General features: G+C 63.1%; 50 protein-coding genes and 1 tRNA gene (2 of these 51 running past the window's edge). 28 read left to right on the top strand and 23 right to left on the bottom strand.

The genetic code is table 11. From position 1 onward, the window contains the following. The 7 genes from H7X45_RS02840 to ffh all read right to left on the bottom strand — a co-directional run. A protein-coding gene (locus tag H7X45_RS02840) for an APC family permease (protein WP_187336053.1) crosses the window boundary here: on the bottom strand, nt 1-742 show its 5' portion. Its footprint begins 464 nt before the window's first position; only the first 742 of its 1,206 coding nucleotides appear in the window; it begins with the start codon at nt 740-742; its stop codon lies off the left edge, out of view. Between the two features lie 172 nt (nt 743-914). Beyond that, the gene (locus H7X45_RS02835; protein ID WP_187336052.1) at nt 915-3,185 is read right to left on the bottom strand and encodes a S9 family peptidase; all 2,271 of its coding nucleotides are present in this window, start codon (nt 3,183-3,185) and stop codon (nt 915-917) included. 96 nt (nt 3,186-3,281) lie between these two features. Continuing rightward, nucleotides 3,282-3,656, bottom strand: a complete 375-nt coding sequence (rplS, locus tag H7X45_RS02830) for a 50S ribosomal protein L19 (RefSeq protein WP_187336051.1) — start codon at nt 3,654-3,656, stop codon at nt 3,282-3,284. A gap of 4 nt (nt 3,657-3,660) precedes the next feature. Then, nucleotides 3,661-4,401: a tRNA (guanosine(37)-N1)-methyltransferase TrmD gene (trmD, locus tag H7X45_RS02825; protein WP_187336050.1), complete on the bottom strand. Its 741-nt coding sequence runs from the start codon at nt 4,399-4,401 to the stop codon at nt 3,661-3,663. After that, nucleotides 4,398-4,886 carry a ribosome maturation factor RimM gene (gene rimM, locus H7X45_RS02820; RefSeq protein WP_187336049.1) on the bottom strand — a complete coding sequence of 163 codons (489 nt, stop codon included), beginning with the start codon at nt 4,884-4,886 and terminating at the stop codon, nt 4,398-4,400. The genes trmD and rimM overlap by 4 nt, the downstream gene beginning before the upstream one ends. Before the next feature lie 130 nt (nt 4,887-5,016). Then, nucleotides 5,017-5,472: a 30S ribosomal protein S16 gene (gene rpsP / locus H7X45_RS02815; RefSeq protein WP_187336048.1), complete on the bottom strand. Its 456-nt coding sequence runs from the start codon at nt 5,470-5,472 to the stop codon at nt 5,017-5,019. 35 nt (nt 5,473-5,507) lie between these two features. Then, a complete protein-coding gene (gene ffh, locus H7X45_RS02810; RefSeq protein ID WP_187336047.1) occupies nt 5,508-6,965 on the bottom strand; it encodes a signal recognition particle protein in 1,458 nt (485 codons plus the stop codon). Between the two features lie 273 nt (nt 6,966-7,238). On the opposite strand from ffh, the gene H7X45_RS02805 reads away from it, so the two are divergent. Genes H7X45_RS02805 through ispZ form a run of 5 tightly spaced genes read left to right on the top strand, consistent with a single transcriptional unit; the run spans nt 7,239 to nt 12,657 of the window. After that, the gene (locus tag H7X45_RS02805) at nt 7,239-8,870 is read left to right on the top strand and encodes a putative bifunctional diguanylate cyclase/phosphodiesterase (RefSeq protein WP_187336046.1); all 1,632 of its coding nucleotides are present in this window, start codon (nt 7,239-7,241) and stop codon (nt 8,868-8,870) included. Nucleotides 8,871-8,925: 55 nt separating this feature from the next. Continuing rightward, a complete protein-coding gene (gene dapF, locus H7X45_RS02800; protein ID WP_187336045.1) occupies nt 8,926-9,732 on the top strand; it encodes a diaminopimelate epimerase in 807 nt (268 codons plus the stop codon). Further along, nucleotides 9,729-11,075, top strand: a complete 1,347-nt coding sequence (mtaB, locus tag H7X45_RS02795; protein ID WP_187336044.1) for a tRNA (N(6)-L-threonylcarbamoyladenosine(37)-C(2))-methylthiotransferase MtaB — start codon at nt 9,729-9,731, stop codon at nt 11,073-11,075. The genes dapF and mtaB overlap by 4 nt, the downstream gene beginning before the upstream one ends. Further along, nucleotides 11,072-12,001 carry a signal recognition particle-docking protein FtsY gene (gene ftsY, locus H7X45_RS02790; RefSeq protein ID WP_187336043.1) on the top strand — a complete coding sequence of 310 codons (930 nt, stop codon included), beginning with the start codon at nt 11,072-11,074 and terminating at the stop codon, nt 11,999-12,001. The genes mtaB and ftsY overlap by 4 nt, the downstream gene beginning before the upstream one ends. Continuing rightward, nucleotides 11,998-12,657 carry a septation protein IspZ gene (ispZ, locus tag H7X45_RS02785; RefSeq protein WP_187336042.1) on the top strand — a complete coding sequence of 220 codons (660 nt, stop codon included), beginning with the start codon at nt 11,998-12,000 and terminating at the stop codon, nt 12,655-12,657. Before ftsY ends, ispZ begins: the two co-directional genes overlap by 4 nt. Before the next feature lie 188 nt (nt 12,658-12,845). Here ispZ and H7X45_RS02780 read toward each other — a convergent pair whose 3' ends face one another. Further along, entirely contained in the window at nt 12,846-13,466 is a 621-nt protein-coding gene (locus tag H7X45_RS02780) for a superoxide dismutase (protein WP_187336041.1), read from the bottom strand. 179 nt (nt 13,467-13,645) lie between these two features. Here H7X45_RS02780 and H7X45_RS02775 point away from each other — a divergent pair, with 179 nt between their 5' ends. The 8 genes from H7X45_RS02775 to H7X45_RS02740 all read left to right on the top strand — a co-directional run bounded on the left by H7X45_RS02775 (nt 13,646) and on the right by H7X45_RS02740 (nt 20,340). Further along, the gene (locus H7X45_RS02775; RefSeq protein ID WP_187336040.1) at nt 13,646-13,993 is read left to right on the top strand and encodes a LapA family protein; all 348 of its coding nucleotides are present in this window, start codon (nt 13,646-13,648) and stop codon (nt 13,991-13,993) included. Further along, nucleotides 13,990-14,664: an orotidine-5'-phosphate decarboxylase gene (gene pyrF / locus H7X45_RS02770; RefSeq protein WP_187336039.1), complete on the top strand. Its 675-nt coding sequence runs from the start codon at nt 13,990-13,992 to the stop codon at nt 14,662-14,664. Before H7X45_RS02775 ends, pyrF begins: the two co-directional genes overlap by 4 nt. 119 nt (nt 14,665-14,783) lie before the next feature. Beyond that, nucleotides 14,784-15,428 (top strand): phosphoribosylanthranilate isomerase, encoded by a 645-nt coding sequence (locus H7X45_RS02765; protein ID WP_187336038.1) that lies wholly within the window; start codon nt 14,784-14,786, stop codon nt 15,426-15,428. Nucleotides 15,429-15,467: 39 nt separating this feature from the next. Next, a complete protein-coding gene (trpB, locus tag H7X45_RS02760; protein WP_187336037.1) occupies nt 15,468-16,706 on the top strand; it encodes a tryptophan synthase subunit beta in 1,239 nt (412 codons plus the stop codon). Then, complete coding sequence (trpA, locus tag H7X45_RS02755; protein WP_187336036.1) at nt 16,703-17,485, top strand: tryptophan synthase subunit alpha; 783 nt, start codon at nt 16,703-16,705, stop codon at nt 17,483-17,485. The genes trpB and trpA overlap by 4 nt, the downstream gene beginning before the upstream one ends. A 24-nt stretch (nt 17,486-17,509) precedes the next feature. Beyond that, nucleotides 17,510-18,370, top strand: a complete 861-nt coding sequence (gene accD, locus H7X45_RS02750) for an acetyl-CoA carboxylase, carboxyltransferase subunit beta (protein ID WP_187336035.1) — start codon at nt 17,510-17,512, stop codon at nt 18,368-18,370. A 118-nt stretch (nt 18,371-18,488) separates the two neighbouring features. Further along, entirely contained in the window at nt 18,489-19,805 is a 1,317-nt protein-coding gene (locus H7X45_RS02745; protein WP_187336034.1) for a bifunctional folylpolyglutamate synthase/dihydrofolate synthase, read from the top strand. Between the two features lie 70 nt (nt 19,806-19,875). Then, a complete protein-coding gene (locus H7X45_RS02740; protein WP_187336033.1) occupies nt 19,876-20,340 on the top strand; it encodes a DUF6628 family protein in 465 nt (154 codons plus the stop codon). On the opposite strand, the gene H7X45_RS02735 is transcribed toward H7X45_RS02740, so the two are convergent. Beyond that, nucleotides 20,337-21,686 carry an AmpG family muropeptide MFS transporter gene (locus H7X45_RS02735; RefSeq protein WP_187336032.1) on the bottom strand — a complete coding sequence of 450 codons (1,350 nt, stop codon included), beginning with the start codon at nt 21,684-21,686 and terminating at the stop codon, nt 20,337-20,339. The genes H7X45_RS02740 and H7X45_RS02735 overlap by 4 nt on opposite strands. Before the next feature lie 76 nt (nt 21,687-21,762). On the opposite strand from H7X45_RS02735, the gene H7X45_RS02730 reads away from it, so the two are divergent. After that, the gene (locus H7X45_RS02730; RefSeq protein ID WP_187336031.1) at nt 21,763-22,686 is read left to right on the top strand and encodes a pseudouridine synthase; all 924 of its coding nucleotides are present in this window, start codon (nt 21,763-21,765) and stop codon (nt 22,684-22,686) included. 22 nt (nt 22,687-22,708) lie between these two features. Here H7X45_RS02730 and H7X45_RS02725 read toward each other — a convergent pair whose 3' ends face one another. Beyond that, nucleotides 22,709-22,900, bottom strand: a complete 192-nt coding sequence (locus H7X45_RS02725) for a hypothetical protein (protein ID WP_187336030.1) — start codon at nt 22,898-22,900, stop codon at nt 22,709-22,711. Nucleotides 22,901-22,992: 92 nt separating this feature from the next. On the opposite strand from H7X45_RS02725, the gene rsmD reads away from it, so the two are divergent. Further along, entirely contained in the window at nt 22,993-23,544 is a 552-nt protein-coding gene (gene rsmD / locus H7X45_RS02720; RefSeq protein WP_187336029.1) for a 16S rRNA (guanine(966)-N(2))-methyltransferase RsmD, read from the top strand. A gap of 29 nt (nt 23,545-23,573) precedes the next feature. Here the strand turns inward: rsmD and H7X45_RS02715 are convergent, their stop codons facing one another. Then, the gene (locus H7X45_RS02715; RefSeq protein WP_187336028.1) at nt 23,574-24,155 is read right to left on the bottom strand and encodes a hypothetical protein; all 582 of its coding nucleotides are present in this window, start codon (nt 24,153-24,155) and stop codon (nt 23,574-23,576) included. A gap of 212 nt (nt 24,156-24,367) precedes the next feature. Between H7X45_RS02715 and H7X45_RS02710 the strand changes: the two genes are divergently transcribed. After that, nucleotides 24,368-26,650: an ATP-dependent helicase gene (locus H7X45_RS02710; protein WP_187336027.1), complete on the top strand. Its 2,283-nt coding sequence runs from the start codon at nt 24,368-24,370 to the stop codon at nt 26,648-26,650. 207 nt (nt 26,651-26,857) lie between these two features. Here the strand turns inward: H7X45_RS02710 and H7X45_RS02705 are convergent, their stop codons facing one another. The 4 genes from H7X45_RS02705 to H7X45_RS02690 all read right to left on the bottom strand — a co-directional run bounded on the left by H7X45_RS02705 (nt 26,858) and on the right by H7X45_RS02690 (nt 34,871). Next, complete coding sequence (locus H7X45_RS02705; RefSeq protein ID WP_187336026.1) at nt 26,858-29,890, bottom strand: beta strand repeat-containing protein; 3,033 nt, start codon at nt 29,888-29,890, stop codon at nt 26,858-26,860. Between the two features lie 158 nt (nt 29,891-30,048). Then, the gene (locus tag H7X45_RS02700; protein ID WP_246449598.1) at nt 30,049-31,227 is read right to left on the bottom strand and encodes a copper resistance protein B; all 1,179 of its coding nucleotides are present in this window, start codon (nt 31,225-31,227) and stop codon (nt 30,049-30,051) included. Beyond that, nucleotides 31,224-33,050: a copper resistance system multicopper oxidase gene (locus H7X45_RS02695; protein WP_187336025.1), complete on the bottom strand. Its 1,827-nt coding sequence runs from the start codon at nt 33,048-33,050 to the stop codon at nt 31,224-31,226. Before H7X45_RS02695 ends, H7X45_RS02700 begins: the two co-directional genes overlap by 4 nt. Nucleotides 33,051-33,119: 69 nt before the next feature. Then, nucleotides 33,120-34,871, bottom strand: coding sequence for a DUF885 domain-containing protein (locus H7X45_RS02690; protein WP_187336024.1), 1,752 nt, complete (start codon nt 34,869-34,871; stop codon nt 33,120-33,122). 148 nt (nt 34,872-35,019) lie between these two features. Here H7X45_RS02690 and H7X45_RS02685 point away from each other — a divergent pair, with 148 nt between their 5' ends. From H7X45_RS02685 to H7X45_RS02675, 3 genes are all read left to right on the top strand, one after another. Beyond that, nucleotides 35,020-36,402: an MFS transporter gene (locus H7X45_RS02685; RefSeq protein ID WP_187336023.1), complete on the top strand. Its 1,383-nt coding sequence runs from the start codon at nt 35,020-35,022 to the stop codon at nt 36,400-36,402. Continuing rightward, nucleotides 36,403-37,323, top strand: coding sequence for a cysteine synthase A (gene cysK / locus H7X45_RS02680; RefSeq protein WP_187336022.1), 921 nt, complete (start codon nt 36,403-36,405; stop codon nt 37,321-37,323). A gap of 119 nt (nt 37,324-37,442) precedes the next feature. Continuing rightward, entirely contained in the window at nt 37,443-38,258 is an 816-nt protein-coding gene (locus H7X45_RS02675) for an aspartyl/asparaginyl beta-hydroxylase domain-containing protein (protein WP_187336021.1), read from the top strand. A gap of 33 nt (nt 38,259-38,291) precedes the next feature. On the opposite strand, the gene H7X45_RS02670 is transcribed toward H7X45_RS02675, so the two are convergent. Continuing rightward, nucleotides 38,292-39,125 (bottom strand): LD-carboxypeptidase, encoded by an 834-nt coding sequence (locus H7X45_RS02670; RefSeq protein ID WP_187336947.1) that lies wholly within the window; start codon nt 39,123-39,125, stop codon nt 38,292-38,294. 54 nt (nt 39,126-39,179) lie between these two features. Here H7X45_RS02670 and H7X45_RS02665 point away from each other — a divergent pair, with 54 nt between their 5' ends. From H7X45_RS02665 to rplI, 5 genes are all read left to right on the top strand, one after another. Then, on the top strand, nt 39,180-40,577 hold the full coding sequence (locus tag H7X45_RS02665; protein ID WP_187336020.1) for a glutamate ligase domain-containing protein: 1,398 nt from the start codon (nt 39,180-39,182) through the stop codon (nt 40,575-40,577). Nucleotides 40,578-40,712: 135 nt separating this feature from the next. Continuing rightward, nucleotides 40,713-41,684: a sensor histidine kinase gene (locus H7X45_RS02660; protein WP_187336019.1), complete on the top strand. Its 972-nt coding sequence runs from the start codon at nt 40,713-40,715 to the stop codon at nt 41,682-41,684. 350 nt (nt 41,685-42,034) lie between these two features. Continuing rightward, nucleotides 42,035-42,433 (top strand): 30S ribosomal protein S6, encoded by a 399-nt coding sequence (gene rpsF, locus H7X45_RS02655; RefSeq protein ID WP_187336018.1) that lies wholly within the window; start codon nt 42,035-42,037, stop codon nt 42,431-42,433. Between the two features lie 3 nt (nt 42,434-42,436). Continuing rightward, nucleotides 42,437-42,661, top strand: coding sequence for a 30S ribosomal protein S18 (rpsR, locus tag H7X45_RS02650; protein ID WP_187336017.1), 225 nt, complete (start codon nt 42,437-42,439; stop codon nt 42,659-42,661). Nucleotides 42,662-42,674: 13 nt separating this feature from the next. After that, a complete protein-coding gene (gene rplI, locus H7X45_RS02645; RefSeq protein ID WP_187336016.1) occupies nt 42,675-43,358 on the top strand; it encodes a 50S ribosomal protein L9 in 684 nt (227 codons plus the stop codon). 322 nt (nt 43,359-43,680) lie between these two features. Here the strand turns inward: rplI and folE are convergent, their stop codons facing one another. From folE to ppdK, 5 genes are all read right to left on the bottom strand, one after another. Continuing rightward, a complete protein-coding gene (gene folE, locus H7X45_RS02640) occupies nt 43,681-44,301 on the bottom strand; it encodes a GTP cyclohydrolase I FolE (RefSeq protein WP_187336015.1) in 621 nt (206 codons plus the stop codon). 120 nt (nt 44,302-44,421) lie between these two features. Beyond that, entirely contained in the window at nt 44,422-46,293 is a 1,872-nt protein-coding gene (locus tag H7X45_RS02635; protein ID WP_187336014.1) for a DEAD/DEAH box helicase, read from the bottom strand. A 79-nt stretch (nt 46,294-46,372) separates the two neighbouring features. Beyond that, nucleotides 46,373-46,449, bottom strand: a tRNA-Arg gene (locus H7X45_RS02630). 64 nt (nt 46,450-46,513) lie between these two features. Continuing rightward, nucleotides 46,514-47,809, bottom strand: coding sequence for a chloride channel protein (locus H7X45_RS02625; RefSeq protein WP_187336013.1), 1,296 nt, complete (start codon nt 47,807-47,809; stop codon nt 46,514-46,516). An 85-nt stretch (nt 47,810-47,894) separates the two neighbouring features. Then, complete coding sequence (gene ppdK / locus H7X45_RS02620) at nt 47,895-50,585, bottom strand: pyruvate, phosphate dikinase (protein ID WP_187336012.1); 2,691 nt, start codon at nt 50,583-50,585, stop codon at nt 47,895-47,897. A gap of 536 nt (nt 50,586-51,121) precedes the next feature. On the opposite strand from ppdK, the gene H7X45_RS02615 reads away from it, so the two are divergent. Further along, nucleotides 51,122-51,667, top strand: a complete 546-nt coding sequence (locus H7X45_RS02615; RefSeq protein WP_187336011.1) for a CC0125/CC1285 family lipoprotein — start codon at nt 51,122-51,124, stop codon at nt 51,665-51,667. Nucleotides 51,668-51,721: 54 nt separating this feature from the next. Here H7X45_RS02615 and glyS read toward each other — a convergent pair whose 3' ends face one another. Then, nucleotides 51,722-53,959, bottom strand: coding sequence for a glycine--tRNA ligase subunit beta (glyS, locus tag H7X45_RS02610; RefSeq protein WP_187336010.1), 2,238 nt, complete (start codon nt 53,957-53,959; stop codon nt 51,722-51,724). After that, nucleotides 53,956-54,825, bottom strand: a complete 870-nt coding sequence (locus H7X45_RS02605) for a glycine--tRNA ligase subunit alpha (RefSeq protein WP_187336946.1) — start codon at nt 54,823-54,825, stop codon at nt 53,956-53,958. The genes glyS and H7X45_RS02605 overlap by 4 nt, the downstream gene beginning before the upstream one ends. A 264-nt stretch (nt 54,826-55,089) precedes the next feature. Between H7X45_RS02605 and H7X45_RS02600 the strand changes: the two genes are divergently transcribed. The 3 genes from H7X45_RS02600 to H7X45_RS02590 all read left to right on the top strand — a co-directional run. Next, nucleotides 55,090-56,031 carry a TraB/GumN family protein gene (locus tag H7X45_RS02600; protein WP_187336009.1) on the top strand — a complete coding sequence of 314 codons (942 nt, stop codon included), beginning with the start codon at nt 55,090-55,092 and terminating at the stop codon, nt 56,029-56,031. A 104-nt stretch (nt 56,032-56,135) separates the two neighbouring features. Continuing rightward, the gene (locus tag H7X45_RS02595; protein ID WP_187336008.1) at nt 56,136-57,029 is read left to right on the top strand and encodes a TraB/GumN family protein; all 894 of its coding nucleotides are present in this window, start codon (nt 56,136-56,138) and stop codon (nt 57,027-57,029) included. Between the two features lie 150 nt (nt 57,030-57,179). Beyond that, a protein-coding gene (locus tag H7X45_RS02590; RefSeq protein ID WP_187336007.1) for a 50S ribosomal protein L25/general stress protein Ctc crosses the window boundary here: on the top strand, nt 57,180-57,435 show its beginning. The gene runs 431 nt beyond the window's last position; the window shows 256 of its 687 coding nt (coding positions 1-256); the start codon lies at nt 57,180-57,182; its stop codon lies beyond the right edge, outside the window.

Here is a 57,435-nt window from a genome sequence, read left to right as displayed (position 1 = left end):
TGCCGAGCGCGACCAGAATGTAAACCAGGATCACCGACGCGACCGCCCAGATCATCGCCCGTTCCACGTTCCGATCGGGATTTTCCATTTCGTCATAATCATAGGCGAGGAGCTGGAAGCCCTCATAGGCCATGAACACGCTGGCCGCCCCGACAACCGCACCGAGGATATGCGACTGATGGGAGGCCGCCCCCGCACTGGCGGCCAACTGGTCCGGTGCCCACTGCAATAACCCGATTCCGGCGAGCGCCAGCAGGATGGCGAGTTTCGCCCAAACCGCGAAAATCTCCACGCCCGCGCTTTCCTTCACGCCGATCAGATTGACGCCCGCCAGGATCGCGATGGCGGCGACGGCGGAGGCTGGCTTCAGCCACTCCGGCCCACCCAGCGCATCGGCGAGATAGGCGCCGAAAGTGTAGGCGTAGACCGCAACCGTCAGCGTATAACCGATAAAGAGCATCCACACGGCAACCTTCGCCGCGCTCTGATGGTCGCGCTCATGCAAATAGGCAAACGCCCCGCCCGCGCTGCCATGATGGCGGGTAAGCCTGCCATAGCTATGCGCGGTGGCGAGTGCGATCAGACCGCCGATCAGAAAGCTGGCCCAGGCCCATGAACCAGCAACGGCGATGACCACGCCGAGGGTAGAGAAGATGCCCCCACCAATCATGCCGCCCACTGCCATCGACCAGGAGGCGTTCAGGCTGAGCTTATGAGGCTTGCTGTCGCATTCAGATGCCATCGGCTCACGCTCCGTCCTTGCGCAGCATTGCCGGTCATCGGTTAAGCTGGGATATGTTAAACGACCATGCGGCGCGTTGGTTCGCCCTTCATTCCGCGTTGCGGTATATTCCCGGTCGGCGACGCCGGGCAGCGCCGCCGGGATTTAGCTTCGGAGCCGAATTCGTGCGTCGCTATTGCGCCGCGCCCTCTTCCTTCGGTCCGACACCACGGCGATCGAGGAAGTTCAGGATCGTGTGCCACACATGCGGGCTGATCTTCGGTCCGCCGACGCTGTGCGTCTGGCCGGGGTAGAACATCATCTCGAACGGCGTATCGCTGCCCTGCAATTTCGCAGCGAGCTGGGTGGCGTTCTGGAACACGACATTGTCGTCCGCCATGCCATGGATGAGGAGCAGCGGATCGCTGATCTTTTCCGCATTGGCCAGCGCCCCGGCGCGCTCATAATTATCGCCCTCGCTCGGCATGCCCATATAGCGTTCGGTATAATGCGTGTCGTATAGCGTCCAATCGGTCACCGGCGCCCCGGATACGCCCGCGGCGTAGAAACCGGGCGCGGCCTCGAGCAGCTTCAACGTCATATAGCCGCCATAGGACCAGCCGTAGATCGAGACACGCTCGGGATCGACGAAGGGTTGTTCTTTCAACCAGCGCGCACCCGTGAGTTGGTCTTCCACCTCCACCGTGCCCATCTTCTTGTAGAGCTGGTCCTCGAACGCCTTGCCGCGGTCCGGCGAACCGCGCCCGTCGATCGAGAACACAATCCATCCCCGATCGACCAGATATTCCTGCAAGGGACTTACCCAGTCGCGCTTGACCTGCCGTCCTGCCCCCGGGCCATTATAGTGCTGTACGAACACAGGATATTTCTTCCCCGGCTCGCGCTTGGGGCTCATCATCTTGTAATAGAGCGTGCTGCCGTCCTCTGCCTTCAGCGTGCCGAATTCGGGCACGACGTGGCTGGCGAGATAGGGCGCATAAGGGTGCGAGGCGTCCAGCTTGTTCTCGCTGATCCAGAAGCTGCGCTTACCGTCGGCATCCGCCAGATAGGTTTGCGGCGGCTGGGTGGGGCTGGAACGCGTCACCAGCATGGCGCGGGCCTTGCCGTCCATGTTCGCGCCGTTCCACCAGCCCTCCTCGGTCAGGCGTTCCACCTCGCCCTTGCCGTCCAGGCGAGTGCGGTAGACATGGTTTTCCAACGGCGTTTCGCGATTGCCGCTGAACCAGACGAGGCCCTTGTCCTCATCCAGCCCGATGACCGATCCGACCACCCAGTCCCCGCTCGTGAGCTGCGTCCACTTGCCCGCCTTCCAGCGGTAGAGATGGTTGTAGCCGGTTCGCTCCGAAGACCAGAGCAGGCTGCCGTCCTTCAGCGCGCGGAAATTGCTCGAGAGGTTGGTGAAGCGCGGCTGCTCCTCGGAAAACAGCACCTCGCTAGCGCCCGTCGCCGGGTCCACTTTCAGTAGATCGATCTCGGTTTGCGGCCGGTTCTGGCGCTGCACATACAGCGTCTTGCCATCCGGCGCCCAGTTCACCCGCGCCAGATAGATGTCGGAATTGGCCCCCATGTCGACCTTCACACGGTCGCTGCCATCCGGGTTCATGACGTAAAGATCGACGATCGCATTCGGTGTGCCGGCAGCCGGATAACGCTGATCGTACACCTCGGTCCCGTCTGCGCCGATCGCCGCGCGCGTCACCACGCCGACTGGGCGATTATTGACCCGCGCCACCGCGATGCGGCCATCGCCGGGTGCCCACCACTGGCCGGTGTCGCGGTCCATTTCCTCCTGCGCCACGAACTCGGCGACGCCCCATTCGACGTCGGTTGGTTCTTCCGGCGTGATGGCGTTGGCGGTGCTCACGTCAATCGGCTGCACCATCAACCGCCCGTCCCGCACGAAGCTGAGATAGCCGCCGCCGGGGCTCAGCGTCGGGTTGAGCTCGCCCTCCGGCGTATCGGTCAGACGGCGCACCTCACCGTCGCGGCCCGCGAGATAGAGATCGCCGTCAAGCGGCACCAGGATCGACCGGGCATCGGACGACCATTCGTAGGAGACGATGCCCTTCAGGCTTCCGATGCGGGCGCGTTCGCGCTGCATCTTTTCGGCCTCGCTTAGCGCGGCGCCGGAGCCAACCTTTTCGCTGTCGACCAGCATGCGGCTCTCGCCCGTATCCAGGTCGATGGCCCAGAGATCGTAGCGCTCCTTCTCATCCTCCCGGTTCTTCAGCAGCGTCACCATCGATCCGTCAGGTGCCAGTTTCAGGCCGCGCGGCATCGGCCCGCTGAGCGACGGACTGCCGAAGATGCGCTCCAGCGTCAGCGGCTGCTGCTGGACAGAGGCTTGCGGCATCGGCTGGGTATCCGTGGTCTGGGCAGTGGCGGGGATGGCGACGGTAAGGCTGGTGGCGGCAAGAAGTGCCAGAACGGCGGTGCGCTTCATGAACGGTCCCGGAGACAAAGGAAAAGGGCGCACGGATCGCTCCGTACGCCCTTCATGCTAGCAGCCGCGCGTTGCCGCGCAAGGCTGGCTTGGTTCTTATGCGCCCTTGGCAGGACGAGGGTCGCGACGCTCGGCAATACGTGCGCGCTTGCCGGTGCGACCGCGCAGATAGTAGAGCTTCGCACGACGCACGACGCCGCGGCGAACCACTTCGATCGAATCGATGTTCGGCGAGTAGAGCGGGAAGACGCGCTCGACGCCCTCACCGAAGCTCATCTTGCGAACGGTGAAGTTGGAGCCCATGCCGCGGTTCGAGCGCGCGATGCACATGCCCTCGAAGTTCTGGACGCGGCTACGCTCGCCCTCGACCACCTTCACGCCGACGCGCAGCGTGTCGCCCGCGCGGAATTCCGGAATATCCTTGCCGAGTGCTTCGATCGCTTCGGCTTCAAGTGTCTGAATGATGTTCATGGCATCAATCCTCTTTCGTTTCTCGCCGCGCGCCAGAGGGCGACCGATCCGGAACACCCCTGTGGCGTTCCCATAGATCCGGCCGCCGTGACCGTGTGATCTCTTCCGCCTTGGCTTTACGCCAGGCGGCGATTTTCGCATGATCCCCCGATCGCAGCACTTCAGGGATCGTGCGCCCTTCCCATATTTGAGGTCGGGTATAATGCGGATATTCAAGGAGGCCGTCTTCGAAGGACTCCTCCTCACCACTGGAAGCCGCGCCCATTACGCCGGGAAGCAGCCGGATGCAAGCGTCCAGTAGCGCAAACGCGCCGATTTCGCCACCCGAGAGCACATAATCGCCGATCGACACTTCTTCGATCGGCCGCGCATCGAACAGGCGCTGGTCGAACCCCTCGAAGCGTCCGCAGAGGATGGAGACGCCCGGCCCCGCCGCCAGATCGCGCACTCGCGTCTGCGACAACGGGCGTCCACGCGGTGTCATAGCGAGCAGCGGAGCATTGGGCTGCGCCTCCAGCGCATGATCGACGGCGCGCGCCAGCACGTCGGCGCGCAGCACCATGCCCGCGCCGCCGCCTGCGGGCGTGTCATCGACGGACTTGTGCTTGTCCTCGGCAAAATCGCGGATCTGGATGGGCGAGCAGGACCAGCGCCCGTCCGCCAACGCCCGTCCCGCCAGACTGATGCCCAGCGGCCCGGGGAACATCTCCGGATACAGCGTCAGGATTTGCGCGGCGAAGGTCACGCCTCGTCGTCGAGCCACGCCGACGGAATGACGATCGCCTCCGCGGACTCTTCGGTCTGCGCGACAGGGACGAGCAGCGTCTTGCCTTCGATCAGATCGATCTCGATCAGATCGCCGGCGCCGAAGTCCTCCACCGCGAGAACGGTGCCGATGGTTTTGCCGTCCGGCGTGGTGCAGGGCCGCCCGATCAGGTCGACATGATAATATTCGCCCTCTTCCAGCGCCGGCAGCGCTGAGCGGGGGACGGTAAGTTCGGTGCCGCGCAGCGCCTCGGCGGCGTTGCGATCGGCGATTTCGGCGAAGCGCGCGATGGCGCCGCCCTTGTTAGGGCGTATGCCCGATGGCGTCAGCTTACCGCCATTGAAACTCTTGTGACGCTTCAGGCCCGCCAGGTCGTCGGTGAACAGCTTCAGCCGCACTTCGCCCTGCACGCCATGTGCGCCGGTGACGACGGCCAGAGTGACGGGTTTGTCGGACAGGTTCATGATATGTGTGAGCGCAGGCTTCTGGCAGTGCAGGCATCAGACGGGGGGGAGAGCGCGGCTCCCCTCCCCGTTGATGGCCATCCGAAACCCGGACATCTGCCCCTCCCGCAAGCAGGAGGGGAGACGGCGATCAGCCCTCAGCCTTCTCTTCGCCTTCGATAGCCTCGGCAACCACCTCTTCGGTGGTCTCTTCCTTGGCTTCGTCGGAAGCAGGCGCGTTCTTCGCTTCTTCCTCGGCGGCCTTGGCGGCGGCAGCCTTTTCCTCGCGCTCCTCGGCGCGTTCCTTGGCCTTTTCGCCCGGCTCGGCCTTCTTCGGGTTGTTGCGGGCCTTGCGCTCGACAACGCCCGCGGCGTCGAGGAAGCGGGCGACGCGATCGGAAGGCTGCGCGCCTGCTGCGATCCAGTGCTTCGCGCGCTCGACGTCGAGCTTCACGCGATCTTCGCTGTCCTTGGGGAGCAGCGGGTTGTAGCTGCCGATCCGCTCGATGAACTTGCCGTCACGCGCAGCGCGCGAATCCGCCACCACGATCTTGTAATAAGGGCGCTTCTTGGAGCCACCGCGCGAAAGACGCATTGCTACTGCCATTGATATATTCCTTCTTCGTCAGTCGTTTGTTTGAGTTACTTGCGTTTCTTGTTCATGAGATTGGCGAGCTCCGGCGGCAAACCGCCCCCGCCCACTCCGGGCATGCCGCCCGCGCCGGGACCGCCGATGGCGCCCATCGCCTCTTCCAGATTGCCGGACTTGCCGAACATCGCGGCCAGCCCCTTCAATCCGCCCATCTTGCGGATGCGCTTCATCGCGCGCGCCATTTCCTGATGCATCTTCAGGAGCTTGTTGACGTCTTGCACCGTGGTGCCCGAACCGATCGCCACGCGGCGCTTGCGCTTGGCGTTCATCAGGCCGGGCTTCTTGCGCTCCTCGCGCGTCATCGAACCGATGATCGCGTCCATATGCACCAGCATCTTGTCGTCCGCGCCGCTGGCGGCCATCGCCGCTTTGGCCTTTTTCATGCCCGGCATCATGCCCGCGAGCGCGCCGAGGCCGCCCATCTTGGTCATCTGCCGTAATTGGGAGCGCAGATCGTCCAGATCAAACTCGCCCTTGGCCATTTTCTTGGCGAGCGCTTCGGCCTCATCCGCCTCGACAGAGGCGGCGGCCCGCTCCACCAGTCCCACGACATCGCCCATGCCGAGGATGCGACCGGCCACGCGTTCAGGGTGGAACTGCTCCAGCGCTTCGGGCTTCTCGCCCGTACCGACGAACTTGATCGGGCGGCCGGTGACGGCGCGCATCGAAAGCGCCGCGCCGCCGCGCGCATCGCCGTCCATACGGGTCAGCACCACGCCCGTCAGCGGCACCTGATTCGTAAAGCTCTGCGCGACGTTGACCGCATCCTGGCCGGTCAGCGCGTCGACCACGAGCAGCGTTTCGGCGGGCTGCGCGGTATCGGACACCGCGCGCATCTCGTCCATCAACTGCTGATCGACGTGCAGACGGCCCGCGGTGTCGAGCATCAGGACGTCGAAACCCTGCAGCTTGGCCGCCTGCATTGCGCGCTTAGCGATATCGACCGGCTGCTGCCCGGCCACGATGGGCAACGTCGCGACGTCAACCTGCGTGCCGAGCGTCGCCAGCTGTTCCTGCGCCGCCGGACGGTTGACGTCGAGCGAGGCCATCAGGACCTTCTTGCGGTCCTTGTCCTTCAGTCGCTTTGCGATCTTGGCGGTCGTCGTCGTCTTGCCCGAGCCTTGCAAGCCGACCATCATGATGACGGCTGGCGGCGTGACCGCGATTTCGAGATCAGACGCTTCGGACCCGAGCATGCGGACGAGGCCGTCATTGACGATCTTCACGACCATCTGACCCGGCGTTACCGATTTCAGGACCGACTGGCCGATCGCCTCGTCCGTAATCGACTCGACGAACTCGCGCACCACCGGCAACGCCACGTCCGCTTCGAGCAGCGCGATACGCACCTCGCGCAGCGCCGCGCGCACGTCCGCTTCGGACAGCGCGCCCCGGCCCTTCAACCGATCGAACGTGCCGGAAAGCCTGTCGCTCAGCTTCTCGAACATAACCCAAAAACCTTTCAGCCCAGCGCCAAACGCAAAAATCGCCGGTGGGCGAAAACTCGCCGACCAGCGCGATTGCTTAAGACAACCGGATAGCTTGATGGCTGCCCCAAAAGGCTGCCTAGCGATGCGCGTTTAGCGTGGTGCGCGGGCAATTGCAACGCCGATACGCGAGCGACGCGTCTGTAAGCTGTCAACGCAGTCTGACGTAAAGTTCTATTAACCTTATCTTCGGACGTTTCCGGCAAGGAGGGCTCTCACCGTCGGGGGACGCCCATGAATCAGAGTAACAGCAACAGCGGAATTCGCGCCACGCGAGGCGCTCAGCGCGACGTCATCGCCGGTGGAATCCTGTTTGCCGCCATCATCCTGTTCGTGGGAACCGGCGGGTCGGTCGTCTCCGCCGTGGTGCGTCAGCTGCAGGGTGTGGGCGAAACCGACAACCTGATGGTCACCGCGTTATTGCTGAATATTGCGCTCATCATATTTGGCTGGCGCCGCTACCGTGAGCTGATGAGTGAAATGGGCGAGCGGATCGCGGCGGAAGACCGGGCGAACAAGCTTGCTGTTACTGATCCGCTGACCGGCCTCGCCAATCGCCGCGGGGTCGCAGAAGATGCCGCGGAACTGTTCATGCAAGCCCGCAAGTCCCAACGCCAGCTTGCTTTCCTCATGCTCGATCTCGATGATTTCAAGCGGATTAATGATCTGTATGGACACGAAGCGGGCGATGCCGTTCTCAGCGCGATTTCTGCGCGCATGCGTGAGGTGACACCGCCTGAAGCGCTGCTGGCAAGGCTTGGCGGCGATGAATTCGGCTGCGTCATCCTCTATGATGCGGATGTCCCCGAAACGGTTGAGACGATGGCGTCTAGTCTGGTTGAAAGCATCGCGCGCCCTGTCGTCCATGAGAAGAACGCCTTCGATATCACCACCTCGATCGGCATCAGCAGCAGCAAGAGCGGCGCGGAAAGCGTCGAGATCCTGATGCGGCGCGCCGATATCGCGATGTATGCCGCAAAGCGGCTGGGCAAAGATCGCTTCGCCTGGTTCGAGCCGGGCATGGAGGACGAGCTCCATGCTCGCAATGATGTCGAGCTGGCCATGCGCCGCGGCATCCCGCTCGGCGAATTCATGCCCTATTTCGAACCGCAGATCGATCTTGCCAGCGGGCAGCTGATCGGGTTCGAGATGCTGGCGCGATGGATGCATGACGGCATGCTGGTGGAGCCGGACACCTTCATCGCCATCGCCGAAGATACCTCGTTGATCGAAAGCCTCTCCCTCGCGATTATGGAACAGGCCATGATCGAGGCGCGCGGGTGGCCAGACCATATCTCGCTGTCGGTGAATATTTCGCCCGTCCAGCTGCGCGATCCATGGATGGCGCAGAAGATCGTGAAGTTGCTGACCGAAACCGGCTTTCCCGCGCGGAGGCTGGTGGTGGAAATCACCGAAAGCTCACTATTTCAGAATCTGGAGCTGGCGCAGACGATCGTCACAAGCCTGAAAAATCAGGGCATCCGCGTGGCGCTGGACGATTTCGGAACGGGCTACAGCTCGCTGTCCCATCTTCGCGCTTTGCCGTTCGACCGGATCAAGATCGACAAGAGCTTCGTACTTTCGATGGCCGAAAGCGCCGACAGCCGCGCGATCGTGAAGGCGGTGGTGGGGCTTGGCGATAGTCTGGGTCTACCCGTCACGGCGGAGGGCATCGAAGATGCTGACACAGCGCACCGAATGCGCGAGATGGGGGCGGAGATCGGCCAGGGCTATCATTACAGCCGCCCCGTCGGCATCGAGGGCGCACGCCGCCTGCTGGGCGATTACGGCATGCCCATCATCACCGATGCGCAGCGCGAGACCGCGGCTCTCAGGGAAGATGACGAGCGCCGCGCCGCCGGTTGACCTGATGCCCCGGCACCGCTGGACTTGAGAGCCCCGCGAACCTAAAGCGCGGGCCATGCACAATGGCCGCTTTCACAAGATGCACGGGCTCGGCAACGACTTTGTCATCGTCGATGCGCGCGAAGAGGATTTCGCACCCTCCCCGGCCATGGCCGCCGCCATCGCCGATCGGCATCAGGGCATCGGCTGCGACCAGCTTATCGTGCTGGAACAGAGCGAGCAGGCAGACCTGCGCATGCGGATCTACAATGCGGACGGCAGCGAGGCGGCGGCTTGCGGTAACGCCACGCGCTGCGTGGTGGCGCTGATCGGGCGCGACATCGAAATCGAAACCAGTGCCGGAACGCTTCAAGGAATAACCGGTGATCTGCCGGACGTGTCGATGGGCGTTCCGCGTTTCGGCTGGGAAGACATTCCGCTGGCTTATGCCGTCGATACCGCCGCGATGCCCGTCGGCTACGGCCCGCTGGAGCATCCGATGGCGGTGAATATCGGCAACCCCCACGCCATATTCTTCGTCGATGATGTGAACGCGGTCGATCTCGCCACCCTCGGGCCGGAGATCGAGCATGATCCGCTGTTTCCGGCGCGCGTTAATGTGAATGTCGCCGCTATCCGCGCCGACGGGGGCATCGACCTGCGGGTGTGGGAGCGGGGTGCGGGGCTGACGCTCGCCTGCGGCTCGGGTGCCTGCGCAACGGGCGTTGCGGCCATCCGGCAGAGAAAGGCACAAAGTCCGGTCGCGGTGCATCTGCCCGGCGGCATCCTTACCATTTCCTGGGCCGAGGGCGAAGCGGTGCGGATGAGCGGCCCGGCCACCTACGTCTATGACGGACGCACTGACTGGAGCCGCTTCGCATGACCGAGACGATCTCGCTCGGCTGCCGGCTCAACATTGCCGAAAGCGACGCGATTGCCGCATCGCTCGGCACGCGTGACGATCTGATCGTGGTGAACAGCTGCGCGGTCACGAACGAAGCCGTGCGCCGCACCCGGCAAGCCATCCGGCGCGCCCATAAGCGCCGCCCGGATGCGCGGATTGTCGTGACCGGCTGCGCCGCACAGATTGCGGCGCAGGATTTTGCGGAAATGCCGGAAGTCACCCGCGTGATCGGCAATGCGCGGAAGGCAGATGCCAGCCTTTACCCTCGCCCAGCATCCTTTAGTCCCGAGCTTGTCGAAGGACGTGCATCGGGCGGGGACTTTTCAGCCGCCGAGAACCGCCCTTCAACAAGCTCAGGGCTTACGGCTCTGAGTTTGGAGACGGAAGCCAAGATCCGCGTGAGCGATATCATGGCTGTACGCGAGACCGCGCCGCATCTGGCCGCCAGCTTCTCGGACCGCGCCCGCGCCTTCGTCGAAGTGCAGAATGGATGCGATCATCGCTGCACCTTCTGCATCATCCCCTATGGTCGCGGAAACAGCCGATCGGTGCCCGCGGGAGCGGTCGTAGACCGCGTCAAAGCGCTGGTGGACGACGGCTTTGCCGAGATCGTGCTGACCGGCGTGGATGTTACCAGCTTCGGTGCCGATTTGCCCGGCACGCAAAATCTCGGCCAGCTTGTCGAGCGCATTCTTACCGCCGTGCCGTCCCTGCCCCGCCTGCGCCTGTCGTCGCTCGACGGGATCGAGGTCGACGACCGGCTGTTTGCGCTGCTGACCCAGGAACCGCGCGTGATGCCGCATATCCATCTCTCGCTGCAGGCGGGCGACGACATGATCCTGAAGCGCATGAAGCGCCGCCACAGCCGCGCGCAGGCAATCGACCTTGTCCAGCGTCTAAAAGCAGCGCGGCCCGACATCGCGGTCGGCGCGGACATCATCGCAGGCTTCCCCACGGAAACCGAGGCGATGTTCCAAAACAGCCTGCGGATCGTGGAAGAGTGCGAGATCGTCCACGGCCATATCTTTCCTTATTCGGCGCGCACCGGCACCCCTGCCGCGCGAATGCCACAGGTGAACGGAACCGCAATCAAACAGCGCGCCGCGCAGCTGCGCCAGGCGGTGGAGCGCCGCCGCGCGACATGGCTTGGCTCGTTGATCGGCAGCGTTCAGCCCGTGGTGGTGGAGAAGGACGGACACGGGCACGCACCAAATTTCGCCCGGCTGCGCGTCCCCAAGGATCAGCAATCGCGGATCGGCAGCATCGTGCCGCTGCGCGTCACCGACATCGATAACGAAACCCTCATCGGAGAAGCAGCATGAGCAGCAAGCCGAGCTGGCGCGACCGGCTGTTCGGTGGCCTGAAGGGCACCAGCCAGCGCCTTAGCGGCAACCTAGCCGGCATTGTCGGTGCTGGGCGGCTGGAAGCACAGGACCTCGACCAGATCGAGGACGCGCTGATCATGTCCGATCTTGGCCCCGAAACCGCCGCGCAAATCCGCGACAAATTGGCCGCCGAACGCTTCGAGGGCGGCGTGACCGAATATGCCGTCATGCAGGTGGTAGAGCGAGAGATCGCCGCCATTCTGCGCCCCGTGGCCGAGCCGCTGGAGATCGACGCCTTCCCGCGCCCGCAGGTGATCCTGGTCATCGGCGTCAATGGATCAGGCAAAACCACCACCATCGCCAAGCTCGCGCATAATTTTGTGGAGCAGGATTATGGCGTCATGCTGGCGGCGGGCGACACGTTCCGTGCAGCCGCGATCGGCCAGCTGAAGATCTGGGCGGACCGGATCGGTATCCCGATCATCAGCGGCAAGGAAGGCGGCGACGCGGCTGGCATCGTCTACGACGCTGTAAAAGAAGCAACCGCGACGGGCATCGACGTGCTGATCGTCGACACGGCGGGCCGCCTACAGAACAAGCGCGAGCTAATGGACGAACTGGCCAAGATCCGCCGTGTGCTGGGCCGTCTTAACCCGGAAGCACCGCATGATGTCGTGCTCGTGTTGGACGCCACCACCGGGCAGAACGCGATCAATCAGATCGAGACGTTCAAGGAAGTGGCGGACGTCACCGGCCTTGTCATGACCAAGCTGGACGGCACCGCGCGCGGCGGCGTGCTGGTGGCGGCAGCCAAAACGCAGGGTCTGCCGATCCACGCGATCGGCGTCGGCGAGACGCTGGACGACCTGAAACCCTTCGATCCGGACGAACTGGCGGCTGCGATCGCCGGGGACACGCAGTGACCGACGCGCACGGCCCCGCCGCGGCAACCGATGCCGCGCCGCCAAGGAAGAAGAATGGCCTTCTCAGCTTCGCGCTCGATTTCGGGCCGTTGCTCTTGTTCTTCCTGTCCTATCGCCTGTTCGATCCGGGCGACAATCCGGTGTCCGCCGCGGTCTATTCGACCGGGGTGTTCATGCTCGCGATCGTCGTAGCGCTAATCTTGTCGCGCGTGCTCTTGGGCAAAATATCGCCGATGCTTTGGCTATCGGCGATCCTCGTCATCGGCTTTGGCGGCTTGACCATCTATTTCGGCGATCCTGCGTTCATCCAGCACAAGCCGACCGGCATCTACGCGCTCTTTGCTATCACCATCTTCATCGGGCTGCTTCGGGGCAAACCGGCAATCCGCTATTTGCTGGAATATGCCTTCGAAGGACTGTCGCACGAAGGCTGGATGAAGCTGTCGCGCAACTGGGCGCTGTTTTTCCTGTTCCTCGCCATCGCAAACGAGGCAATCATAGCGCTGTTCGATTTCGATACCTGGCTGACTCTGAAGGTGTGGGGCGTCACGGCGCTTACGCTGATCTTTGCGGTTGCCAACGTGCCCATGCTGATGCGCCACGGCCTGAAAGTGGATGACGAGGAGGAAGCGGTCGAAGTCCCGCCGCAGGGGTGAACCTGACCTCGGTACGATATTCTGTTTGCCCGGCTTATTGCGAAGGACCGCCTTTGCTCTCCCTTCTCGCTGCGGGGAGGAAGAGGACGACGCTTCAACAAGTTCGACCTGAACGGAGCTGACCGAGCCTGTTGATAGAAAAAGGGCCGCCCCGCGGGACGGCCCTTCCTGCTTTACTAGGGTAAGGCTCAGGCGCTCTGGTCGGCCCGCTCGATGCCCTTGCCGTCGAGATTCTTCCCGACGAAATCCCAATTCACGACGTCCAACAGTGCGTCGACATAGTCGGGGCGCGCGTTCTGATAGTCGAGATAATAAGCATGCTCCCACACATCGAGCGTGAACACAGGCTTTTTGCCCTGATGCGCGATGGGGGTGTCGGCGTCATGGAAGCTGGTGATTTCCAGCTTGTCGCCATCCAGCACGAGCCATGCCCAGCCGCTGGCGAAGTGACCGGTCGCCTCTTCCTTGAACTTCTTCTTGAAGTCTTCGACCGAACCGAAATCGCGCTCCAGCGCGTCCTTCAGCTCACCAGACGGTTTGCCGCCTTCCGGTGCCAGGCATTCCCAGTAGAAGCTGTGGTTCCAAACCTGCGCGCTGTTGTTGAACAGGCCGTTGTCGCCCTGGCTCTTGGCGTGAAGGATTACTTCGCTCAGCTTCGGGCTGGACAGGCCGGTCTTCTCGATCGCGGCATTGGTCTTGTCGACATACGCCTTGTGATGCTTGCCGTGATGATAATCGAATGTGTCTTCGCTGATCGTGTCGCCGAAGGCGGTCTTCGCATAGGGAAGATCGGGAAGCGTGAAAGCCATGGGGGATTCTCCGTTTTCGTGTCGAGACTGAACTGTCGTCCCGTCAATGGGAGAGCGAGCCGTTTGTTCCGGCGCGGCAACGACTTGCGAGCCATTCTCAATAGTGCCCCGACCTAGCACTGGCGCTTTGATCTGCGCTTTCCTATGCTCGCGGCGTCGAATGTGCGGAGGCAGATGGAATGCAGTTTCTGAAGACCCTTTTTTGGGTGGCGTTGGCAGTGGCGCTGGTGGTGTTCTCGGCCAATAATTGGGAGCCGGTGTCGATCGGGCTGTGGGGTGGCCTGCGCATGGATACCAAGCTGCCCGTGCTGGTGATCGGCGCGTTTCTGGTCGGTTTCCTGCCTCTCTACCTTGTCTATCGCACCATGCTCTGGCGGATGCGCCGCCGTATCGCGACGCTTGAGGCCGCAAACCGCCCTGTCACGACGCGCTATGACCGCGAGACCGCTCCCCTCAGCGAACCGGCAAGGCCCGCATCGACCATTGACCGGGAGACGGATATCCAACGCGGGCCTGCCGCAATATGACCAACCCGCTCTACGCCGCGATCGACACCCCCTATCTGGATCACGCCTGCGATCTGGCCAGAAAACTGAAAGGTCAGGTCGGCGGCCTGAAGCTGGGCCTGGAGTTCTTCTGCGCCAACGGCCATCATGGCGTGCATGAGATCGCCCATTTCGGGATGCCGATTTTTCTCGACCTCAAGCTGCATGATATACCCAACACCGTCGCGAAGGCGATGCAGGCTATTCATGTGCTGGAGCCGGCTATCGTCACCGTTCACGCCTCGGGCGGCCGCGCGATGATGGAGGATGCGAAGGCCGCGGCCGGCGTTTCCACGAAGGTGGTGGCGGTGACGCTGCTCACCAGCCTCGACGAAGAAGACATGGCGTCCACCGGCATCAGCGGATCGCCTCACGATCAGGTCCGCCGCCTCGCCGATCTGGCGGCAGAGGCCGGGCTCGACGGGATCGTGTGTTCGGGCCATGAGGTGAAGGCCGCGCATCAGGCGTGGAAGGACGGCTTTTTCGTGGTACCAGGCCTGCGTCCGGCCAATGGCGAAGAAGGCGATCAGAAGCGCACCGTCACGCCGCGCGCTGCACGCGATGCGGGCGCTTCCGTATTAGTCGTCGGCAGGCCGATTACCAAGGCCGATGACCCCGCCGCCGCCGCGCGCGCCATCTCGGGCACGCTGTAACCACCGTTTGGGCGCTGCGCGTAATTCGCGCCACCTTTGCAATCTTACGCGTGGCCCTACATGGGAACGCGTGACCGGCTCCGCTTCTGTCGAGGCCACCAAGTTTGCGAGATAAGTTCATGACCGACATTAAAATCTGCGGCCTATCCACCCGAGACAGCTTTGACGCTGCAATCGACGCAGGCGCGACCCATGTCGGGCTCGTCCATTTCGAACCCAGCCCACGCCACGTCTCGCTGGAAGACGCCGCAAAGCTCCGCCGCCGCGCACCGGGCGACGTCAAGGTGGTGCTGCTGCTCGTCAACGCCGATCCGATGGCGACTGCAAAGGCGGTGCAGGAAGTGCAGCCCGATGTAATCCAGTTTCACGGGCGGGAGGCGCCGCAATGGCTCGCCGCACTGCGCGGCAAGCTGCCGATGGAAATCTGGAAGGCGTTCGGCGTGCGCGATGCCCAGCAGATCGCCAATGCCTATCAGTTCGATCAGGCTGCGGACCGCATGCTGTATGATGCGCCCGCCAAGAAGCTGCCGGGTGGCAATGGCGAGGGGTTCGACTGGTCGATCGTTGCCGAGCACGATCATCATCTGCCCTGGGGGCTTGCCGGCGGTCTTGATCCCGAAAACGTCGTCGAGGCGATGGCTACCACAGGCGCGCCGCTGGTCGATGTGTCTTCCGGCGTGGAAAGTGCGCCCGGCGTCAAGGATGTGGACTTGATCCGGCGCTTCTGCGAAGCGGTCCGCGCGTTCGACGCCCCGCGAAACTAGGATCGTTCGAATATTAAAGCGAACGAACAAGATGGTGATATGACCGAGACTCCTCTCCCCAACGGCTTCCGCTCCGGCCCGGACGAGCGCGGCCATTTCGGCGCCTATGGCGGCCGCTATGTCGCCGAAACGCTGATGCCACTGATCTTGGATTTGGAGCGCGAATATCGCGCCGCCAAAGAGGATGCTGCTTTCAAGGCCGAGTTCGACGATCTTCTTGCAAACTATGTCGGCCGCCCCTCCCCGCTTTATTATGCCGAGCGGCTGACGGAACATGTTCGCGAAAGCGCCCCTGCCGGCAAGGGCGCGCAAATCTGGTTCAAGCGCGATGAGCTGAACCATACCGGCGCGCACAAGATCAACAATTGCGTCGGCCAGATCCTGCTCGCGCGCCGCATGGGCAAGACGCGGATCATCGCGGAAACTGGCGCGGGCCAGCACGGCGTGGCCACCGCCACCGTCGCCGCGCGCTTCGGCCTGCCCTGCGTCATCTACATGGGCGCGCGCGACATGGAGCGGCAGGCGCCCAATGTCTTCCGCATGAAGCTGCTCGGCGCCGAGGTGATCGGCGTCGAGAGCGGCGCGCGCACGCTCAAGGACGCGATGAATGAGGCGCTGCGCGATTGGGTCGCGAACGTCCACGACACCTTCTACATCATCGGCACCGCGGCTGGCCCGCACCCCTATCCGGAGCTGGTCCGCGACTTTCAGAGCGTGATCGGCACCGAAGCCAAGGCGCAGCTGCAGACGCGCACCGGCCGCCTGCCCGATCTGCTGGTCGCCGCGATCGGCGGGGGCAGCAATGCGATCGGCCTGTTTCACCCGTTCCTCGACGACCCAGACGTGAAGATGCTCGGCGTGGAAGCAGCGGGCGAAGGCCTGGAGAAAAAGCACGCCGCCAGCCTCGCAGGCGGCGCGCCCGGCATCCTTCACGGCAACAAGACCTATCTCTTGCAGGATGAAGACGGCCAGATCGCCGAGGCACATTCGATCAGCGCCGGCCTCGATTATCCCGGCATCGGCCCGGAACATAGCTGGCTGAAAGATTCGGGCCGCGTCGATTATGTGTCCGCCACCGACGAGGAAGCGCTCAGCGCGTTCCAGCTGCTCTGCAAGACCGAGGGCATCATTCCTGCGCTGGAGCCGGCTCATGCCATCGCCAAGGTAATCGAAGCTGCGCGCGACATGGACGAGGACCGGATCGTCCTCGCCAATCTCTGCGGCCGCGGAGACAAGGACATCTTTACCGTGGCTGACGCGCTGGGTGTGGCAATATGACCCGCATCCCCGACGCCTTCGCCAAGACCCACGCCGCGCTCGTCTGCTTCGTTACGGCGGGCGATGGCGATACCGCCGCGAACCTCGATGCGCTCGTCGAAGGCGGCGCGGACGTGATCGAACTGGGCATGCCGTTCACCGATCCGATGGCCGATGGCCCGGCGATCCAGGCGGCAAACCTGCGCAGCCTGGCCAAGGGCACCACCACCGCGGATATCCTGAACATCGCGCGCGCTTTCCGGCAGCGTCATCCCGAGGTGCCGCTGATCCTGATGGGTTACGCCAATCCGATGGCACGGCGCGGACCCGAATGGTTTGCCGAGGCAGCGTCCGAAGCGGGCGTCGATGGCGTGATATGCGTCGATCTGGCGCCTGAAGAGGACGCCGAACTTGGTCCCGCACTGCGCGAAAAGGGCATTGCACCGATCCGCCTTGCCACGCCCACCACCGATGAACATCGCCTGCCCACCGTGCTCGATGGCGCCAGCGGCTTCCTCTATTATGTCTCCGTCGCCGGCGTCACCGGCAAGCAGCAGGCGACCGGCGGCAGCATCGGCGAAGCGGTGGCAAAGCTGAAGGCGGCCACGGATCTTCCGATCGCGGTAGGCTTCGGCATCCGCACGCCCGATCAGGCCGCCGAAGTGGCGCGCCATGCGGACGGCGTTGTCGTCGGTTCCGCCATCGTCGATTTGATCGCCGAACATGGCGACCACGCCCCGGCAAAGGTTAGGGACTATGTCCGCAGCCTCTCCGAAGCTATACGCTCCGCCCAAGCCTAATTTTTCAGCCGCAGGAATCCGCCCATGAGCTGGCTCAACCGCGTTCGCAACGCCATTCCCTTCGTCGCCAAGCGCGAGACGTCCGAACATCTCTGGCACAAGTGCAAGGGCTGCGGCGAGATGGTGTTCCTCAAGGAATATGAGGACAATCAGAATGTCTGCCCCAATTGCGGGCATCATGGGCGCATTCGTCCCGAACCGAGGTTCGAGGCGCTGTTCGACAAGGGAAGCTGGAAAATGCTGCCCACCCCGATGGTGCGCGAAGACCCGCTGAAATTCCGCGATTCCAAACGCTATGTGGATCGCCTGAAGCAGGCGCGGCAGGCCACCGGTGAAAGCGATGCGCTGATCAACGCGATCGGCGAGATCGAGAAGCAGAAGGCCGTGATCGGGGTGCAGGATTTCGCCTTCATGGGCGGGTCCATGGGTCTTGGCGTTGGCGAAGCGTTCATCCTGGGCACCAAGGCGGCGATCGAGAACGATTGCCCCTACATCATCTTCACCGCCAGTGGCGGTGCGCGCATGCAGGAGGGGATCCTTTCGCTGATGCAGATGCCCAAGATGACGGTGGGCGTGGAGCGGCTGAAGGCAGCGGGCCTCCCCTATATCGTCGTGCTGACCGATCCCACATCGGGCGGCGTGATGGCCAGCTATGCGCTGCTGGGCGATCTGCATCTGGCAGAACCCGGCGCCACCCTGGCCTTTACGGGCCGCCGCGTGATCGAAAACACGATCCGCGAAAAGCTGCCCGACGATTTCCAGACCAGCGAATATCTGCTCGATCACGGCATGGTCGACATGATCGTGGACCGCCATGATCTGCGCGAACGGCTGTCCACGCTGATCGGCTATCTGATGGCGAACCGGCAGGACAAGGCGGCGTAACCCGCTCGCTTAGCCTCACCAAGTCCGTTCGCCCTTGAGTTTGTCGAAGGGCCTTACTTCTTCGTCGCGTGAAAAAGCAGGGCTGCGACAAGCTTAGCCCAAACGGAGGTTGGGAAGATTGGCTAATCTCGACGGTGCCATCTCCTCCGATGCTGCGGTCCAGCGCCAGCTCGACCGGCTGAACGCGCTATCCCTGCCGCAGGGTCGCATCGGACTGGATGCAATGCGCGTTCTGATGGAGCGGCTTGGCCATCCCGAGAAGACCTTGCCTCCCGTCCTGCATATCGCCGGCACCAACGGCAAAGGCTCCACCGCTGCATTCCTGCGCGCCATGCTGGAGGCAGACGGCAAGCGCGTTCATGTGTACACCAGCCCGCATCTCGTGCGCTTCAACGAGCGCATAAGGCTGGGTGGCTCGCTGATCGAGGACGCGCTTCTTGCCGAATTGCTGGAGGAGGTGCTCGATCAGGCGGGCGATCTCGGTGCGAGTTTCTTCGAAGTTACCACTGCCGCTGCCTTCCTGGCATTCTCCCGAACGCCCGCGGAGGCCTGTGTGATCGAAGTCGGTCTGGGCGGCCGGCTCGATGCCACCAACGTCATCCCTGTCCCCGCCGTCTGCGGCATTGCCGCGCTAGGCATCGATCACGAGGCGTTCCTGCTGTCCGAAGAACCAGGCAGCCCGCCCGATCCGATGACCCGCATCGCCTGGGAAAAAGCAGGTATCGCAAAGACAGGGACACCGCTGGTCACACAGCTCTACGCGCCGGATATGATGGAAGCCATCGGTACAGTGGCAGAAAGCACCGGCGCCCCACTTTTCCGGCGCGGCGCTGACTGGACCGCAGAGGTTCGGGAGGGCCGGTTGCGCTATCGTGACGCGGCAGGCGTGCTGGACCTGCCCCTCCCCAGCCTGCCCGGTGGCCATCAGGCAGACAATGCCGCGCTCGCTGCCGCCATGCTGCGGCATCAGCGATCGATATCGATCGCGGACAGCGCAATCGCGCGTGGGATCACGGCGGCGCACTGGCCCGCGCGGCTGCAGCGCCTTCAGCCCGGTCCGCTCGCCAATCTCCTGCCGGATACGCGCATCTGGCTCGATGGCGGCCATAATCTCAATGCGGGCGAAGCGTTGGGCGATTTTTTCAAGACGCGCGGCGCGCCGATGCCCATCGTGATCGGCATGCTCTCCAACAAGAATCCGGACGCGCTGCTCGCGCATCTCAAGCCGACGGCGATCGTTGCGCTGCCCGTTCCGGGGCACGAATCGCATCCGGCAACCGCATTCGGTGGATATCCGGCGTCGGTCACCGAAGCGGCCGACATCGAATCCGCGCTGCGGCTCTTCATAGCCGATCCTCCGGAAGAACTGCTTATCGCGGGATCGCTATATCTTGCCGGCGACGTGCTGCGGCAAAACGAGCAGGCGCCAAGCTGAACTCCCAATAATTGCGATTGACTTGCAATAGCGTATGATGGTTCAAGGAGCTTCCAAGCAAGGAGGCTTCATGACCGACCGCCCACGCCCGAAATCCGATCAAGCGGATCGCAGCCATGCTGATGGCCCGAACGACCCCGCACCGCGCCACTGCCGCATGCTTCCGCACCCTGCCCCGGAGCACGAAACCACCCGCATGCTCCTGTTCGCGTTTCGGCGCATGGCGCAGCATGGCCTGCGCGATGCCGTCGCGGCGGAGAGGATGCTGGGCCACTTCGGTGCGCATTTCCGCGCGCCGCTCATTCTCCTACGCGCTTTCGTGCTGGAGCTGGCGCAGAAAGGCGAGCGCAACATTGCCATCGCGCATTGCTGCACCCCGCGCATGACGGCGGACGAGGCGGCGATCCTGGCCGTGCTGAACGATCCGGAAACCTCCGCGCCGCAGCTGACGGCGCTGCTGGGCGGCGCGGATGCGGCGCACGCCCGGCAGATCGCCGAATGTCTGACGCACCAACTCGCCGGAGCGCGCGCCTAGCTCTGCGCTTCGGGCTCCTGCACGGTCTCGTCGGTCTCGGTCCCTGCCGTACCGATCGATCGATCGACGAGGCCGGTGCGGATCATCCACCAGAACAGGATGACGCCCGGCAGCGCTGCCACCGTGGTGAGCAGGTAGAAATTGACGAAGCCCATGCCCTCGATCAGCGCCCCCGCCGTGGTGCCGGTCAGGAAACGTCCGACGATGCTGGCCGCGGCCGAAAGCAGAGCGAACTGCGTCGCAGTGAACTGCAGATTGCAGAGCGCGGAGAGGTAAGCGACCACGGCGACGCCGCCGATACCGCTGGCAAAGTTTTCGAACCCTATCGCTGCGGCCATCGCGGCATTGCTGTGGCCGACCGCGGCCAACCCTGCGAACCCGAAATTCGAAATCATCATCAGGATCAGGCTGATCAGTACGGATTTCTTCATGCCGAGGCGCGCATACATCACGCCGCCCACGAACACGCCGATCAACAGCGCCCAGAAACCGAGGCCAACATCGTACAGCGCGATCTCATCGTTGGAAAAACCGAGATCTTCGAACAACAGCCGGAAGGTAAGGTTCGCCAGCGTGTCGCCGATCTTGTGAACCAGCACGAATAGCAGCACCAGGAACGCGCCGGATCGCTTGAAGAATTCCGCTAGCGGACTGACATAGGCGATCGCCGCGGCCACCGGGCCCTTGAGCGGTTTCGGTGCCTGCCGCCGCGCTGGCTCCCCCATGATCAGGCCGGTGAAGAAGGCGAACAGGGCGAAGAAGCTGCAAGCAATATAGGCGGTGCTCCACCCTGCGCGCTCGGCCACCACTAGCGCGAGGCCGCCCGCCGCCGCCGCGCCGATGCGCCAGCCATATTGGCTCATGCCCGAACCCACGCCCAGCTGCCGCGGCTCCAGCAGCTCGATGCGATAGGCGTCGATCACGATATCGAAGGTTGCGCCCGCAACACCCACCAGAATTGCTGCGACGGCCACCTGCGCGATGTCCGCCTTGGGATCCAGCACACCCAGATAAATGATCGCCGCCATCACAAAGGCGGCGGTCAGCCACAGCCAGCTTACGCGCTGTCCCACCCGGCCAAGAATTGGCAGCTTGATCGCATCGATCAGCGGGGCCCAGAGCCATTTGAAATTATAGGCCAGGAAGGTCAGTGCGAAGGCGGTAACCGTGCTCTTTTCAATGCCTGACTGCGCGAGGCGCGTGGACAAAGTGGCCGCGATCATCGCGAACGGGAAGCCGGAGGAGATGCCCAGGAACAGAGCTGCCAGCGGCGCGGCTTCGGTATAGGGCCGCACGCCTTCCGGCAGACTGCGCCGCCAGCCTGTATATTCCACCGTTTCGGTCATGTACGCGTCCCCTTCGATGGCTTGGCGAGGTCTACCGCCTCTTGTCCGTTCGTCTCCCCTCGTCCATTGCGCGAGCATGAACGATGGACGCAAGCGAAATAGCGGCGACGGGCCGCGCGGGCCAGCAAAGCGGGATGGCAAGGACGCGCCCCGGCGATCGCCCAAGCGCGGAACCAAGGCCAGCGGTAAGGCGGCGCAGAAGGCTGCCGTCCAGCTGGGGCCACGCGAAAAGGCCGAATGGTCTCCGCTTGGCGGAGCCGGCGGCCCGCTGGACAAGACCAAGGACGAACAGCGTATCGCCAAGCTGATGGCCCGCGCCGGCGTGGCCTCCCGCCGTGAAGTCGAGCGTATGATCGCCGACGGACGCGTCGCTCTGAACGGCCAGATTCTGGAAACGCCCGCTACGCTCCTGAAAAATCTCGACGGGGTGACGGTCGACGGCAAACCGGTGGGTGAGCCGGAGGTCGCGCGGTTATTTGCCTATCACAAACCTTCCGGCCTGCTCACCGCCGCGCGCGATCCGGGCGGGCGCCCGACGATCTACGATCGCTTGCCCCCCAATCTGCCGCGCGTGATGCCGGTCGGCCGCCTCGATCTCAACACCGAAGGGCTGCTACTGCTCACCAATGACGGCGAGTTGAAGCGCTTGATGGAGCTGCCCAAGACCGGGATCGAGCGTACCTACCGCGCGCGCGCCTTCGGCGACATCAGCCAGGAACAGCTCGAAGATCTGATCGACGGGGTCGAGGTTGACGGCATGCGCTACGGCAAGATCGACGCCAATCTGGAACGGCGCACCGGCCGCAACCAGTGGATCGAAATGACGCTGACCGAAGGCAAGAACCGCGAAGTTCGCAAAGTGCTCGAACATCTCGGCCTGCAGGTCTCCCGCCTCATCCGCACGCGCTACGGCCCGTTCACGATCGGCGATCTGCAGCCCGGCGACGTCAGCGAGATCAAGCGCGGCGATCTGGAACGGTTCGTAAAAGAGCTAGGCTGAGAGCGAACGGAAGAGACCGGTCCTATCTGCGTCCGCGCTGCATAGCCTTGGCGATCGCCTTCATGGCGGCTTCGACGTCCACGTCCAGCGGCTCGGGCATTTCAGCTTCCTGTTCCGGTACGGCCTCGCGCAGCGCCTCACCGATCCGGCGCAATAAGGCATCAGCCTCTGACGCAGCTTCCCCGTGCGGAAAGTCCTTGCTGTGCGCGTTCATCGCCTCGCTCCCATGAGCAACTGCATGGCAGCGCAAAGGTTAACAGCCGCCCAAACTTGCGCGACTATCCACAGAAGATTAGCGGCAAAGCCATGAGGATCATTTCCGGACAGTATCGCGGTCGCAAACTCGCCGCCCCCAAGGGCGATGCCACACGCCCCACCGCCGATCGTACGCGCGAGGCGCTGTTTTCCATGCTCACGAGCCGCCTCGGCAGTTTCGATGACTTGGCGGTGCTAGACCTGTTTTCGGGATCGGGCGCGCTGGGGTTGGAGGCGCTTTCGCGCGGCGCAGCCTCCTGCCTGTTCGTGGAGCAGGACCGCGCCGCCCTCGACGCGCTGAAGGCTAACATCGCGGCATTGGGCGCAAGGAATGCGGAGGTTCGCGCCGGATCCGTCTTGGCCTTGGGGCAGGCCCGGCGCGCTTATGATATCGTACTGCTGGATCCGCCTTATGGCAGCGGCGCGGGGGGCGTGGCGCTGGATAAGTTAAACCGGCAAGGCTGGATCGCCCCATCCGCCTGGATCGCTCTGGAAACGGCGAAGACGGAAGCCGCGAATGCGCCCGGTTTCATAGTCGAAAGTGAACGCACAATAGGAAAAGGGCGGCTGACGCTGCTGCGCCCGCCGCCCTCCGACAGTTGATCCGGCCGTTTACCGGATCGATGTAAAGATTACTTGCGGCCCGGATTGACGCAATTGTCGGTCACCGTGCGGCTGCAGGTGGGATAGTCCTTGTTCATGGCGGACGCTGGCGGCTTCGCAGCGGCGCCGCTCATGGCTTCCCTATTGGTGCCCGAGCCCATGCTTCCGGCCGGCTTGCGCATGGAACTGTTCATATTGTTGCCCTGACCGGCCATCGCGCCGGTGGTTCCGCGGGTGCTCGCGGTCGCACCGGTCGTGCTCTTTGCCGGGGGCGTCGCGGGCAGGCCGGCAGCCTTACGAATCTGCATCCACGCCTGATCGCGCTGCGCCCGCGGCAGAGCCCAAAGCTGCGAACGCTGCTCTGCGTTCAGCGCGAAATACAGGCCCTTCTGCTGCAGATCCCAGCTATCGAAGCTGGCTTTCTGCTCCGCTGTCAGGCCATTGTAGATGGCCTGCTGCTGTGGGTTCATCGTGGGCGACTGCTGCTGCATGGACATATTGCCCTGCGCTTCCATCTGCCCGCTGGACATATCGTCGTTCTGCATCTGCGCATAAGCGGCCGTCGAACCGAAGGCCAGAATAGCGGCGCTCGTCAGTAGGATCTTTCTCATAATATCTCTCCGTCTGTGACGTCTGATTTCTTCCAACTCCGCCGCAACAACCAACGGATGCGAAACGAAGTTCCTCCGCCTGTCTGCCGATCCGGCCTGATTAGAGCTTCGACTCGAACGCCTTGCCGCAAGCGCTGCACAACTCATCCCCAACGCCTTTCACGCGCACGACGCGCTTGCCGCATGCGCGCACGTTCCCTACCTGTTCGCTTATGTCCGAAGCACCCGCCATCGATACCGCCCCCCTGCCCCCTTATGTCGCCAAGCTGAACGCTCCGCAGCGAGAGGCAGTGCTGACGACCGAGGGACCGCTTCTCATGCTGGCGGGCGCTGGCACGGGCAAAACCGCTGCACTGACCGCACGGCTTGCGCATATTATCCACTCCCGCCTAGCCTGGCCGGGCGAGATCCTGGCGGTTACCTTCACCAACAAGGCCGCGCGCGAGATGCGCGAGCGTGTCGGGCGTATGCTGGGCGATACGGTGGAGGGCATGCCTTGGCTGGGCACCTTTCATGCCATCGGTGCCAAGATGCTGCGCCGCCATGCCGAGCTCGTGGGCCTCAAATCCAATTTCACGATCATCGATACCGACGATCAGCTGCGGCTTCTGAAAACGCTGATCCGCGAAGCCAATCTTGATGAAAAGCGCTGGCCTGCGCGTAGCCTCGCATCGCTGCTTGATCGCTGGAAAAATAAGGGCCTCTCCCCGTCCGATCTGGATGAGGGAGAGAATGAGGCCTTTGCCAACGGCAAGGGCCGGATGATGTACCGCACCTATCAGGACCGGCTAAAGGCATTGAACGCCTGCGATTTCGGCGATCTGCTGCTCCACAATCTCGTCATCCTGAAGACGCATCGCGACGTGCTGGAGGGCTATCAGCGCCGCTTCAAATATATCCTGGTCGACGAATATCAGGACACCAACGCCGTCCAATATCTCTGGCTGCGGCTGCTTGCCCAAGCGCGCAAGAACATCTGCGTGGTCGGTGATGACGATCAGTCGATCTATTCATGGCGCGGAGCAGAAGTCGCCAATATCCTCCGGTTCGAAAAGGATTTTCCCGGCGCCAAGGTGGTGAAGTTGGAGCAGAACTATCGCTCCACCCCGCAGATTCTGGCCGCCGCGTCCGGGCTGATCGGCGCGAACAGCGGCCGCCTGGGCAAGACCTTGTGGACGGAGGGCGAAGAGGGCCCGAAAGTTAAGGTCGTCGGCGTATGGGACGGGCCGGAAGAGGCTCGCCACATCGGCTCTGCGATCGAGGACCGGATGCGCGACGGCGTTTCGCTGGACGAAATTGCCATTCTGGTGCGCGCCGGTTTCCAGACCCGCGAGTTCGAGGATCGGTTCATCCAGATTGGCCTCGATTACCGCATCGTCGGCGGCTTTCGCTTTTATGAGCGCGCCGAAATCCGCGATGCCATCGCCTACTTGCGCATCGTCAATCAGGAAGCGGACGATCTGGCATTTGAGCGCATTGTTAACACCCCCAAACGCGGCCTCGGCCAGATGGCGGTCGAGACCATCCATCGCGCCGCCCGCGCCGAGAATGTGCCGCTGTCGATTGGCGCGGCGCGCCTTGCCGATACCGACGAACTGACGGGCCGGGCCCGCAACAGCGTCGCCGCGCTCACGGGTGATATCGCGCGCTGGCGCAAGGCTTCGACCGAGCTTTCGCCGGCGGAGCTGGTCCGGCAAATCATGGACGAAAGCGGCTACAACGCCATGCTAGATGCCGATCGCACGCCCGAGGCCGCGGGGCGCAAGGAAAACCTGGTCGAACTCGCCCGCGCGATGGAGGAATATGGCAGCCTCGGAGAATTCCTGGAGCATGTCAGCTTGGTGATGGACAGCGACGCCGGGGCCGATTCGCCCAAGGTCACCATCATGACGATCCACGCCGCCAAGGGTCTGGAGTTCGCGCACCTGTTCCTCGCCGGATGGGAGGACGGGGTGTTTCCATCCCAGCGGGCGCTGGACGAAGGTGGGCTTGCGAGCCTGGAGGAGGAGCGGCGCCTTGCCTATGTCGCGATCACGCGGGCGCGCGAGACCTGCACGATCCTGCACGCCGCCAACCGCCGCATCTATGGCCAGTGGACCAGCTCCATCCCCTCCCGCTTCATCGACGAATTGCCAGCTGAGCATATAGAGGAAGAAAAAACCATGGCCGGCGGCGAAAGCCTGTGGCGTGCCAATTGGAGCGCGGAGGCGGATCCTTTTGCGAACATGTCCCGCGGGACCGGTCGCGGCCCCGGCTGGAAGCGCGCGGTGGCGGCAGGCGGCAGCGGAGGCGCCGACGGCAAACTCCCCGAAAATCACCGCAGCGCGGTCAGCCTGGGCGGCCAGGGGCGCGACGACGTAAGCGTGGGCATGCGTGTCTTCCACCAGAAATTCGGCTACGGCAAAGTGGAAGAGATCGAAGGCAACAAGCTGGAGATCGAATTCGAACAAGCGGGCCGCAAGCGTGTGATGGATACCTTCGTGGAGCTGGGGTGAGCGTCGGTGATCGGGCCTGTTGCAGACCGGGCGATACGAGCGCCGCGGCGGCCAAAGCGGGCATTGGACTTTCGCACCCAGGTGAGGCCAACGAATTTGGCGAAGCGCAGAAGTCCTCAGTCTAAATCGTTCAGCTTGGCTGCCCTGATTGCACAGTGGACGAGAGGGCCGCCGCTAGACGGAATCGGTGCGTGATGCCCATCTTCCTTAGAGCACAGCGACGCTGCTAGCTTCGACAATGGTGCCGGGAGAAAAAGTTGCAAACAAGATGGCCTCGGCCGAACCGTTTCCATCGGGATCGTAGAATAGCTGGCCGGAATCTTTGTCGTAGATGATCCGATGGTCGGCGGTGGTCGCAGCCTTGCCAGTAGCAAAGGCGCTGCCTGAGAGAGTTCCGGCGGCAAGTTTGTCGAAGACCGAGGAAGACAGCAAAATACGATCACCCTCGCTCGCCGAAAAATCTTGGATCATGTCGACATTGTCGCCGCCAAGCGCGGTGGTGAACGCGAACGTGTCCGCACCGCCAAGGCCGATGAGAACGTCTGAACCGGCGCCGCCATCAAGGACATTGTTACCCATATTCCCCACGATCTGCTGGGCGAGTTCGTTACCGCTCAGGTCGAGAGCTGCGGTATCGGCATGCGTTTGCGTCGAGAGGACCTCTACCGAAACGCCTGCGCCAAGTTTGTAGGAAGTACCGGTGTATACAGTGTCGAAACCTTCGCCTGCCACTTCGCGAATGGCGACTCCCGGATCGCCCACGACATAAATGTCATCGCCCTTGAGACCGATTAAGGTGTCGAGGCCGCCATTGCCATTGAGCACGTTATTGCCGAAATTGCCGATCATCTGCTGCGAATGACTGTTGCCGATAAGATCTATCGGGGTGGTATCGGCATGGGTCTGGGTCGAGACGTTTTCGACCAGCGCGCCACCGTTGAGCGCATAACTGATCGATGTAAGCACAGTGTCAATGCCCCCGCCCGGCCCTTCGACAATCTGGTCACCGGCGTTGGCGATTACATAGGTATCATCGCCCGCACCGCCCGAAAGCGTCGCGTTTTCAGCGCCGGTTGCGAAGATCAGGTCGTTCCCCGAGGTTGCCTCCAGCAGGCCTGCAGGCTTCGCGTCGTCGTTGAGGATGGTGACTGTCGCCGAGGTCGCGAGTTGAGTGAACGCCGCATCCCTGTAGAACTCGATAGTCACGGTCTCGTCAGGCTCGAACTTGGTATCTCCTTGAATGAACAACACGGCGCTAGCCGCGGTCTGACCCACCCCAAAGGTGGCACCGGTCGCGACGATATAGTCTTCGCCCTGAACCGCAGAGCCGCCAGCCACCTTAGCGTAAAGCGTTTGGGCTACTAAGATCTGACCTGCGGGCCGCGTGATTTGCACAATCGCCGCGCCGGTCATGCTGTTGCCTTCATCCACCGAAACGTTGGAGGCGGTATAATTGCTGTCGGTGTTCAAAAGCGGGGTCAATGCCGCCAGTTGGCCTGCCGATACGCCCGCCAGCGAAGAGGAATTGTCTATGGACGCGTTAGCAGACGCAAGTGTGGTTACCTGCTTGTCCAGCGTCGAACCACTCAGGACCGTTCCGAGAACAGTTTGTAACGTTTGAGCATTGGTCAGGTCCAGCGCACCGGCTGGACTTGCAACGATCTGATCAACGAGCGAACCAAGGAGGGTGGCTTCGGCATTCGCTGCGCCGCTTGTCTGCGCGCCCGCGGTGACGATGTTTACCACCATCGCTGCAAGTTTTTGGGCTTCGAGGGCAGCCGCACTCGAAGCTGACGCCGTCACCAGGTCCACGTTAAGAAGGTCCAGTGTAGGTGCTATGCCTAGGGCGGCTTTCAATGCGGCTTCGGCGGTTGCGGCATCGGTAGCCTGACTGTCCATATAGGACTTAATCAACAAGGTAAGGGGGTTCACAACGCCCGAACCTGCAGGGGCCTGCAGAGTGATTAGGTTGGGAAGGCCGGTATCCAAATTCGTACCGCCTTGCGCGACTATGGGGCCCGAAGGTGCCGTCGACCAACTGTATTGACCTGCCCCATCGGTGATCACCGACTGCTCTCCGGCGTCCAACGAACCGTTTCCATTGGAGTCCGCGAAGACGGTTGCACCGGAAATCAGTCCATCAGAGACCGTGCCTGTAGGGTCGATCTCGAGGACGAACTGCGGCACCGCTTTCTGACTCAGCGCGAACATGCCGTTCGACAGGATCAAACTTGCATCGGAGCGTGCATCGCCATCATAATCGAATTGGATAATGGTCTGGCCGTTATTGAATTCGTAGCGGACCTGTCCGGCGACGCCGGTGAATGCGTTGCGACCAAGAAAGGAATTTATCTGTGCGTCGTTCTGGGACGCCAAAAGGAGTGACTCGCCAAGCTCCAGATCCGTGATCGTCGTGCCGTCGATCCCTTTGACGGGAACACCGAAATCGAAATTGAAAAAGAAGTTGTCGATTCCCGCTCCGCCGGAAACGACGTCGGTTCCAAGGCCCGCAGCAAGGTAGAAAGAGTCGCTGAACTGCGACCCGATCAGGGTATCGTCGAAATTATCCCGGCTCTCTCTAATCTGGATCCCTATAGGTGAATTGCTCGCATCGATGCGCGAGCCCCCGGACGCCTCAAGGAGAAGAAATTCAGCATTTGATACGGTATCTCCGGCGACATCGATTGCAGAACTGGCTCCGGAAACAATGATGCTGCCGGTCAAGCCGGAAATGGTGACCCGGTCGAAACCGGCCCCCCCGTCTATGGTGCTGCCGCTCCCCGACACCCTTATCTCATCGTCGCCCGCACCTGCTGAGATAGAATTGACGCCTGAGCCGGCGTCGATCCGATCAACCCCTGCACTCCCAAAAATGGTGTCGTCACCGGAACCCGTATTGATATCGATCCCATACCGGCGGTCGAAACTTGACGGACCGCTCGGCAAAACGACCTGCGACGCGTCGATGGAATACGTCACAAGACTATTGAGGTAATTCATCTCGACCCGCTCGAAATTCGAGAAGGTCGTATCGATATTAAAAAGAGGAACGCTGACAGACGCCGAGCCGAATATGATGGAGACGATACTGCCGGGTGCTGGCGGAGGGAAACTTACGATTAGGCTGTCGATTCCTCCGGCTCCATCAAGCGTATCCACGCCGGGAGATATCAAGAATCTGTCGTCGCCAGGCGTGCCGACTAGGTTTTCGTTGAGACTGCTGCCAAAGAAAGTTGCCATCGCTAAACCCCCTATCTGCGCCCCGATGCTGCATTATATCATTGTTAACTACAAAGAAAGCTTTTTGAGAATCCGGTGCCGCTACATTTGGATGCACTTGACGCGGACGCCATGTCATCCTTGTCACCTTTCGCGCAGATTGGAGAGGGACCGCGTGATCAGAACCACAAGCGCACCCCGGCGACAAAGTTGGTCGCCGACGGACGCTCGCCTTCCGCGCGGGCAAAGTCGGCACTGCGACCTACACGCCATTCCTGTTCGATGCCTATATATGGCGCGAACTCGCGGGCGATTTCGTAGCGCAGACGCAGGCCCAGCTCTGCGCGGTCGAGCCCTGCACCGATGCCTAGTTCCGGCACGTCCTGCCCCGCGAAGTTGAACTCAGCGCGCGGTTGCAAGATCAGGCGCTGGGTGATGCGCTGATCCAGCTCCGCCTCGGCACGGGCGGTCAGATCACCAGTGTCCGATAGGAACAGAGCGGTATCGACTTCGAAGCGATAAGGGGCCAGCCCCTGAACGCCGATCACGGCGTAGGTGCGATCGCGTGGTGCGAAATCCTGCCGCAGCCCTGTCTGCAGATCGAACCAGGGGCCGATGGCGTGGCTCCACAAAGCCTGCACCTCGGCACGCTCGATCTTCTCGCCGAAGCTGCCCTCGCCCTCGCTCTTGTAGAAGAACTTGTCGATATCGCCGCCGTAGAAGCCTTGCAGGTCCCACAGATAGCCGGCGCGCCCATCACGGGCGCGATATTCGGCGCGGTCGGCCATGGACCAGAAAAAACGCTGTCCGCCATTTTCGGTTTTCAACTGCTGGCGGGAAGCCCGCATCGCATCGGCGCCCCAGATGGCGTCGGCGGCGCGAGCCGGCCCGCTGCCGGCGGCAGCGGGCGGTGGGGCTTCGAAGGTGGGGACGGTGCCGGTGGACGGAGCGCCACCAGCGCCGGGGGCGCCGGGGGCGGGCGCGACATTGTCGGCGGCCTGCGGCGTCATCCGGCTGTGGTCCACCGCGCCGTGATTCATTCTGCCATGATCTATGCCGCTGTGGTCCATGGTTCCGTGGTCCATGGTCCCTTGGCTCATGGAGCTGTGATCCATCGAGCCGTGGTTCTTGGCGTCATGGTTCATGGAGCCGTGGTTCATCGCACCGTGATCCATGCCGGAATGGCTCGAACCGGCATTATCCTTGGCGGTCGCTTTCCCGTCGGCGGTGTCGGCCCCGGAAGCGGGGGCCTTTTCCGGCTCGGCCTGCTGCATACCAGCATGGCCGCCATGGCCTGCATGCTGGGCCGCAACAGGACTGGCGGCGAGTGCGAACAGCAGAGCGATCGTGCGCGTCACGCCGCCGTCCCCGGCGCTGCGACGCTGACGATCTGAAACATCCCTGCGTGCATGTGATACAGCAGGTGGCAGTGAAAGGCCCAATCGCCGGGCTCATTGGCCGTCAGATCGAACTGCGCGCTGCCACCGGGCTGAACGATCACGGTGTGTTTCAGCGGCTGGTGCGCGCTGTCTGCACCATTCACCAGCTCGAAGAAATGGCCGTGCAGATGGATCGGGTGCGCCATCATGGTGTCGTTCACCAGCTTCACCCGCACGCGTTCATTATAGGCAAAGCGGATCGGATCGTCGCTGACGGCGGTGAACTTCCGGCCGTCGAAGGACCACATATAGCGCTCCATATTGCCGGTGAGGTGGATTTCCATGAAGCGCGACGGCGTGCGTCTGTCCGGATTGGGCGAAAGCGCGCGCAGCTTGCGATAGTTCAGGACGCGGTGGCCGACATCGGCCAGCCCGATGCCCGGATCGCCCATTTTATCGACCGGGTTCATCGAAACCATGTCGATCCCGGGGCCGACCTTGACGTCATCGGGCAGCAGCGCGGTGTCGCGCATCGCCATGCCAGACATGTCCATACCCGCCATGGCGCCATCTTTGTCCGAGGCGGCCCCATGATCCATGCCGCCATGGTTCATCGCGCCATGCCCCATCGCACCATGGTCCATTGCGCCGTGATCCATGCCCGCCAGGCCATCGCCGCCGCCCGTGGCTCCGTGGTTCATGCCCATGTCCGCCATCGTGAGCAGCGGAGGATCGCGCAGCGGCGGAATGGCGGCACGCGCACCGGGCGTGGAAGCGAGCGTCGCAACGGCCATACCGGACCGGTCCATCGCCTCGGCGACGATGGTATAGGCCGCAAGCCGGCCGGGCTCCACCAGCACGTCATAGGTTTCCGCCACCCCGATCTGCAGCTCGTCCACCTCCACGGGCTGCACATTCTGTCCGTCTGCGGCCACTACCGTCAGCGGAAGTCCGGGAATGCGCAGGTTGAAGAAGCTCATCGCCGATCCGTTGATCACGCGCAGCCGCACCCGTTCGCCCGGCTGGAACGCAAATTCCATGCCTTCCTTCGGGCCGCGGCCGTTGGTGAGGTAGGTATAGGTCGATCCGGTCACGTCCAGAATATCGGTCGCCATCATCCGCATGCGGGCCCACATCCGCCGGTCCGCGCCGCTCAGCGGGTAATCGTCGGTAGCGGTCGTCTGCTGATAATTGAAATAGCCCTCGCCCTTTTTCAGCTTGGCCATGATTTCATGCGGATGGCGGGGCGTAAATTCGCTCAGCAGCAGCACATAATCGCGGTCCGCGGACACCGGATCGGCGCCCTTTGGATCCACCACGATCGGCCCATAATGGCCCGTCTGCTCCTGCAGGCCGGAATGGCTGTGCCACCAATAGGTGCCGTTCTGACGTAGTGCCGGAATGTCGTAAGTGAATGTTTCGCCCGGGCCGATGCCTGGAAAGCTGACGCCAGGTACGCCGTCATATTGAAAGGGCAGCAGCAGGCCGTGCCAATGGATCGAGCTGTCGGTGTCCAACGTGTTGGTGACATTGATGCGCACCGGCTCACCCTCTTTCAGGCGAACGAGTGGCCCGGGCACGCTGCCGTTTACCGCAACGGCGTGGCCGCGGCGGCCCTGCACGATGCGGTGGCCCTCCCCGATAGTGAGGTCGATCTCCCGCCCGTGCACCTCGTCGAAGCCCGCACGTAGCAATCCGTCATGAGCCAGATCGCCGCCACGCGCCCAGGCGGGCGCCGCCATTGCGGCAGCGCCCAGAGTGGTGCCGCCGATAAGCTGGCGGCGCGACAGGGTGATCGGCATAAGAAGCGGTCCTCGAAACTTCAGACCGCTACATGCATACCCTTGGGGGGTATTTCAACTACGCGCGGTTCAGAACACCGCGCGCGCTGTCGGCTCGTTCAGCATGGCCGCGCGCACCATCGGGATCGGCGGGCCGCCATAGCTTAGAAACTCGTCGTGGAAGGCCTTCCACTTCGAACGATCCCCCTTGGTCCAGTCCTCGCGCAGCTTGCGGATCATCAGCTTGCCCATGGTGTAGTTGAGATATTGCGGATCATAGGTGCCGCGCGCCGCCTGCTGCCGTGCATTGCCTTCGTCCTGATAGCATTCGTTGCGAAACAGGTCGTAGCTCTGCTCCACCGTCATGCGGCCCGTATGCAGACGGATGGCGGAGAGGAAGCGGCAATCACGCAGCAGCGCGTTGGAGAGCTGCCCGATATGCGTCTCCGGATCGAAATCGTTCAGGCCCGCATCGTACATCATCTCTTCGGTATAATGCGCCCAGCCCTCCGCAAAGGCATAGCCGACGAACAGCTGGCCGAAGATGCTGTCCGACCGGTTGGAGTGCAGGAAGTTGAGGAAGTGGCCGGGCCACACCTCGTGCACCGACGTGAACAGCAAATCCTTCACGCCCGGAATATAGGCCGCGCGTGTTGCCGCATCCCAGTTCGGATCAGGCGGCGAGATGTAATAGACGCTGGGCAAGCCGGTCTCATAGGGCCCGGGAATATCGATATAAGCGCTGTTCTGCCGATTATAGGGCGGCGATTCCTCGACCTTCGCCTGCTCGGTGCCGGGGATCGTCACGATATCGTTGTCGATGATGAACTGGCGCAGCATCGGCAGCTGGCGGCGCGCCTCGGCCACCGGTCCGCCCTCCGGCTTGTCGGCGGACATCTTGGCGATGCAATCGGGAATGCTCGCTCCTGGCGCGAACTGGCCGCAGGCCTCACGTAGCGCCGCCTGATTGCGCGCCAGATCCGCCTCGCCGATCGCTTCCAACTGATCGAGCGGCGTATCGACGCCTTCGTTGGTCAGGATCATTTTGGAGAAATTGCGCACGCCGATGGCGAAGCCGCCTTTCGTGGCGGGCTGCGATCCGACATAGTCGCTCAGATCGCGCATCGCCGCAGCAGCCTTGGCGGTCGCCGCATCGAACTGCGCCTGCAAAGCAGGATCCTTCACGCCAGCGAAGGCTTCCTTGGCATCGCCGGTATAATAATCCGCAAACCCGCCGAACCCGGCCTGGCCATATTTGACGAAGGTTTCGGGCAGCGGCAGTTTCAGATTGTTCTTGATCTGCGCCGCGGCGGCAGGGACGTTTTCGGCATATTTGATAAATGCCTTCATGCGCGTTTTCTCGTCCGCATAGGGCCGCGCGATATAGACATTGGGATCGAGCCCGCCGACGTAGAAAGCCGGGTTCTTGTGCGGGAAGTCCGCATCTTCCAGAAAGAACAGCTGGCCTTGTGCTACATGCACCAGATAATCCCGCTCGAACCGTTCCTTCTCGGTCAGCCCGCTCATCGCCTTCGCGTCGCGGATCGTCGTCTTCAGAAAGGCTTTTTGCGCGGCAAGTCCAGCCGGGCTCCAGTCGGGCAGCATGCCATCATATTGATGCTTGCCCTGATAAACCGCGAAATTGGGGTATTGGTTGAAATAGCCGGTGAGGAAGGCATCGCGGAAATTGGCCCATTTGCCTTGATCAAGGGTGGTGCCGGTGGACGCCGCCGCGCTGTTTGCGGGGGGCGCGGTACTCGCCGTCTGGCAGGCGGCAAGCGCAGCGGTGGAAGCGGCGAGCGCGGCAATATGACGAAGCCGGGGCAGACGGGGCAGGTTCATGGACTCTTCTCCTGTTGATGGCGGGAGACTGGCACAGGGACGGGCGGAGACCAAGCAATGCTTGCGCCCCGGAAAATAGCGCGGCTATCCCGCGCCCAATCGCACGCCATATTGCCCTGCCCCGCCGCCGTCCCCATAGCGTGCGGCGATGAGCGCCGCCCCCCACCCCTTCCGCATCGCGAATTACCGCTTCTACTGGTTCACGCGCCTGTTCAGCATGCTCGCGGTTTATGCGATGATGCTGATCGTCGCCTGGCAGGCCTATAATCTTGCGCGTGAGACGATGGGCATCGCCGGGGCTTCGGCACGGCTGGGGCTGATCGGGCTCCTCCAGTTCATTCCCCTGTTCTGCCTGACGCCGGTCACCGGCTGGGTCGCCGATCATATGGACCGGCGCTGGGTGGTGCGGATCGTGTTGACCGCACTCGCGGCCATCGCCGGCACGCTGGCGCTGCTCACCTACAGCCAATCCATGACGCTCACGCTGCTTTATTTCATGGCGGTGTTGCTGGGCACGGCGCGGGCATTTCTGGGGCCAGCACAGGGCGCCCTCGCCCCCAATCTGGTGCCGAAGGAGGTGCTGCCACAGGCCATCGCGCTTAGTACCATCGCCTGGCAGTTCGGCGCGCTGGTGGGCCCGGGCATCGCCGGTCCGCTTTACGGCATCGCGCCGCATCTGCCCTACACCCTGTCCGCCATCCTCTACGCCGCTTCGGCAATCTGCATGTTCTTTGTCGGCGATGTGCCGCGCAGCGCGCCCAAGCGCACCGGACCAATCGAGCAGATCGTCGAGGGCGCCCGCTACGTCTGGCGCAACAAGCTGGTGTTCGGCGCGATCACGCTCGATCTGTTCGCCGTGCTGCTTGCCGGCGCAACCGCGCTGATCCCGGTCTTCGCGCGCGACATCATCGATCTGGATTGGTCCGCGGACATGATCGGTGGCCCCATCGGGGACTGGGTACGCGGCAGCCCGGAGCACGCCTTGTCGCTCCTGGCCGCATCGCCCGCGGTGGGCGCGGCCGTAGTTGCTGCGATTTTCAGCATCGTGCCGCTGAAGTCCAATGTGGGCGTCAAAATGCTCGTCGCCGTGTTCGTATTCGGCGGCGCGACGATCGCCTTCGGTTTCTCCACGCTCCTCTGGTTCTCGATGTTGTGCCTGTTCGTCGTCGGCGCGTCGGACATGTTCAGCGTCTATATCCGCCAGTCGCTGATCCAGCTGAACACGCCGGACGACAAGCGCGGGCGGGTTGGCGCGGTGTCGCAGCTTACCATCAGCGCCTCCAACGAACTGGGCGAGGCCGAATCCGGGTTCCTCGCCGCGTTGATCGGGCCGGTGTGGGCGGTGGTGGCGGGCGGCATCGGCGCGACGGCGATCACCGCCGTATGGATTCGCCTGTTCCCGCAGCTCGCCGGGGCCAAAACGTTTGATCCGTCGGACGAGGTTCTTGCCTCCGAGCCGGACGCGATGGAACGAGGGGCGGGACCAAAGGTTGAACAGGAAACGAAAAGCAAAGCCGAAGGGACGCCTTGAATGAAAGCCGACACCATCCTCCAGACCATCGGCAACACGCCGCATATTCGTCTGTCCAAGCTGTTTCCCGACCATGAAGTCTGGGTAAAATCCGAAAAATCGAACCCCGGCGGATCGATCAAGGACCGGATCGCCCTCGCCATGATCGAGAAGGCGGAGAAGGACGGCCATCTGAAGCCGGGCGGCACGATCATCGAACCGACCTCCGGCAATACCGGCGTCGGCCTTGCGATGGTGGCCGCAGTGAAGGGCTACAAGCTCATCCTCGTCATGCCCGAAAGCATGTCGATCGAACGCCGCCGCCTGATGCTCGCTTACGGCGCCACCTTCGATCTGACGCCCAAGGAAGGCGGCATGGGCGGCGCGATCAGCCGCGCGAAAGAGCTGGTCGAACAGACCGACGGCGCCTGGATGCCGCAGCAGTTCGACAATCCCGCCAATTTCGAAATTCACAAGCTCACTACGGCGCATGAAATCCTGAAGGATTTCGAGGATAGCCCGATCGACGTAATGATCACCGGCGTCGGTACCGGCGGCCACATCACCGGCTGCGCGGAAGTGCTCAAAGACGCATGGCCGAACTTCAAGGCTTATGCCGTGGAGCCAGCCGGATCGCCGGTCATTTCCGGCGGAAAACCGGGTCCGCACCCCATTCAAGGCATCGGCGCGGGCTTCATTCCGGACAATCTGCACACCCAGTCGATCGACGGCGCTATTCAGGTCGATCCGGCCGACGCGAAGGAATGGGCACGCAAGTCCGCTTCCGAAGAAGGCATATTGATAGGCATCTCTTCCGGTGCCACGCTGGCTGCCATCGCGCAGAAGGTCAAAGACCTGCCTGCTGGCACCCGCGTGCTCGGCTTCAATTACGACACCGGCGAGCGCTATCTGTCGGTGGCCGACTTCTTGCCGGAAGAGTGATCAAATAAGGCGGAAAATACCGCTTCCGACGCCATGCTTCGCTCGAAAATTCGCCACATTTGACCCCCAGCTATTTCCTTACGGGTGGGGACCCAGAGTGACGAATTGACGAGCGAACCATGTCTAAGACCCTGACCGACCGGAACGCATTCCAGCCGCAGGCGCACGAAGCGCAGGCCGAACCCAAGCGCTCCTTCCTGTTCAAATTCTTTCAGAAGCACCGCCATGGCATCAACGACTGGCTGGCGGGCTTTTCGCGCATTCCGAACACGCCGGTGCTCGATGCCGGAGATTTCGATTGGACCGCGGCGTTGGCGAAGCATGCCGACGTGATCCGCGAGGAAGCGATGGCGATCTACCGCCACCAGAACGCGATCCCGCCGCTCAAGGACCTATCGCCCGATCATGCCGGTATCGCCACGGACGATAGCTGGCGCAGCTTCTTCCTGATCGGCTATGGCGAGCGTATCCACGAAAATATCGCGCGCGCGCCCCAGACCACCGCGCTTGCCGAGAAAATTCCCGGTCTCAATAGTGCGTTTTTCTCCATTCTCGCTCCCGGCACCGTCATCCCGCGCCATCGCGGCGTGACGAAGGCGTTCATCACCGCGCATCTCGGCCTAAAAGTGCCCAGCGATGCGAAAAACTGCACGATGGAGGTCGAGGATCAGCGCGTGCAATGGGGCGAAGGCGAATGGGTGGTCTTTGACGACACCTACGAACATGAGGTGTGGAACAACACCGACGAAACGCGGATTATCCTGCTCTGTCAGGTCGCCCGCCCGATGCGCGCGCCGGGCAGTTGGCTGTCCAAAGCGATTATGGCCTATGTCCGCGCCAGCCCCTTCGTACGCGAGGCCAAGAACAATCTCACCGGCTGGGAAGAGGCTTTCAAAAAGGCCGAAGCCAATATCCCGGTGCCCACCAAGGCATAGCGTTGTCCCGAAGCCCGATCCTGCGATGCAGGGTCAGGCCTTGGGCGGCTGGAACAGCCCGAACGGCACCACATGGTTGGTGATCGAGTGGCCGACCTCGGCCCTTCCCAGATAGGGAATGCCGGCCCGCCCACACCAGTCCTGCGCAATCTCCTCGGCAGTGGCGCCGAAGGGGCGATCGTTCTCGGGCACCGCCGTCACCTCGCCTAACGCGATCCCGGTAAGGCCGGCGTCTTTCAAAACGCTGGTTACATGGAAGAACAGCCGGTCGATCGCATAGAGATATTCGCCGGTCTCCTCTAGGATCAGCACATGGCCCGACAGGTCCGGCATCAACGGCGTGCCCGTCATCATTACCAGCGTAATCAGGTTGAAACAGGCATAACGCTGCCCCGCCTGCAGCGAGGGCGCCAATGCCGATGCATCGCGCCGCACCAGCCAGGCGAGCGCGCGGCCCACGGCCGCACTGCCGCCCTCGCGCGAGATATCGGTGGGCATCGGCCCGTGCGTGACATGGCCGATCCCGGCCCGGTACAGCGCGCCGAGCAGATAGCCCATATCGCTATATCCGAGATACTGCTTGGTCTTCGCCGCATCGCCCAATTCCGCCACTGCCGCCTGCGCGATGCGGCACGACCCATAGCCGCCCTTGGCAAACCAGATCGCCTCCAGCGTCGGATCGTTCGCCATCCGCACGAATGCGGCCTTGCGGTCCGCATCGCTACCGGCGAAATGGCCGTCCTCTTCAAAGCATTGCGGATCGAACACCAGATCCGCATCGGGATAATATTGCTTGGCCAGCGACCAGACCTCGCCCGCCTGTTCGTGCGACAGCGGCGTTGCCGGGGCGCAAATTCCGATCCGCATGGTTCCGTCCACTCCCGCATTGCCAAAGCCTGCAGCCACGCATAGCCAGCGCAGATGACCAAGGACAATTCCTATTTCTTTTGCGGCATCGGGGGCAGTGGCATGCTGCCCCTCGCCACCATATTGCGCGCTCAGGGCGCGAACGTCGCCGGATCGGATCGTGCGCTCGATCAAGGACGCAGCGAAGACAAGTTCGACTGGCTGCGCGCGCGCGGCATCACGCTGTTTGCTCAGGACGGTAGCGGTCTGGCGAAAGGCCAGACGCTGATCGCATCCGCCGCGATCGAGGACACGGTACCGGACATCGCTGCGGCCAAGCGCCGCGGCTGCGAACGGCTTACGCGCGCGCAGCTGCTCGCACGGCTGTTCAATGCGGCAGAACTGCCGATCGCCGTCGGCGGCACCAGCGGCAAGTCCACCGTCACCGGCATGACCGGCTGGATTCTGGCCGATTGCGACCGGGATCCCACCGTGATGAACGGCGCGGTCATGAAGAATTTTCTGGGCGAAGAAGGTGGCTTTGCCAGCGCCCGTGTGGGAGCCGGGGCCCCATTCGTCAGCGAGGTGGATGAAAGCGATGGATCGATCGCGCTGTTCGATCCCTACATCGCCGTGCTCACCAATATCAGCCTCGATCACAAATCGATGGACGAGTTGCGCGATCTGTTCGGCGAATTTGCGCGGCGCGCGACCCATGTCATCTGGAATGCCGACGACCGCGAAAGCGCGGCGTTGATCGACGGACTACAAATCACCGGCGTTGTCGGCTTCGGCTTTTCGGACGGCGCCAATTTCCGCGCGGTCGAGGTGGAGGAGCAGCCGCTCGGCAGCCGGTTCACTTTGGAGGCGCGCGGCAAGCGCTATCCGGTCACGCTGCAGGTGCCCGGCCGCCATAATATCGCCAACGCCCTCGCCGCTCTGGCTGCCGCCGAGGCCGCCGGCATTGCCATCACGGACGCGGTTGCCGCCATCGGTCGGTTCGAAGGCCTGCGTCGCCGTTTTGACGTGGTCGGCACCGCGGGCGGCGTGACGGTGATCGACGATTTCGGGCATAATCCGGAAAAGATCGCCGCCACGCTGCGCACGCTTAAGGCCTTCCCGGGCCGACTCCTCGTCTTTTTCCAGCCCCATGGCTACGGGCCCTTGCGCGTCATGGGTGATGAGCTCGCCGCCATGTTCGCCGCGGAACTGGACGCCGACGACCGGCTTTTTCTGTGCGATCCGGTTTATTTCGGCGGCACCACGGATCGCAGCGTGGGTAGCGCAGACATCACCGCGCGCATCGAGGAAGCGGGCGGGACTGCAGACTATGTTGCCGAGCGCGAAGAGGTGGGCAAGCGGCTGGTGCAATTGGCCGAGAATGGAGATCGCATCGTCATCATGGGCGCGCGCGACGATACGCTGATCGATTTCGCGCAAGACCTGATCCGGCGGATTGAAGCTCGGGATTGACGCTGCACTGTCACCGGTTGAAGGTAAGACCTGGCGTCCGGGCTGTTCGTTGAAGGCTGCCGGGCGAGGCCTCATATCTCATGCCGAGCGCAAATGACGGTCGCGCCCCAAGCACAGGCGAAACACAGGTTCGACATGCCCGATTTGAAACCATTCGAGGAACAGAGTGCGGACCATCTCCGCCTTGTGCTGCGGACGGGCCAGATCGGAATTTGGGAGCTCGATTTAAGCTCCGGCGCCGCTGTCAGAAACGAAGTCCATGACGAAATCTTCGGTTACTCCGGCGGTCTGGAAAGATGGAATTACGACTTGTTCCTGGACCATGTCGTAGAGGCGGATCGGGCGCGCGTCGACCAGCTGCAGAAAAGCGCCATCGCGGAAAATCGTGACTGGAATTTCGAATGCCGCATCACGACGGCGGGCGGCCAGGAAAGATGGATTCAGGCAGCCGGTCGTCCGATGCAGGATCAGGACGGCAAGACGGTAAAGCTGATCGGCAATGTCATCGATGTGACCGAAAGCAAACGGTCCGAAGCGATGCTCAGATTGCTCACCGACGAACTGAACCATCGCGTGCGCAATATGCTCGGCATGATCCAGTCAATGGTACGCCTATCGGTCAAGGGGGCGCCCGACCTGCCAAGTTTTGCCAAGGCGCTGGAACGCAGGGTGGCCGCTCTCGCCCGTACGCATAAACTGCTGGTGGAAGGCGCAACCGAGACGATGTTGCCCAGCACTATCCTGCAGGCGGAGCTTGCCGCTTACGACGGGACCAGCAGTCAGGTGCGCATTTCCGTAGTCGATGAAGTCCGGCTGGGAGCGACCCCGGCGCAGGGTCTTGCCCTCGTCCTTCACGAGCTTTTGACGAACGCCCTGAAATATGGCGCGCTTTCCAATGAGAGCGGACGGGTCGATGTCACTATCGACCGCGAGGCCGACGTCGTGGAATTGATCTGGAAGGAAAGCGGCGGCCCGCCGGTGGAAGAAGCGCCCGCGCCGGGTTTCGGATCGACCCTCATATCCAAGTCGCTTTCGGGCGACGACGCAGCCGACCTGCTGTTCCGCCGGGAGGGTGTGGAATGTCGCATTCGCTTGCACGCCGGATAGCGCGCAACGCATGCCACCTTCCCTACAGGATCGGCGATCTGCTACATTGGGTATGATGCAGGATCGCACTCTCCCCACCGGAAAACCGCCCTCCACTCGTCGGCGGTACCACTCGGTTCGTCCGAATTGAGAGGGGGGGGTCTGCGGACCGGTGCGACTTTCCGGATATCGCCTGAAGCCTGCCCAATCCGCTCTCCCGGCCTTTCTCGCTGCTCTGCCCTTGCCTTCTTCCGCCCGCTAGCCTAAGAGCGCCCCTTCCGCCGGGGGTTCGCCCCGCGGGAGACAGAAGAAAGCCGGAGGGGCGTTCGCACGGTGCGGCGTCAGCGATCGGTAAGAAAAGGATATGACTCATGCCGTTATACGAGCATGTGTTCCTGGCGCGCCAGGATCTGAGCCAGGCTCAGGTCGATACGCTCGCCCAGAACGCGACCAAAATCATCGAGGATAACGAAGGCAAGGTCACCAAGACCGAGACCTGGGGCCTGAAGTCCCTCGCCTACAAGATCCAGAAGAACCGCAAGGCGCATTACGTCATGCTCAACATCGATGCGCCCGCGGGCGTGATCGCAGAGCTGGAGCGCCAGACCCGCGTCAACGAAGACGTGATCCGCTATCTCACCATCCGCGTGGATGAGCTGGAGAGCGAGCCGTCGGTGCAGATGCGCAAGAACGAGCGCAGCGACCGCAAGGGCGGCCGTGACGGTGGACGCGATGGCGGCCGCGGCCGCGACCGGGACGAAAGGAACTAAGCCATGGCACGACCCTTTTTCCGCCGCCGCAAGACCTGCCCCTTCAGCGGGCCCGATGCGCCGAAGATCGACTTCAAGGACACCAAGCTGCTGCAGGGATATATTTCCGAGCGCGGCAAGATCGTCCCCAGCCGGATCACGGCGGTTTCCGCCAAGAAGCAGCGCGAGCTTTCGCGTGCGATCAAGCGTGCACGCCACATCGGCCTGCTCCCTTATGTCGTGAAGTAAGGAGAGCCAGATCATGGATATCATTCTGCTGGAACGCGTCGAGAAGCTGGGCACGATCGGTGACGTCGTCACCGTGAAGGACGGCTATGCGCGCAACTTCCTCCTTCCCAACAAGAAGGCCCTGCGCGCCAACAAGGCGAACCGTGAGGTTTTCGAAGCCAATCGTGAGCGTATCGAGGCCGAGAACGCCTCCAAGCGCAGCGATGCCGAGACCAAGTCCAAGGACGTCGACGGTCTGGAAGTGACGCTGATCCGCGCCGCCTCCAACACCGGCCAGCTCTACGGTTCGGCTTCTGTGCGCGACATCGAGAACGGCCTCAACGAACAGGGCGCCGAAATCACCAAGTCGATGATCGTGCTGGAACGCCCGATCAAGTCGATCGGCATGTACGACGTACGCGTCATGCTGCACCCCGAGGTGGTTTCGATCGTCAAGGTCAATGTCGCCCGCTCCGAAGACGAAGCCGAACTGCAGCGCAGCGGCGTCGACGTCATCGCCAAGATGTTCGAAGACGATCAGGCCGAGCTGCGTGAGCTTGCCGCCGAAGTCACCGGCGACGGCGATGCTTCGGACGAAGGCGTGCCGAGCGCAGCCGACGCTGCCGAGGTGTTCGAGGAAGCTTCGGTCGAGCAGGCCGAAGACGGAACCGCACCGCGCGACGAGGGCACAAGCCCGCCGTCCGACGCCAACGCATAAGCGACGGGGGCTGCAATGCCCCCGTTACAAGTTACAGAAAAGGCGCGGGAACCGATGGTTCTCGCGCCTTTTCGTATGGCCCTTCCGGGCCTTCCGGGCGGGTTTGAACGCGCTCTAGACTGTCGCTGCCATCGCAGCGACAACGGCGAGCAGCGTACCGCCGGACATGATGAGGGGGAGAATATTCTTCAGCATTTCCTGTTCTCTCGTGCACAAGTCATTTGCTTGATGTGCGATGAACGGAAGCGAAGTCGCTAAGGTTCCCAGCCACGTTAACTTTTCGCTAAAGCCCGCGTTCTGCGTGAAACCCAAACGTAGCGGATCAATAGCCCATCAGGCTCATGACTTCCTTGCGGCTGCGCTGATCGTCCAGGAACACGCCCAGCAGCCGACTGGTGACCATCGACACGCCCGGTGTGCGCACGCCGCGCGCCGTCATGCAGGCGTGGCTGGCCTCGATCACCACTGCGACACCGCTCGGGTTCAGTTGGTCCTGAATGCACTGCGCCACTTCGGCCGTCAGGCGCTCCTGCACCTGCAAACGACGGGCATAGCCGTGCAGCACGCGCGCTAGCTTGGAGATACCGACCACTCGGTCCGTGGGCATATAGGCGATGTGCGCCTTGCCGATAATCGGGGCCATGTGGTGTTCGCAGTGCGACTGAAAGGGAATGTCCTTCAGCAGTACAAGTTCGTCATAGCCGCCCACTTCCTCGAACGTGCGCGAGAGATGCACGCCCGGGTCCTCTTCATAGCCCTGGCAATATTCTTTCCAGGCACGTCCAACGCGCTTAGGGGTATCGAGCAGACCCTCGCGATCCGGGTCGTCGCCGGTCCAGCGGATGAGCGTGCGGATCGCGTCCTGAACATCCTGCGGCACCGCTATCTTGCCGTCCGGCGCACGCACCAGATCGCCGTCTACCGCATGATCGAATTCGCTCATTTCACGCTCCTTTTCCGGCCCGCAGCGCTATCGCGCCAGTCCCGGTCGGGCAAGGGCCTGCGCAGCCCGAAAGCGCTTTGAGCAGTCAGCTCGCCAGCGCCTTCAACTGCCGGTGAAGCCCTACCGGTCTTTTTTGGCGAATGGTTTCGCACCGCCTTTGGGAGCGCCGCCGCGTTTGCCTTTATCGAACTTACCCTTGCCGAAGGGTTTGCCTGCGCCGCCCTTCCCCTTGGCGAATTTCGGCTTGAACGTTTTGCCTGAAGGCTGGTTCTGCAAATCTCCCCCGCCCTCTTTCCGGTGCAGCTTGGGGCGCCCTGCGTTTGCGGGCTTGCTCTCATGCTTCGGCTTGCGGCCGGGGCGGGTCCGCTCCGCCGGACCTTCGGGCGATTGGGTGATCGTAATGTCGTCGCGCGGATCGCCCTGCTCGTCCGAATTGGCAGTACGACGAAGCGCCGCCTCAAAATCGCCGCTGACCGCGCGCGGAATTTGAAAGAAGGTTTCGTCCGGGCCGATACGGATCGCCCCGACGTCTTTCTTGGTGATGTGCCCGCGGCGGCACAGAAGCGGCAGGATCCAGCGCGGATCGGCATTCTGCCGCCGCCCCGCATCCATGCGGAACCAGATGATGTCCTCGAAGCCGGGACGGTGGCGCTCTTTCTGCGCCTCCTTGCGCGCCTCGGGCGAGTTTTCGATCAGTTCTTCCGGTGCTGGCATTTTTGCACGGTGGATCTGGACCAGTGCCGCCGCGATATCGCGCGGGCTGCGCTCGGCCAGCAGTCGATCTGCCAGGCGAAGCTCTTCCTCATCATAATCGGCCGGCTCCAGCAAAGCCGTGAGCAGGCGCTCCTGATCCTGCGCCCGGATCGCCTCTGGCGTAGGGGCATCGATCCAATCCGCCTGTACCTTGGCACCGCGCAGCATCGATTCCACGCGGCGGCGGCGCGGATAGGGCACCACGAGCACCGCGGTGCCTTTATTACCCGCACGCCCGGTGCGGCCGGAACGGTGCTGCAGCGTCTCCGCATCGCGCGGAATCTCCGCATGGATTACCAAGCTAAGCGCGGGCAGATCGATGCCACGCGCCGCAACATCGGTGGCCACACAGACGCGCGCACGCCCGTCACGCAGCGCCTGCATGGCGTGATTGCGTTCGGATTGCGAATGCTCGCCCGACAGCGCCACGACTGCAAAGCCGCGTTCCTGAAGGCTGGCGTGCATCCGGCGCACGCTCTCACGCGTGGCGCAGAAGACGATGGCCGTCTCGGCGTCATGGAAGCGCAATAGGTTCACCACCGCATGCTCGATTTCGTGGGGCGCGACTGTCACCGCCTGATAGGCGATATCGCCGTGGCCGCGATCCTCGCCCACAGTCGAGATGCGGAGGGCATCGCGCTGGTAACGCTTGGCCAGCGCCACGATGGGCTTTGGCATGGTAGCCGAAAAGAGCAGCGTGCGGCGCTGATCCGGCGTTCCGTCGAGAATTTCCTCAAGATCGTCGCGAAAGCCCATGTCGAGCATCTCGTCGGCTTCATCGAGGACGGCGGTGCGAAGGTCGGACAGATCGAGACCGTTGCGTTCGAAATGATCGCGCAGGCGCCCCGGCGTGCCGACCACAATATGGGCGCCCTGTCGCAGTACGCGGCGTTCCTTGACCGGGTCCATGCCACCGACGCAGGTAGCGATGACGGCGCCGGCCTTTTCGTAAAGCCAGCCAAGTTCGCGGCTTACCTGCAAAGCCAGCTCACGGGTCGGAGCGATCACGAGTGCCAGCGGGGCGGCAGCAACGCCCAGACGATTGTCCTCACCCATCAGCTCAGCGGCCACGGCGAGGCCGAAAGCGATGGTTTTGCCCGAGCCGGTCTGCGCCGAAACGACCAGGTCACGCCCGGCAGCCTCGTCTTCCAGAACGGCGGCCTGCACGGCGGTGGGGTTGTCATAGCCGCGCGCGGCAAGCGCCTCGGCAAGCGGGGCGGCGATATCGTTGAAGGGCATGGGCCTCGATAAGGTGCAACGATCCGCGATGTGCCGATCGATCTGGCCGGCGCGCTGTACTGGATCGTTGTCAGGAAAGTGGCGCGCCCGGAAGGATTCGAACCTCCGGCCCCCAGATTCGTAGTCTGGTGCTCTATCCAGCTGAGCTACGGGCGCTTGGAAGGGCGGCTGATACGGTCCAGATGCCATCCTTGCAAGGACTAATTCCAACCTTTTTGCATTAGTTTTCCGATCGCCCGGTGAAGCCGCGGGCCAGCGTCTCGTAAAGCTTGTCCGGACAGACAAGCTGGCTGGTCTGGTTCGCGATCAGTGCCGCCGCCAGCATCGGCATCATCAGGCCGCGGCTGACGGTGGTTTCCGCAAGAATGATCACGGCCGTCAGCGGTGCGCGCACAACGCCGGTGAAATAGGCGACCATGCCGAGGAGCACGACCGCGCTTGCGGGTTCGCCCGGGAACATGAAGCGCAGCATGTTGCCGAAGCCCGCGCCCGTCGAGAGGCTGGGCGAGAAGATGCCGCCCGGCAGCCCCGCAACCGCGGTGGCCAGCGTCGCCGCAAATTTGGCAAAACCGAACCACAAGGGAAGGCTGCGCCCCTCGATCATGGCGCGCGCGGGATCATAGCCTGTGCCCCAGGTCAGCTGTGTGACCACGCCCAGCACCGCCACGATGACCCCGCATATGCCGGCAGCCAGAAGCGGACGCTTCGCGATCTGGGATCCCAGGCGGCTGGTGCTCTGCGACGCGGCAATCAGAAGCCGCGAAAAGCAGCCCCCCGTGACCCCGCCCAACGCGCCGGCCAGCGGTGCGACGATGAGCGCGCTCTTGAAAGATAGCGCTGCTCCGTTGACGCCGAAATAGATATAGTCCCCCGAAAGCCCCTGCGCGACCATGCCGGAGATCAGGATCGCGGTCATCACCAGCAGCGTCACGCGCTGTTCGTAAGCGGCGGCCAGTTCCTCGATCGCAAAGGCTATTCCGGCAAGCGGCGTGTTGAACGCCGCGGCCACCCCCGCCGCGCCGCCTGCGATGTACATAGAGGTGCGCATCGGTATCCGCATGATCTTGTGGCACTGCGCCATCACTGCCGCGGCGAGCTGTACCGTTGGCCCTTCACGGCCGATGGACCCCCCGCACAGCAGCGCGCCGAGCGTCAGCAGCGCCTTGAGGATAGCGGTTTTCATGGAGACCAGCGCCGCAATGGTGCCGGAGCTGGCGGACTTCGCCGCGATTACCTGTGGAATGCCCGATCCGCGCGCCATCGGTGCGAAACGGTTGGTGGCCCAGACCAGAACGATGAAGCCCAAGGGGGTCGTGACCAGCGGCACATAGGGGTAGGCTTCGTGAAACGCGGTGAACCGGCCCGCCACCCAGTCGCTTACATCGGCGAACAAGAGTGCCACGACACCGATCGCGATCGCACCGGCACCGATCGCGACGCGGCGGCGGAAGACCAGCGATTGGGGCCCATGCGCGCGCATCATGGCGCGGGCACGGTTGCGGGTGATCGGTTTCATGCGGCGATCCGGTTAGGAGCTGCGGTGGGGCGCATCACCGCTCTCTATAACGAAGCGGCGGCGGGATTAAAGGCGGCGATCGCTCCTAGCCGCCCTGGCTCCCCTTCAACGCCGCCTGCGCCGCCGCCAACCGCGCAATCGGTACGCGGTAGGGCGATGCGGAGACGTAATCGAGGCCGGCTTTGGCGCAGAAGGCGATGCTCGCCGGATCGCCTCCATGCTCGCCGCAGATGCCGAGCTTGATCCCGCTGCGCGCCTTGCGGCCACGCTCCACCGCGATCTCAATCAGCTGGCCTACGCCCGCGACGTCCAGGCTGACGAACGGATCGCGCTCGTAAATGCCCTTCTCCACATAGTCGCCGAGGAAGCGGCTCGCATCGTCGCGGCTGACGCCCAAAGCGGTCTGCGTCAGATCGTTGGTGCCGAAGCTGAAGAACTCGCCCACTTCGGCGATCTCGCCCGCCATCAGCGCGGCGCGCGGCAGCTCGATCATGGTGCCGACCAGATAGGCGACTTCACGCCCCTTCTCCTCGAACACCGCTTTGGCGGTGCGATCGACGATCTCGCGCGTGATCTCCAGCTCGCGGCGTGTACCGACCAGCGGGATCATGACCTCGGGCAGCGGCGCCTCGCCTGACGACGCTTCGACATCGCAAGCCGCCTCGAAGATGGCGCGCGCCTGCATCTCGTAGATTTCGGGATAGCTGATGCCGAGGCGGCAGCCGCGATGGCCCAGCATCGGGTTGAACTCGTGCAGCTCGTCCGCACGGCGCTTGAGCGTATCGACCGACACGTCCAGCTCGCTCGCCAGTCCTTCGAACTCGGTATCCTCGCGCGGCAGGAACTCGTGCAACGGCGGGTCGAGCAGACGGATCGTGACCGGCAGGCCCGCCATCTCGGTGAAGATAGCCGCGAAGTCGCTGCGCTGTTCGGGCAGCAGCTTGGCCAGCGCCGTGCGCCGTCCCTCTTCGCTGTCGGCCAGGATCATCTGGCGCACCGCGCTGATGCGGCCGGCATCGAAGAACATGTGCTCGGTCCGGCAAAGGCCGATGCCCTCCGCCCCGAACTCGCGCGCGGTCTTGGCGTCGAGCGGCGTCTCCGCGTTCGCCCGCACTTTCAGGCCGCGCAGATCGTCCGCCCATTCCATCAGCGTGGCGAAATCGCCGGCCAGTTCGGGCTGCAGCGTAGGCACCTGCCCCGCCATAACCTGTCCATTGCCGCCGTCGATGGTGATCACATCGTCCTCATCGAAGGTACGTCCCGCCACCGTCAGCGTGCGCGCCTTGGCGTCGATCCGCAGCTCGCCCGCGCCGGAGACGCAGGGGCGGCCCATGCCCCGCGCCACCACCGCAGCGTGGCTCGTCATGCCGCCGCGCGCCGTCAGGATGCCCGCAGCCGCGTGCATACCGTGGATATCCTCCGGGCTCGTCTCGACGCGCACCAGGATCACGCTCTCGCCATTGGCCGCGCGCCGCTCGGCCGTATCGGCATCGAAGCAGATCGTGCCGGATGCCGCGCCGGGCGATGCGGGAAGGCCGCGGGCCACCACATCGCGCGGCGCATCGGGATCGAGCGTGGGGTGCAACAGCTGGTCGAGCTGCATCGGATCGATCCGCGCGATCGCCGCCTTGCGGTCCACCAGCCCTTCGGCGGCCATGTCGACCGCGATCTTGAGCGCAGCCTTGGCCGTGCGCTTGCCGGTGCGCGTCTGCAGCATCCACAGCTGCCCGCGCTCCACCGTGAACTCGATGTCCTGCATGTCCTTGTAGTGCTGCTCCAGCGTCTCGAAAACGGCGGTCAGCTCCTCGAACGTCTCGGGCATCGCCTCTTCCAGGCTGAGCGGCTTGGCGCCCGCCTCCTCGCGCGCGGCCATGGTGAGGTATTGCGGGGTGCGGATGCCCGCGACCACGTCCTCGCCCTGCGCGTTGATCAGATACTCGCCATAATAGGTATGCTCTCCGGTCGAAGGATCGCGGGTGAAGGCGACGCCGGTGGCGCTCGTTTCGCCCATATTGCCGAACACCATCGCCTGCACATTCACGGCGGTACCGATGTCGTGTGGGATGTCGTTGATGCGGCGGTAGACCCGCGCGCGCTCCACATTCCAGCTGCCGAACACCGCGGCGATCGCGCCGTTCAGCTGATCGTTCACGTCCGTCGGGAAGGGTTGGTCATGCTCCTGCGCCACGATGCTCTTGAACTGCGCCACCAGCGCGCGCCAGTCGGACGCGGTCATCTCGGTGTCGTTGAAGTAGCCCTTGTCTTCCTTGGCGATCTCCAGCGCTTCCTCGAACAGGCCGTGGTCGAGGCCCAGGACCACGTCGGAGTACATCTGGATAAAGCGGCGGTAGCTGTCCCAGGCGAAGCGCTCGTCTTCCGAGATCGCGGCGAGGCCTTCGACGGTCTCGTCGTTAAGCCCCAGGTTCAGCACCGTGTCCATCATGCCGGGCATCGAGATGCGCGCGCCGGAGCGGACCGAGACGAGCAGCGGGTTGGCCGCATCGCCGAAGCCCTTGCCCGTCACGCCCTCGATATGCGCGATGCCGTTCGCCACCTCGTCCAGCAGGCTATCGGGCAGCGTCTCGCCCTCATCGTAGAAGCGCGCGCACATATCGGTGCTGATGGTGAAGCCCGGGGGCACCGGCAGGCCGATCGAGGCCATCTCCGCCAGGTTCGCGCCCTTGCCGCCCAGCAGCGCCTTGTCGCCCGTGCCGCCCTCGGCCACGCCGCCTCCGAAGCGGTACACATAGCGCTGGGGAGAGTTCTGGTCGGTCATCGGTCGGCTCCTTTGGAGTCTGTGCTTTGGGAGTTCGGGTTGGTCGGGCCGGTGCAACGAAGCTTCACACGCTTCACACTGTCCTGTGGGAGAAATCTGGCACTCATGATCGGCCGCCGATTTGCGCTAATGGAGCCTGTGCCAAGGGCGAGCGGCGGGAAAAGGGCGACGCGCGCGGTGCGCCGGTCTGCATCCTTATCGTTCACCGTCATCTCCTCGCATTCCCCACGGCAGCGCCAACGCGCGCGCGACGCGTCCGCGGCAATCGAATCAGCCTGATCTTCTGCCGCATTTACGGGCGTGTAGGACAGGTTTTTTGCCCCCCTGTCCACTGCCCGGTGGACAGCCCTAGCCAGTGTCGGAGGCACTGGCAAATTCCCGGCCTATCCAGTGCCGGAGGGACTGGCAAATTTGCGGCGCCGGAAAGAACAAAAGACCACTGACGGACAGGAACCAACAGTCGAAATAAAGATTTATCGTATCGGCTGCGGCCAACGCATGAATTGGCCAAAGCCAAGGCATGAAAGGTCATAACAATGAAAAAGAAGACTCTTACCCTCTTCCTTGCTGCCACCTTGCCCGTGGCGCTTCTCGGTGGTTGTGCGGCCACCCCCTATCAGCCGGCCAGCGCATCGGCGATGGCGGACGGCTACAGCGACATGATGGTCGGCAACAATGTCTATCAGGTCAATTTCAAGGGCAATAATCTGACCAGCCGGGCCACGGTCGACAATTATCTGCTCTATCGCGCCGCGCAGCTTGCGCAGCAAAAGGGCTTTGCCGGCTTCACCCTGATGAATGCCACCACGGACGATACCGACATGGTGGACGTAACGCCCGCCATCGGCCGTGGGCTCTATCCCGGATTTTCGCCTTATTACACGCTGTACGGGCCGTTCGGTGCCTATGATTGGAACCCGTGGACGACGGCGAACTGGGACAATAGCGTCGATTTGACCAGCGTGAACAATTACGATGCCCACGCCACCATTCGGCTGACGAACAGCGCGGGCGGCAAGACCTATTTCAATGCCGCCGATGTCATGTCGCGGCTGTCTTCATCGGTGAAAATGCCGGGCTGAAACCGGCGATAGCCGAAAAGGGGGCGGACAGACGCCCGCCCCTTTTTCAAGGCCTTATCCTTCGATCTTAGAGAAATCGGCAACCTGGTTAACGGCAGCCCGGAAGCGCGCGAGCAAGGCGTGGCGCGCGGCGCGCTTGGTCTCGTCCTCATCGTTCACCGTCACCTCCTCGAAAAAGCGGTCGATCGGATCGCGCAGAGATGCCAGTGCAGCCATCGCGCCCTCGAAATTCTCCGCGTTGACAGCGGAGCGGGCGCGCGGCTCGGCCTCGGCCAGCGAATCGATCAGGGCCTTTTCCGCAGCTTCAGGCGTGTAGGACAGGTTTTGCTGTTCCGCCGCCGAAACTTCTCCCTTCTTCAGGATATTGGACGCGCGCTTGTATCCGGCGATCAGGTCCGTGCCCTCCGGCGTCTCGACAAACGCCTGCAGCGCCTTCACGCGGGCGAGCAGACGGACGAGATCGTCCTCCCCGCCGAGCGCGAACACCGCGTCGATGAGATCGTGGCGGACGCCTGCCTCGCGTTGCTGCACTTTCAGGCGGTCTGCGAAGAAGTCGAGGACTTCAGTGGTCGTCCTATGGCCAAAGTTTGCCCAAGAGGTCGCGCCCGCGTCCTTGAGCGATTCCGGCGAAAACGCTTCCTCGAGCAACTTTTCCCGCGAAGAAGTATCAACGGCATCACCCAAGATTTCGGCCAACTCCTCTACCGTATCGATCTTCGCAGATTGCTGGATCACATAACGGTCACTTAGGAGTACAGCGGTCATGACGTGGCAAACACGCTCTATCGGTAGCTTCAGACCGGACCTAATCACCAGAGCTATGATAGAAAGCGTGGCCCTTCGCAGCGCGAATGGATCTCGCGACCCGCTCGGCCTCTCTTCGATAAGGAAAAAAGCAATCAGCGTATCCAGCTTGTCCGCCAGGCTCACCGCCACCGTCACCGGCGCGGTGGGCACATCGTCACCCTGCCCCACCGGCTTGTAATGATCGCGGATCGCGGCGGCGACGCGCGGGCCCAGACCCTCGGCGGCGGCATAATAACCGCCCATAAGGCCCTGAAGTTCGGGGAATTCGCCGACCATCTCGGTGACCAGATCGGCCTTGCACAGCTCGGCAGCCTTCTGTGCCAGATCAGCGATTTCAGGCTTGCCATCCCCGACAATCCCCTCTTCCACCAGCCAGCGGGCGAGCTTGGCCACGCGGTCCACCTTGTCGGCGACGGTGCCCAGCTTCTCGTGGAAGACGATGTCTTTCAGCTTCTCGGCATGCACCGCGAGCGGCGTCTTGCGGTCCAGATCCCAGAAGAATTTCGCGTCCGAAAGCCGCGCGGCGAGCACCTTTTCATTGCCTGCCACCAGCGCCGTGCCGCCGTCCGTCGCATCGATATTCGCGGTGCAGACGAAGGCGTTGGCGAGGTGACCTTCCCCGTCCTCGCAGACGAAATATTTCTGGTTCACGCGCGCGGTGAGCTGGATCACCTCCTGCGGCACATCCAGAAAGGCTGCGTCGAACCGGCCGAGCAGCGGCACCGGCCATTCGGTGAGGCCGGCATTTTCCACCACCAGCCCTTCGTCCGCAACCAACGAAAGCCCTGCGTCCGCAGCCGCCTTAGTCGCACCGTCGCGCACGATGGCCTCACGCTCTTCGTGATCGACGATGACATGGCCCGCGCGCAGCTTCACCGCATAGTCGTCCGCGTCACCAATGGTGATATCGCCGCGATGATGGAAACGGTGTCCTAGCGTCACCGCGCCGGACGTCACCCCGTGCACCTCACACTCGACAACCTGCTCGCCGAACAAGGCGACGATACCGGAGAGCGGACGCACCCAGCGCAGGGACTCGGTGCTCTGCGAGGCAGCGCCCCAGCGCATGGATTTCGGCCAGGAGAATTCGCGGACGATCGCCGGGATCGCCTCGGCCAGAACGTCGCGCGTGGCGAGGCCGGGCGTTTCGATCACCGCGAACAGGACGGCGTTGCCCTTCTTGTCCTCGCGCTCGACCAATTGATCGCGCGTGAGACCCGTAGAGCGCAGAAAGCCCTCGATCGCCTTGTCCGGCGCATCGGCGCGCGGGCCCTTGCGCTCTTCGGAAACCGCCTGCGTTTCGTCCGCCAAACCCTTCGCAATCAAGGCCAAACGCCGCGGCGTGGAATAGACGGTGATGGCGGATGCGGTGAGCCCCGCCTCGCCCAGCTTGGCGCGGAACAGCTTTTCCAGCTCCGCGCGCGCACCCTTCTGCATGCGCGCCGGAATTTCTTCCGATCGCAGTTCGAGCAGGAAATCGGTCATGCCACGCTCCAGTCGGGATAGCGCGCCGTCCAGTCGGGCGTGTGCCGCTCGATATGCGCTTCGCAAGCGCCCTTCGCGAGATCGCGGACGCGGCCCATATAGGCGGCGCGTTCGGCGACAGAGATGACGCCGCGGGCCTGCAATAGGTTGAACACATGGCTGGCCTTCACCGCCTGCTCATAGGCCGGGATCGACAGCTTGGCGTTGAGGCAATTCTCGCTCTCCGCCGTCGCCTTGCGGAACAGATCGAACAGCGCCTCGGTATCGGCATGTTCGAAGTTCCAGGCACTCATCTGCTTCTCATTCTCCAAGAAGACATCGCCGTAAGTCACGCCGTGGCCGTTGAAATCCAGATCGTAGACGCTGTCGACGCCCTGGATGTACATGGCCAGCCGCTCCAGCCCGTAGGTGAGCTCACCGGACACGGGCTTGCAGTCATAACCGCCCATCTGCTGGAAATAGGTGAACTGCGTCACCTCCATCCCATCGCACCAGACTTCCCAGCCCAGGCCCCATGCGCCCAGCGTGGGGCTTTCCCAGTCATCCTCCACGAAGCGGATGTCATGGAGCAGCGGATCGATGCCGATCGCGACCAGACTGTCTACATAGAGCTGCTGCAGATTTTCCGGCGATGGCTTAAGGATCACCTGATACTGGTAATAATGCTGAAGCCGGTTGGGGTTCTCGCCATAGCGCCCGTCGGTCGGGCGGCGGCAGGGCTGCACGAACGCGGCGCGCCACGGGTCCGGCCCCAGCGCGCGCAGCGTGGTCGCGGTATGAAAAGTCCCCGCGCCCATTTCCAGATCATAAGGCTGCAGGATCAGGCAGCCCTGCGCGCTCCAGTAATTGTGAAGCGTCAGGATCATGTCCTGAAAGCATAGCGGCTTTTCGGGCGGCGTAGCGGCCACGTTTTTCCTTTCGCACGCGCGAGACAGATGACGGCGCCCGCCTTGGCGGATGGCCCCGGAACGGTCAAGCCGGGCGGCGCAGGCGATAGTCCCAGGACGAGAGCTGTCTGAAGCCGCCTCGCTCACATAGGCGCGAAATATCGCATCGGGTCGGCCGGGGATATCGAAACGCGAGAACGCTCTCCCTATGTTGAGCCGAGCGTTTACCGAGGAGCTGTTCCGATGACCTTCGCCCATTTTCGCAAATCCGCTCTGGCCGGTGCTCTGGGGCTTGGACTGATCGGCTTCGGCGGCGCTCAGGCGCAGGAAGCGGCGGCGCCAGTGGCGGCTGCCGCCGGTGAGGCGGCGCCTACGACGGTGCAGGCCGATCCGGCCTTGTGGCTGGTTGAGGACGACGACACCAAAATCTATCTTTTCGGCACGGTGCATATGCTGAAGCCGGGGATCGACTGGTTCGCCGGGCCGGTGAAGGCCGCCTGGGATGCCAGCGACAGCGCGGTGTTCGAAGTGCTGCCCGGCGACGATCAGGCAGCGACCGTGGCCACGTTCCAGCGGCTCGGCACCGATCAGACGGGCGTAAAGCTGCGTGACCGGCTGGAGGGTGAGGACCGCAGCCAGTACGAGGCCGCGCTCACCAGCTTCGGCATCCCCTACCCCACGTTCGACAGCTTCGAGCCGTGGCTGGCGACCATGAATCTGTCGCTGCTGGGCTTTGCCAAGGCGGGGTTCGATCCCAATAGCGGTGTCGAGAACATTTTGCAGGCCAAGGCAAAGGCCGCGCACAAGCCGATGATCGGGCTGGAGACCATGGAGGAACAGCTCGGCTTTCTCGACAGCCTGCCGATGACGAGCCAGGTGAAATGGCTGAACGAGACCGTCGACACCTTGCCCGATGCGGACGAGGCGATGGATGAAATGGTGTCCGACTGGGCCGCGGGCGAGCCGGAGAAGCTGGCCGAACTCCTCAACGAGGGCATGAACGATCCGGTGCTGCGCAAGGCGATGCTGACCCAGCGTAACGAGAACTGGGCCAAGTGGATCGACCATCGGCTGGAGCAGCCCGGCACGGTGTTTCTTGCCGTGGGTTCAGGGCACCTTGCGGGCGCCGACAGCGTGCAGGATCAGCTGAAACGTTACGGGCTGAACGCGGTGCGGGTGGAGTAACTGCAGGAACGACGACGACAGCCGCGTGTGATTGCGATGGAAAGTTGAGCGAAGATGCGCCCCCTTTGCATTTGCTTAAGCGAAGCGCATCATAGGTCTGGTCCATGCGCTTCCTCCTCGCCCTGCTCTTGCTCGTCGCGCTCTATGGTTGCTCCGACGCCGCGCCGACCTATGACGTCAGCCCTTCCGCCAAGCCTGCGCTCTGGGCGGTGGAAGGCGCGGACGGCGCCCCTCAGGCCTATCTCTTCGGGACGGTCCACTTGCTGCCCGAGGGCGTGGAGTGGCAGAGCCCGGCGCTGGACCAGGCGATGGACCGCTCCGATGCGCTGGTGATCGAAGTGCTGGGCGCGGATGATCCGCAGAAACTGGCCGGCGCATTCAAGGCGCTCGCCTTCTCCCCCAACCTGCCCCCGGTCGAGGAACGCCTGCCCGCCGATCTGAAACCGGAGCTGGAACAGGCGAAGGATGGCATCGGTCTTGCCCGCATGATGCTGGACGGCATGGAAAGCTGGGCCGCGGCGTTGACGCTGGCGTCTGCCCAGCATGAAAAACTGGGGTTGGACCGCGCGGACGGCGTGGAAACCGTGGTCGAGGCGCGCTTCGAAAAGGCGGACAAGCCGATTCGCGGGCTGGAGACGATGGAAGAACAACTTGGCGCCTTCGATACGTTGCCGGAGACCGAACAGCGCCAGATGCTGAAGGATGTGGTGTCGGATACGTCGGACGCGCGCGCCGAATTCGAAAAGCTGCTCCAGGCCTGGGCGAGCGGCAATGAATCCGGGCTCATCAAGGCTTCGCAGGGCGGCATGATGGACACGCCGCGCATTCGCGAAGCGGTGCTGGTCGCGCGCAACCGCGCCTGGGCGGACCGGCTGGATGCAATGCTGAAGAAAAACGAGCATCCGTTCGTCGCAGTGGGTGCCGGGCATCTGGTGGGTCCGGACAATGTGCGCGAGTTTCTCGCGGCCAAGGGATATAAGGTTGTGCGGGTGCAATAAGTTTGCCGCTTGGCAAGCACAAATCACTGGGCTGCGCTTACCAATGGCTCGGCCTTGCCTTTATCCCCCTTCCCCCCTATAGCGCGCGCCTTCGTGCGGCATATTCATCCCTGGAGGGTGCCGGACGAGACAACCAACTGGAGAATTACAATGAGCGATCAGCTGACCCTGTCGGCCGAAGCGCGCGAGCGGGCGGGCAAGGGAGCCTCCCGTGCACTGCGTCGTGAAGGCCGCGTTCCTGCCGTGATCTATGGCAACAAGAAGGACGCCGCGTCCATTCACGTGTCCGAAAAGGAGCTGTTCAAGCTCCTCATGACCGGCCACTTCATGAACAGCGTTGTCGAAGTGACGCTGGACGGCTCCACCGAGCGCACGCTGCCCAAGGACGTCCATTTCGATCCGGTCA

The organism is Novosphingopyxis iocasae (genome assembly GCF_014334095.1).
Taxonomy (GTDB): domain Bacteria; phylum Pseudomonadota; class Alphaproteobacteria; order Sphingomonadales; family Sphingomonadaceae; genus Novosphingopyxis; species Novosphingopyxis iocasae.
The sequence above is the reverse complement of the archived record's forward strand: the minus strand, read 5'-3'. Positions and strand labels throughout refer to the sequence as shown.

Excerpts from the sequence above, each read along its gene's own strand:
- H7X45_RS02835 (WP_187336052.1), bottom strand. The coding sequence starts at position 3,185 with ATGAAGCGCACCGCCGTTCTGGCACTTCTTGCCGCCACCAGCCTTACC.
- rplS (WP_187336051.1), bottom strand. The coding sequence starts at position 3,656 with ATGAACATCATTCAGACACTTGAAGCCGAAGCGATCGAAGCACTCGGC.
- rimM (WP_187336049.1), bottom strand. The coding sequence starts at position 4,886 with ATGAACCTGTCCGACAAACCCGTCACTCTGGCCGTCGTCACCGGCGCA.
- rpsP (WP_187336048.1), bottom strand. The coding sequence starts at position 5,472 with ATGGCAGTAGCAATGCGTCTTTCGCGCGGTGGCTCCAAGAAGCGCCCT.
- ffh (WP_187336047.1), bottom strand. The coding sequence starts at position 6,965 with ATGTTCGAGAAGCTGAGCGACAGGCTTTCCGGCACGTTCGATCGGTTG.
- H7X45_RS02805 (WP_187336046.1), top strand. The coding sequence starts at position 7,239 with ATGAATCAGAGTAACAGCAACAGCGGAATTCGCGCCACGCGAGGCGCT.
- dapF (WP_187336045.1), top strand. The coding sequence starts at position 8,926 with ATGCACAATGGCCGCTTTCACAAGATGCACGGGCTCGGCAACGACTTT.
- mtaB (WP_187336044.1), top strand. The coding sequence starts at position 9,729 with ATGACCGAGACGATCTCGCTCGGCTGCCGGCTCAACATTGCCGAAAGC.
- ftsY (WP_187336043.1), top strand. The coding sequence starts at position 11,072 with ATGAGCAGCAAGCCGAGCTGGCGCGACCGGCTGTTCGGTGGCCTGAAG.
- H7X45_RS02780 (WP_187336041.1), bottom strand. The coding sequence starts at position 13,466 with ATGGCTTTCACGCTTCCCGATCTTCCCTATGCGAAGACCGCCTTCGGC.
- H7X45_RS02775 (WP_187336040.1), top strand. The coding sequence starts at position 13,646 with ATGCAGTTTCTGAAGACCCTTTTTTGGGTGGCGTTGGCAGTGGCGCTG.
- pyrF (WP_187336039.1), top strand. The coding sequence starts at position 13,990 with ATGACCAACCCGCTCTACGCCGCGATCGACACCCCCTATCTGGATCAC.
- H7X45_RS02765 (WP_187336038.1), top strand. The coding sequence starts at position 14,784 with ATGACCGACATTAAAATCTGCGGCCTATCCACCCGAGACAGCTTTGAC.
- trpB (WP_187336037.1), top strand. The coding sequence starts at position 15,468 with ATGACCGAGACTCCTCTCCCCAACGGCTTCCGCTCCGGCCCGGACGAG.
- trpA (WP_187336036.1), top strand. The coding sequence starts at position 16,703 with ATGACCCGCATCCCCGACGCCTTCGCCAAGACCCACGCCGCGCTCGTC.
- accD (WP_187336035.1), top strand. The coding sequence starts at position 17,510 with ATGAGCTGGCTCAACCGCGTTCGCAACGCCATTCCCTTCGTCGCCAAG.
- H7X45_RS02740 (WP_187336033.1), top strand. The coding sequence starts at position 19,876 with ATGACCGACCGCCCACGCCCGAAATCCGATCAAGCGGATCGCAGCCAT.
- H7X45_RS02735 (WP_187336032.1), bottom strand. The coding sequence starts at position 21,686 with ATGACCGAAACGGTGGAATATACAGGCTGGCGGCGCAGTCTGCCGGAA.
- H7X45_RS02730 (WP_187336031.1), top strand. The coding sequence starts at position 21,763 with ATGAACGATGGACGCAAGCGAAATAGCGGCGACGGGCCGCGCGGGCCA.
- H7X45_RS02725 (WP_187336030.1), bottom strand. The coding sequence starts at position 22,900 with ATGAACGCGCACAGCAAGGACTTTCCGCACGGGGAAGCTGCGTCAGAG.
- rsmD (WP_187336029.1), top strand. The coding sequence starts at position 22,993 with ATGAGGATCATTTCCGGACAGTATCGCGGTCGCAAACTCGCCGCCCCC.
- H7X45_RS02715 (WP_187336028.1), bottom strand. The coding sequence starts at position 24,155 with ATGAGAAAGATCCTACTGACGAGCGCCGCTATTCTGGCCTTCGGTTCG.
- H7X45_RS02710 (WP_187336027.1), top strand. The coding sequence starts at position 24,368 with ATGTCCGAAGCACCCGCCATCGATACCGCCCCCCTGCCCCCTTATGTC.
- H7X45_RS02705 (WP_187336026.1), bottom strand. The coding sequence starts at position 29,890 with ATGGCAACTTTCTTTGGCAGCAGTCTCAACGAAAACCTAGTCGGCACG.
- H7X45_RS02695 (WP_187336025.1), bottom strand. The coding sequence starts at position 33,050 with ATGCCGATCACCCTGTCGCGCCGCCAGCTTATCGGCGGCACCACTCTG.
- H7X45_RS02690 (WP_187336024.1), bottom strand. The coding sequence starts at position 34,871 with ATGAACCTGCCCCGTCTGCCCCGGCTTCGTCATATTGCCGCGCTCGCC.
- H7X45_RS02685 (WP_187336023.1), top strand. The coding sequence starts at position 35,020 with ATGAGCGCCGCCCCCCACCCCTTCCGCATCGCGAATTACCGCTTCTAC.
- cysK (WP_187336022.1), top strand. The coding sequence starts at position 36,403 with ATGAAAGCCGACACCATCCTCCAGACCATCGGCAACACGCCGCATATT.
- H7X45_RS02675 (WP_187336021.1), top strand. The coding sequence starts at position 37,443 with ATGTCTAAGACCCTGACCGACCGGAACGCATTCCAGCCGCAGGCGCAC.
- H7X45_RS02670 (WP_187336947.1), bottom strand. The coding sequence starts at position 39,125 with ATGCGGATCGGAATTTGCGCCCCGGCAACGCCGCTGTCGCACGAACAG.
- H7X45_RS02665 (WP_187336020.1), top strand. The coding sequence starts at position 39,180 with ATGACCAAGGACAATTCCTATTTCTTTTGCGGCATCGGGGGCAGTGGC.
- H7X45_RS02660 (WP_187336019.1), top strand. The coding sequence starts at position 40,713 with ATGCCCGATTTGAAACCATTCGAGGAACAGAGTGCGGACCATCTCCGC.
- rpsF (WP_187336018.1), top strand. The coding sequence starts at position 42,035 with ATGCCGTTATACGAGCATGTGTTCCTGGCGCGCCAGGATCTGAGCCAG.
- rpsR (WP_187336017.1), top strand. The coding sequence starts at position 42,437 with ATGGCACGACCCTTTTTCCGCCGCCGCAAGACCTGCCCCTTCAGCGGG.
- rplI (WP_187336016.1), top strand. The coding sequence starts at position 42,675 with ATGGATATCATTCTGCTGGAACGCGTCGAGAAGCTGGGCACGATCGGT.
- folE (WP_187336015.1), bottom strand. The coding sequence starts at position 44,301 with ATGAGCGAATTCGATCATGCGGTAGACGGCGATCTGGTGCGTGCGCCG.
- H7X45_RS02635 (WP_187336014.1), bottom strand. The coding sequence starts at position 46,293 with ATGCCCTTCAACGATATCGCCGCCCCGCTTGCCGAGGCGCTTGCCGCG.
- H7X45_RS02625 (WP_187336013.1), bottom strand. The coding sequence starts at position 47,809 with ATGAAACCGATCACCCGCAACCGTGCCCGCGCCATGATGCGCGCGCAT.
- ppdK (WP_187336012.1), bottom strand. The coding sequence starts at position 50,585 with ATGACCGACCAGAACTCTCCCCAGCGCTATGTGTACCGCTTCGGAGGC.
- H7X45_RS02615 (WP_187336011.1), top strand. The coding sequence starts at position 51,122 with ATGAAAAAGAAGACTCTTACCCTCTTCCTTGCTGCCACCTTGCCCGTG.
- glyS (WP_187336010.1), bottom strand. The coding sequence starts at position 53,959 with ATGACCGATTTCCTGCTCGAACTGCGATCGGAAGAAATTCCGGCGCGC.
- H7X45_RS02605 (WP_187336946.1), bottom strand. The coding sequence starts at position 54,825 with ATGATCCTGACGCTTCACAATTACTGGAGCGCGCAGGGCTGCCTGATC.
- H7X45_RS02600 (WP_187336009.1), top strand. The coding sequence starts at position 55,090 with ATGACCTTCGCCCATTTTCGCAAATCCGCTCTGGCCGGTGCTCTGGGG.
- H7X45_RS02595 (WP_187336008.1), top strand. The coding sequence starts at position 56,136 with ATGCGCTTCCTCCTCGCCCTGCTCTTGCTCGTCGCGCTCTATGGTTGC.